48 protein-coding genes and 1 pseudogene (1 of these 49 running past the window's edge) are annotated in these 52203 nt (G+C 65.8%); 39 read left to right on the forward strand and 10 right to left on the reverse strand.

All coding sequences use genetic code 11. The features are described 5' to 3' along the window. The 5 genes from odhB to NX782_RS19095 form a co-directional block, all read left to right on the forward strand. On the forward strand, positions 1 to 805 hold the 3' portion of the coding sequence (gene odhB / locus NX782_RS19075) for a 2-oxoglutarate dehydrogenase complex dihydrolipoyllysine-residue succinyltransferase (RefSeq protein WP_258847063.1). Its footprint begins 464 nt before the window's first position; only the last 805 of its 1269 coding nucleotides appear in the window; the start codon falls outside the window, past its left edge; the stop codon is at positions 803 to 805. A gap of 66 nt (positions 806 to 871) precedes the next feature. Next, entirely contained in the window at positions 872 to 1210 is a 339-nt protein-coding gene (locus NX782_RS19080; protein ID WP_258847064.1) for a PspC domain-containing protein, read from the forward strand. Between the two features lie 138 nt (positions 1211 to 1348). After that, positions 1349 to 2779 carry a dihydrolipoyl dehydrogenase gene (gene lpdA, locus NX782_RS19085; RefSeq protein WP_258847065.1) on the forward strand — a complete coding sequence of 477 codons (1431 nt, stop codon included), beginning with the start codon at positions 1349 to 1351 and terminating at the stop codon, positions 2777 to 2779. 127 nt (positions 2780 to 2906) lie between these two features. Next, the gene (gene zapE, locus NX782_RS19090; RefSeq protein ID WP_258847066.1) at positions 2907 to 4004 is read left to right on the forward strand and encodes a cell division protein ZapE; all 1098 of its coding nucleotides are present in this window, start codon (positions 2907 to 2909) and stop codon (positions 4002 to 4004) included. Positions 4005 to 4032: 28 nt separating this feature from the next. Beyond that, positions 4033 to 4728 (forward strand): hypothetical protein, encoded by a 696-nt coding sequence (locus tag NX782_RS19095; RefSeq protein WP_258847067.1) that lies wholly within the window; start codon positions 4033 to 4035, stop codon positions 4726 to 4728. Positions 4729 to 4773: 45 nt separating this feature from the next. On the opposite strand, the gene NX782_RS19100 is transcribed toward NX782_RS19095, so the two are convergent. Next, positions 4774 to 5736, reverse strand: coding sequence for a gliding motility protein GldB-related protein (locus NX782_RS19100; RefSeq protein ID WP_258847068.1), 963 nt, complete (start codon positions 5734 to 5736; stop codon positions 4774 to 4776). 83 nt (positions 5737 to 5819) lie between these two features. Further along, complete coding sequence (locus NX782_RS19105) at positions 5820 to 6623, reverse strand: PP2C family protein-serine/threonine phosphatase (protein ID WP_258847069.1); 804 nt, start codon at positions 6621 to 6623, stop codon at positions 5820 to 5822. A 157-nt stretch (positions 6624 to 6780) separates the two neighbouring features. On the opposite strand from NX782_RS19105, the gene NX782_RS19110 reads away from it, so the two are divergent. Further along, positions 6781 to 6981, forward strand: a complete 201-nt coding sequence (locus NX782_RS19110) for a YdcH family protein (RefSeq protein WP_258847070.1) — start codon at positions 6781 to 6783, stop codon at positions 6979 to 6981. 34 nt (positions 6982 to 7015) lie between these two features. Next, positions 7016 to 9112 carry a DNA repair helicase YoaA gene (gene yoaA / locus NX782_RS19115; RefSeq protein WP_308633031.1) on the forward strand — a complete coding sequence of 699 codons (2097 nt, stop codon included), beginning with the start codon at positions 7016 to 7018 and terminating at the stop codon, positions 9110 to 9112. A gap of 77 nt (positions 9113 to 9189) precedes the next feature. Here the strand turns inward: yoaA and NX782_RS19120 are convergent, their stop codons facing one another. Continuing rightward, on the reverse strand, positions 9190 to 9879 hold the full coding sequence (locus NX782_RS19120; RefSeq protein WP_258847071.1) for an SOS response-associated peptidase: 690 nt from the start codon (positions 9877 to 9879) through the stop codon (positions 9190 to 9192). Between the two features lie 104 nt (positions 9880 to 9983). Between NX782_RS19120 and NX782_RS19125 the strand changes: the two genes are divergently transcribed. After that, the gene (locus tag NX782_RS19125; protein ID WP_258847072.1) at positions 9984 to 11468 is read left to right on the forward strand and encodes an alanine/glycine:cation symporter family protein; all 1485 of its coding nucleotides are present in this window, start codon (positions 9984 to 9986) and stop codon (positions 11466 to 11468) included. A 15-nt stretch (positions 11469 to 11483) separates the two neighbouring features. Here NX782_RS19125 and NX782_RS19130 read toward each other — a convergent pair whose 3' ends face one another. Together NX782_RS19130 and NX782_RS19135 are read right to left on the reverse strand one after the other, a co-directional pair. After that, the gene (locus tag NX782_RS19130) at positions 11484 to 11732 is read right to left on the reverse strand and encodes an MbcA/ParS/Xre antitoxin family protein (RefSeq protein ID WP_258847073.1); all 249 of its coding nucleotides are present in this window, start codon (positions 11730 to 11732) and stop codon (positions 11484 to 11486) included. After that, complete coding sequence (locus NX782_RS19135) at positions 11729 to 12715, reverse strand: NADPH:quinone oxidoreductase family protein (protein WP_258847074.1); 987 nt, start codon at positions 12713 to 12715, stop codon at positions 11729 to 11731. The genes NX782_RS19130 and NX782_RS19135 overlap by 4 nt, the downstream gene beginning before the upstream one ends. Positions 12716 to 12897: 182 nt before the next feature. Between NX782_RS19135 and NX782_RS19140 the strand changes: the two genes are divergently transcribed. The 7 genes from NX782_RS19140 (at position 12898) to rlmD (ending at position 20014) form a co-directional block, all read left to right on the forward strand. Then, the gene (locus NX782_RS19140) at positions 12898 to 13506 is read left to right on the forward strand and encodes a toll/interleukin-1 receptor domain-containing protein (protein ID WP_258847075.1); all 609 of its coding nucleotides are present in this window, start codon (positions 12898 to 12900) and stop codon (positions 13504 to 13506) included. A gap of 8 nt (positions 13507 to 13514) precedes the next feature. After that, positions 13515 to 14729 (forward strand): hypothetical protein, encoded by a 1215-nt coding sequence (locus tag NX782_RS19145; RefSeq protein ID WP_258847076.1) that lies wholly within the window; start codon positions 13515 to 13517, stop codon positions 14727 to 14729. Between the two features lie 143 nt (positions 14730 to 14872). After that, complete coding sequence (gene surE, locus NX782_RS19150; RefSeq protein ID WP_258847077.1) at positions 14873 to 15610, forward strand: 5'/3'-nucleotidase SurE; 738 nt, start codon at positions 14873 to 14875, stop codon at positions 15608 to 15610. After that, positions 15607 to 16470, forward strand: a complete 864-nt coding sequence (locus tag NX782_RS19155; RefSeq protein WP_258847078.1) for a protein-L-isoaspartate(D-aspartate) O-methyltransferase — start codon at positions 15607 to 15609, stop codon at positions 16468 to 16470. The genes surE and NX782_RS19155 overlap by 4 nt, the downstream gene beginning before the upstream one ends. Before the next feature lie 35 nt (positions 16471 to 16505). Then, a complete protein-coding gene (locus NX782_RS19160; RefSeq protein WP_258847079.1) occupies positions 16506 to 17444 on the forward strand; it encodes a peptidoglycan DD-metalloendopeptidase family protein in 939 nt (312 codons plus the stop codon). 9 nt (positions 17445 to 17453) lie between these two features. After that, the gene (rpoS, locus tag NX782_RS19165) at positions 17454 to 18467 is read left to right on the forward strand and encodes an RNA polymerase sigma factor RpoS (RefSeq protein ID WP_258847080.1); all 1014 of its coding nucleotides are present in this window, start codon (positions 17454 to 17456) and stop codon (positions 18465 to 18467) included. 146 nt (positions 18468 to 18613) lie between these two features. Continuing rightward, complete coding sequence (gene rlmD / locus NX782_RS19170; protein WP_258847081.1) at positions 18614 to 20014, forward strand: 23S rRNA (uracil(1939)-C(5))-methyltransferase RlmD; 1401 nt, start codon at positions 18614 to 18616, stop codon at positions 20012 to 20014. A 129-nt stretch (positions 20015 to 20143) separates the two neighbouring features. Here the strand turns inward: rlmD and NX782_RS19175 are convergent, their stop codons facing one another. The 4 genes from NX782_RS19175 to NX782_RS19190 all read right to left on the reverse strand — a co-directional run bounded on the left by NX782_RS19175 (position 20144) and on the right by NX782_RS19190 (position 26135). After that, complete coding sequence (locus NX782_RS19175; RefSeq protein ID WP_258847082.1) at positions 20144 to 22804, reverse strand: hybrid sensor histidine kinase/response regulator; 2661 nt, start codon at positions 22802 to 22804, stop codon at positions 20144 to 20146. A gap of 137 nt (positions 22805 to 22941) precedes the next feature. After that, positions 22942 to 24963 carry a TonB-dependent receptor gene (locus NX782_RS19180; RefSeq protein WP_258847083.1) on the reverse strand — a complete coding sequence of 674 codons (2022 nt, stop codon included), beginning with the start codon at positions 24961 to 24963 and terminating at the stop codon, positions 22942 to 22944. 84 nt (positions 24964 to 25047) lie between these two features. Further along, the gene (locus NX782_RS19185; protein ID WP_258847084.1) at positions 25048 to 25380 is read right to left on the reverse strand and encodes a hypothetical protein; all 333 of its coding nucleotides are present in this window, start codon (positions 25378 to 25380) and stop codon (positions 25048 to 25050) included. Between the two features lie 71 nt (positions 25381 to 25451). Continuing rightward, positions 25452 to 26135 carry a Bax inhibitor-1/YccA family protein gene (locus NX782_RS19190; protein ID WP_258847085.1) on the reverse strand — a complete coding sequence of 228 codons (684 nt, stop codon included), beginning with the start codon at positions 26133 to 26135 and terminating at the stop codon, positions 25452 to 25454. 260 nt (positions 26136 to 26395) lie between these two features. On the opposite strand from NX782_RS19190, the gene ndk reads away from it, so the two are divergent. From ndk to NX782_RS19300, 22 genes and pseudogenes are all read left to right on the forward strand, one after another. After that, positions 26396 to 26821 carry a nucleoside-diphosphate kinase gene (gene ndk, locus NX782_RS19195; protein ID WP_258847086.1) on the forward strand — a complete coding sequence of 142 codons (426 nt, stop codon included), beginning with the start codon at positions 26396 to 26398 and terminating at the stop codon, positions 26819 to 26821. Between the two features lie 187 nt (positions 26822 to 27008). Further along, positions 27009 to 28178, forward strand: a complete 1170-nt coding sequence (gene rlmN, locus NX782_RS19200; RefSeq protein WP_258847087.1) for a dual-specificity RNA methyltransferase RlmN — start codon at positions 27009 to 27011, stop codon at positions 28176 to 28178. Continuing rightward, positions 28175 to 28975, forward strand: coding sequence for a type IV pilus biogenesis/stability protein PilW (pilW, locus tag NX782_RS19205; protein WP_308633032.1), 801 nt, complete (start codon positions 28175 to 28177; stop codon positions 28973 to 28975). The genes rlmN and pilW overlap by 4 nt, the downstream gene beginning before the upstream one ends. Before the next feature lie 10 nt (positions 28976 to 28985). Next, positions 28986 to 29996 (forward strand): helix-turn-helix domain-containing protein, encoded by a 1011-nt coding sequence (locus NX782_RS19210; protein ID WP_258847088.1) that lies wholly within the window; start codon positions 28986 to 28988, stop codon positions 29994 to 29996. 28 nt (positions 29997 to 30024) lie between these two features. Then, positions 30025 to 31329 carry a flavodoxin-dependent (E)-4-hydroxy-3-methylbut-2-enyl-diphosphate synthase gene (gene ispG / locus NX782_RS19215; RefSeq protein ID WP_370661812.1) on the forward strand — a complete coding sequence of 435 codons (1305 nt, stop codon included), beginning with the start codon at positions 30025 to 30027 and terminating at the stop codon, positions 31327 to 31329. An 81-nt stretch (positions 31330 to 31410) separates the two neighbouring features. Next, positions 31411 to 32757 carry a histidine--tRNA ligase gene (gene hisS, locus NX782_RS19220; protein ID WP_258847089.1) on the forward strand — a complete coding sequence of 449 codons (1347 nt, stop codon included), beginning with the start codon at positions 31411 to 31413 and terminating at the stop codon, positions 32755 to 32757. 30 nt (positions 32758 to 32787) lie between these two features. Next, on the forward strand, positions 32788 to 33444 hold the full coding sequence (locus NX782_RS19225) for a YfgM family protein (RefSeq protein WP_258847090.1): 657 nt from the start codon (positions 32788 to 32790) through the stop codon (positions 33442 to 33444). A 138-nt stretch (positions 33445 to 33582) separates the two neighbouring features. Continuing rightward, on the forward strand, positions 33583 to 34737 hold the full coding sequence (gene bamB, locus NX782_RS19230) for an outer membrane protein assembly factor BamB (RefSeq protein ID WP_258847091.1): 1155 nt from the start codon (positions 33583 to 33585) through the stop codon (positions 34735 to 34737). Positions 34738 to 34746: 9 nt separating this feature from the next. Then, positions 34747 to 36090, forward strand: a complete 1344-nt coding sequence (gene der / locus NX782_RS19235; RefSeq protein ID WP_258847092.1) for a ribosome biogenesis GTPase Der — start codon at positions 34747 to 34749, stop codon at positions 36088 to 36090. Between the two features lie 242 nt (positions 36091 to 36332). Beyond that, on the forward strand, positions 36333 to 36569 hold the full coding sequence (hfq, locus tag NX782_RS19240) for an RNA chaperone Hfq (protein ID WP_036168820.1): 237 nt from the start codon (positions 36333 to 36335) through the stop codon (positions 36567 to 36569). A gap of 29 nt (positions 36570 to 36598) precedes the next feature. Beyond that, positions 36599 to 37747 (forward strand): GTPase HflX, encoded by a 1149-nt coding sequence (gene hflX / locus NX782_RS19245; protein ID WP_258847112.1) that lies wholly within the window; start codon positions 36599 to 36601, stop codon positions 37745 to 37747. Between the two features lie 3 nt (positions 37748 to 37750). Further along, positions 37751 to 39127, forward strand: a complete 1377-nt coding sequence (hflK, locus tag NX782_RS19250; protein ID WP_258847093.1) for an FtsH protease activity modulator HflK — start codon at positions 37751 to 37753, stop codon at positions 39125 to 39127. Beyond that, on the forward strand, positions 39127 to 40017 hold the full coding sequence (gene hflC / locus NX782_RS19255; RefSeq protein ID WP_258847094.1) for a protease modulator HflC: 891 nt from the start codon (positions 39127 to 39129) through the stop codon (positions 40015 to 40017). Before hflK ends, hflC begins: the two co-directional genes overlap by 1 nt. Before the next feature lie 199 nt (positions 40018 to 40216). After that, positions 40217 to 41371 (forward strand): ATP phosphoribosyltransferase regulatory subunit, encoded by a 1155-nt coding sequence (locus NX782_RS19260; RefSeq protein ID WP_258847095.1) that lies wholly within the window; start codon positions 40217 to 40219, stop codon positions 41369 to 41371. Positions 41372 to 41374: 3 nt separating this feature from the next. After that, positions 41375 to 42685, forward strand: a complete 1311-nt coding sequence (locus NX782_RS19265; protein WP_258847096.1) for an adenylosuccinate synthase — start codon at positions 41375 to 41377, stop codon at positions 42683 to 42685. Positions 42686 to 42713: 28 nt separating this feature from the next. Further along, positions 42714 to 43256, forward strand: coding sequence for a phosphoribosyltransferase (locus NX782_RS19270; protein ID WP_258847097.1), 543 nt, complete (start codon positions 42714 to 42716; stop codon positions 43254 to 43256). A 295-nt stretch (positions 43257 to 43551) separates the two neighbouring features. After that, positions 43552 to 44637: pseudogene (locus tag NX782_RS26545) on the forward strand (PAS domain-containing protein); the annotation flags it as partial. A 223-nt stretch (positions 44638 to 44860) separates the two neighbouring features. Beyond that, a complete protein-coding gene (locus tag NX782_RS19280; protein ID WP_441295307.1) occupies positions 44861 to 45484 on the forward strand; it encodes a response regulator in 624 nt (207 codons plus the stop codon). A gap of 29 nt (positions 45485 to 45513) precedes the next feature. Then, positions 45514 to 46116 carry a MarC family protein gene (locus tag NX782_RS19285; protein WP_258847099.1) on the forward strand — a complete coding sequence of 201 codons (603 nt, stop codon included), beginning with the start codon at positions 45514 to 45516 and terminating at the stop codon, positions 46114 to 46116. Between the two features lie 27 nt (positions 46117 to 46143). Further along, the gene (locus NX782_RS19290) at positions 46144 to 46602 is read left to right on the forward strand and encodes an FKBP-type peptidyl-prolyl cis-trans isomerase (protein ID WP_258847100.1); all 459 of its coding nucleotides are present in this window, start codon (positions 46144 to 46146) and stop codon (positions 46600 to 46602) included. 100 nt (positions 46603 to 46702) lie between these two features. Further along, a complete protein-coding gene (locus NX782_RS19295; RefSeq protein WP_258847101.1) occupies positions 46703 to 48181 on the forward strand; it encodes a DUF7125 family protein in 1479 nt (492 codons plus the stop codon). After that, the gene (locus NX782_RS19300; protein ID WP_258847102.1) at positions 48171 to 49820 is read left to right on the forward strand and encodes a response regulator; all 1650 of its coding nucleotides are present in this window, start codon (positions 48171 to 48173) and stop codon (positions 49818 to 49820) included. Before NX782_RS19295 ends, NX782_RS19300 begins: the two co-directional genes overlap by 11 nt. Positions 49821 to 49823: 3 nt before the next feature. Here the strand turns inward: NX782_RS19300 and NX782_RS19305 are convergent, their stop codons facing one another. Then, entirely contained in the window at positions 49824 to 50321 is a 498-nt protein-coding gene (locus NX782_RS19305) for a ricin-type beta-trefoil lectin domain protein (protein WP_258847103.1), read from the reverse strand. A 117-nt stretch (positions 50322 to 50438) separates the two neighbouring features. On the opposite strand from NX782_RS19305, the gene NX782_RS19310 reads away from it, so the two are divergent. Together NX782_RS19310 and NX782_RS19315 are read left to right on the forward strand one after the other, a co-directional pair. Next, a complete protein-coding gene (locus NX782_RS19310; RefSeq protein ID WP_258847104.1) occupies positions 50439 to 50852 on the forward strand; it encodes an FKBP-type peptidyl-prolyl cis-trans isomerase in 414 nt (137 codons plus the stop codon). A 209-nt stretch (positions 50853 to 51061) separates the two neighbouring features. Further along, the gene (locus tag NX782_RS19315; protein ID WP_258847105.1) at positions 51062 to 52159 is read left to right on the forward strand and encodes a trypsin-like serine protease; all 1098 of its coding nucleotides are present in this window, start codon (positions 51062 to 51064) and stop codon (positions 52157 to 52159) included. Positions 52160 to 52203 lie beyond the last annotated feature (44 nt).

The raw sequence follows: 52203 nt of genomic DNA on the forward strand, positions 1-52203 counted from the left end.
CAACAAGGGCGCCGTCGCACCGGCCGCCCCGGCACCGCTGCAGCAGCAAGCCGCCAAGCCGGCCCTGCAGCAAGTCGCCGCACCGGCCCCGGCCAACCTGGGCGACCGTCCGGAAGAGCGCGTGCCGATGAGCCGCCTGCGCGCCCGTATCGCCGAGCGCCTGCTGCAGTCGCAGTCGACCAACGCCATCCTGACCACCTTCAACGAAGTCAACATGGCTCCGGTCATGGAACTGCGCGCCAAGTACAAGGACAAGTTCGAGAAGGAACACGGCGTCAAGCTGGGCTTCATGTCCTTCTTCGTCAAGGCCGCCGTGGCAGCCCTGAAGAAGTACCCGATCCTGAACGCTTCGGTCGACGGCAACGACATCATCTATCACGGCTACTTCGACATCGGTATCGCTGTCGGTTCGCCGCGTGGCCTGGTGGTGCCGATCCTGCGCAACGCCGACCAGATGACGATCGCCGAAATCGAGAAGAAGATCGGTGAATTCGGTGCCAAGGCCAAGGAAGGCAAGCTGACCCTGGAAGACCTGACCGGCGGTACCTTCTCGATCTCGAACGGCGGTACCTTCGGCTCGATGCTGTCGACCCCGATCATCAACCCGCCGCAGTCGGCCATCCTGGGCGTGCACGCGACCAAGGACCGCGCCGTCGTCGAAAACGGCCAGATCGTGATCCGTCCGATGAACTACCTGGCGATGTCCTACGACCACCGCATCATCGACGGCCGCGAAGCCGTGCTGGGCCTGGTCGCCATGAAGGACGCGCTGGAAGATCCGGCACGCCTGCTGCTGGACCTGTAATTCACGGCCACCGGGTTGCGGCCCGGTGCGTTCGCTGATTCGTTCGTTTGATGAAGGGGAGTCACCATGATTGCCGATGAACTCAAGCGTTTGCACGAACTGCACCAGGCCGGCGCCCTGACCGACGCCGAATTCGAACAGGCCAAGGCGAAGATCCTGTCCTCCTCGAACGTGAACCTGAACAAGGGCGCGTCGACGGCATCCGGCGGGAGCTTCGCGTCCGAACTCAACAGCCTGCGCCGCTCGCGCAGCGACCGCTGGATCAGCGGCGTCTGCGGCGGCCTGGCCAAGGTCTCGGACGTCGATGCGTGGGTGTGGCGGCTGGTATTTGCCGCCTTCACCCTCACCTTCGGATTCGGGGCGGTGATTTACCTGCTGCTGTGGATCTTCGTACCGGAAGAATAATTTAACAGTCGTACCCGCGAAATTTTTGCCGTCATTCCCGCGAAAGCGGGAATCCATACGCCGCGTGATCAGTGGCTCAGCATGGATCCCCGCTTTCGCGGGGATGACGGGCAGAGGGGTACGAATAAGGAATCAATAATGAGCGAAAAACAATTTGACGTCGTCGTGATCGGCGGCGGCCCCGGCGGCTATGTGGCTGCCATCCGCGCTGCCCAGCTGGGCTTCAAGGTTGCCTGCATCGACGAGGCAAAGAACGCCAAGGGCGGCCCGGCCCTGGGCGGCACCTGCACCAACGTCGGCTGCATCCCGTCGAAGGCGCTGCTGCAATCGTCGGAACACTTCGAGCACGCCGGCCACGCTTTCAAGGAGCACGGCATCAACGTGCAGGGCCTGGAGCTGGATCTGGCCCAGATGCTGAAGCGTAAGGATGGCGTGGTCAAGGCCAACAACGACGGCATCGTCTACCTGTTCAAGAAGAACAAGGTCACCTTCTTCCACGGCCGCGGCACCCTGGCCGGCAAGGCTGGCGAAGGCTTCACCGTCAACGTCACCGGCGCCGCCAACGAGACCATCACCGCCAAGAACGTGATCGTCGCCACCGGCTCGAACCCGCGCGAACTGCCGAACGCACCGTTCGACGAGAAGATCGTCCTGTCGAACACCGGCGCACTGGCCATCGATGCCGTCCCGGGCTCCCTGGGCGTGATCGGCGCCGGCGTCATCGGCCTGGAAATGGGTTCGGTGTGGCGTCGCCTGGGCGCCAAGGTCACCGTGCTGGAAGGCCTGCCGGCCTTCCTGGGCGCGGTCGACCAGCAGATCGCCAAGGAAGCGCAGAAGGCCTTCGTCAAGCAGGGTCTGGACATCCACCTGGGCGTTAAGATCGGTAACATCACCAAGGGCGACAACAACGTCACCGTGGAATACGCCGATGCCAGCGGCGCGGCGCAGACCGCGACCTTCGATCGCCTGATCGTCTCGATCGGCCGCGTGCCGAACACCATCGGCCTGGGCTTCGAGTCGGTCGGCCTGCAGCTCGACGAGCGCGGCTTCATCGCCGTCGACGACGAGTGCCGCACCGGCGTGCCGGGCATCTGGGCAGTCGGCGACGTCGTGCGCGGCCCGATGCTGGCGCACAAGGCGGAAGAAGAGGGCGTCGCAGTTGCCGAGCGCATCGCCGGCCAGCACGGCCACGTCAACTTCAACACGATTCCGTGGGTGATCTACACCTCGCCGGAAATCGCCTGGGTTGGCCGCACCGAAGAGCAGCTCAAGAAGGACGGCGTCGCCTACAAGGCCGGCACCTTCCCGTTCATGGCCAACGGCCGTGCGCGCGCGCTGGGCGACACCACCGGTATGGTGAAGGTGATCGCCGACGCCGCCACCGACGAGATCCTGGGCGTGCACATCGTGGGCCCGGTCGCTTCCGAGCTGATCTCGGAAGCCGTGGTGGCGATGGAGTTCAAGGCTTCGGCTGAAGACATCGCACGCATCTGCCACGCTCACCCGACCCTGTCGGAAGCCACCAAGGAAGCCGCGCTCGCCGTCGACAAGCGTTCGCTGAACTTCTAAATATGTATGGCCGGGCGATATGCCCGGCGCAGGGTGGGCACCCCGTGCTCACGTGTGACGTTCGCAAATCGCATGCGTCCGCGTGGGCACGGGGTGCCCACCCTGCATTTATCCGAGCAGTCCTCTCATGAACGTTCAAGAGTATTATCAGCACGCCCTCAACGAGCGCGGTTTCAAGTCCGACGCGGCCCAGCAGCGCGCGGTAGACCGCCTGCAGCAGGCGTACGACGACTGGGTCCATTACAAGGCCCAGCGGTCGTCCGCTTTCAAGCGCCTGATCAACCGTCCCGATGTCCCGCGCGGCGTCTACATGTGGGGCGGGGTGGGGCGCGGCAAGTCCTTCCTGATGGACAGCTTCTATTCGGTGGTGCCGGTGGTGCGCAAGACGCGCCTGCACTTTCACGAATTCATGCGCGCCGTGCACCGCCAGCTCGACGAGCTGAAGGGCATGGAAGACCCGCTGATCGAAGTCGCCAAGCGCATCGCCAAAAAGTACCGCCTGATCTGTTTCGACGAATTCCACGTCAACGACGTCGCCGACGCGATGATCATGTACAACCTGCTCACGGCCCTGTTCGACAACGGCGTCTCCTTCGTGATGACCTCGAACTACGATCCGGACAAGCTGTACCCGGACGGCCTGCACCGCGACCGCATGCTGCCGACCATCGCGCTGCTGAAGGACAGGCTGGACGTGATGAACGTCGACGCCGGCATCGACTACCGCCACCGCGCGCTGGAGCAGGTGCAGGCCTATTACACGCCGCTCAACGCCGCCAGCGACAAGATGCTGCGCGACACCTGGGCCAAGGTCGCCGATACCGCCGACGAGAATCCGGTGGTGCGCATCGAACAGCGCGAGATCCGCGCGCTGCGCCATGCCGGCGGCGCGATCTGGTTCGACTTCGCGACCCTGTGCGGCGGCCCACGCTCGCAGAACGACTACCTCGAACTGTCGAGCCGCTTCCACACCGTGATCCTGTCCGGCGTGCCGCGCATGTCGGCGGCGATGTCGTCCGAGGCGCGCCGCTTCACCTGGCTGATCGACGTGTTCTACGACCACAAGGTCAAGCTGATCATGTCGGCCGAGGTCGCGCCCGAGCAGCTGTACACGGAAGGCGCGATGTCGAACGAGTTCCACCGCACCGTGTCGCGTATCATTGAGATGCAATCGCGCGAGTACATGCTGGCCGAGCGCCGCGGCGCCGCCGACGCGCTTGCGTGAACCCATCGCAAAGGACAAGAACAAGACGATGAAGACCGATATGACGATCCACCGTGCGATCCCGGCCACGCTGCTGGGCACGCTTTTGAGCGCGCTGCTGGCCGCCTGCGGCAGCACCGGCCCGGCGCCGCGCGAAGTGCCGCCGCCGCCCGTGACTTCCGTGGCCCAGGCCGACCAGCAACTGGCCGCGGTGGCGCGCGAGCGTGCCGGCATCGAAGCCCGCTTCGCCGAGCGCGAGCGCGTGTGCTACACCAAGTTCTTCGTCACCAACTGCCTCGACGAAGCCAAGGAGCAGCGCCGCAGCGCCCTGTCGGCGCAGCGCGCGATCGAGATCCAGGCCGAGCGCTTCAAGCGCCAGGCCGTGGTCGACGAGCGCGACCGCAAGCTGGCCGAGGCGGATAAAAAATACCGTGAAGAAGAGGCGCGCCTGGCGGCCCAGCCTTCGGCGCCGCCGCGCACGGTCCAGGACCTGCCGCCGCCGCGGGCAGCCGTCGCGCCGCAACGCGTTGCCGAACGCGATGCGCGCCTGAAGGAAGCCCAGGCCAAGGAAGCCGCCGAAGCGCCGCAGCGCGCGAAGAACGTGCGCGACTACGAGCGCCGCAAGGCCGAATCGGAAGAGCGCCAGCGCGAGGTGGCACGCAAGAAGGCCGAGCGTGCCGCGAAGGCGGCCAAGAAAGCCGAAGAAGAAAAGGCGGCCAAGGCGGCGGCCAAGCCGGCCCAGTAACCCGGATCCGGCCGTCGTGCCGGCACCCGGCGGCGCCTGCCACGCTCACGAGCCGTAGCCGCTGGCCTCCAGGATCGCGTTCGGGTCCTTCAATTCGATCAGGTCGCGGATGGCGGCATGCTTGTCTCTGGCGCGCGCCACATACGCTTCGGCGATGCGCATGCCGATCCAGTAGCCGGCCTCGTACGGCCAGCCCTCGGGCGCCGAGCCGTAATTCGAGAGCCAGCGCTGGTAGTGCGGGCTGGCGCCCGGCTTATTGAGGCTCTTGCTGTCCGCCTTCAATGCCTGGCGGTCGCGCTGGAATTCCTGCCAAAGCCAGGCTTCGCGCTCCCTGGCCCAGGCATCGCGGCGCGCGTCGGGGGTCTGGCCGGTGACGAGGCTCGCAAGATAATCGGCAACGCCCTCGCGCAAGGATTGATCCAGCAAGGGATCCAGCCGCCCCTGCGGGCTCGACTCGCGCTGCCAGGTGTGGACGGTTTCATGCGCAAAGAAATCGCGCATGGTGGCGCGGAACTTGTCGGGCGTGGCGCCCATCTGGCAGACGACTTCCAGACCGATCACCTGCGCCTCGCTATTCGCGGTGCCGCCCGAATTGCTGGCGCCGAACACGACGTGGATGGCGGGCAGTGGGCGTTCCGGCACAAGGCCGGCAAAGGCCAGGTAGATCGCCCGCAGGTCGCTGCGCAGCGCGGGCAGTTGCGGCAGGCACTCGCGGATGGCTTGGCGGTAGTTGTCCTGCCTGGCGGCCACCACCCGCGCCAGGTTCGCGGCATCGACGATCCGGTTCGGGGTGAAGATCCTGACGCCCCGTCCGGCGCCGTCGAGGTAGCCGCGCTGCAGGACTTCGGCCGTGGGCAGGGCGCCATCCTTCATCAGGCCGGCGAAACGCTGCGCATCGACGATGTCGATGTCCGCGGTCAGCGGATCGACACCGGCGGCGGCCGTCGTGGCTGCGGTGAGTGGGGTCGCAATGGCGGCGAAGGCGAGGAGGGCGGCAAGCTTTTTCACTGGCGTTATCGTTGCGTTCAGAATCGTTCACGATAGCATGTTGATACTATCGGGAAATTCACGCATTTCCACGCCCGAAACCTTTACACCGCCCGGCGCAGCTTCTCGACCGTGTAGTTGCCGGCATCCTGGGGCGGGCGCACCAGCTTCAGGATTGCCATCGTGCAGTTGCCGCCCTTGCCCTGCGAGCGTTCGGCAGCCTTGTTGATGAGCATTTCGGAAGCCTGGCGCGGCGTGGCGCGCGCGGTCGCGGCGCCCAGTTCGGCGTCGGTAAAGAAGTGCCACAGGCCGTCCGAGGCCAGCAGGAACACGTCGCCGGCGGCCAGGCCGCCGTGGTGGCCGATGGCGACAAAGGGATCCTTGCGGCCATTGCCCAGCACGTTCACCAGCAGCTTCGACTTGCGGTGATTTTTGGCCGCGTCCGGCGGCAGGCGGTCGCTGGCCACCAAGTGCTCGACATAGCCGGCATCGCTGGTGCGCGCCAGGCAGGCACCGTCCTGGAAATGGTAGAGGCGGGAGTCGCCGACGTGCGCCCAGACCGCCTCGCCGTGCGGGCTCAGGATCAGCCCGACGAAGCTGGCATGCGCCTCGAGGCCGGTCGTCACGGCGTTCATCTTGATGACCAGGTGCGTCTCCTGCACGATGTCGCGCAGCAGCTGTTCGAGGCGCTCGATGCCGGGGCCGTCGGCCGGCTTGAACAGGTCGAACACCTGCTTGGCCGTGTGCAGTACCTGCTCGGAAGCCGCGGCGCCGGCGATGCCGTCGGACAGGATCGCCAGCACGTAGCCGGGCGCGCGGGCGCCCGTCATCAAGGCGACCCGGTCATTCTGTTGCGGGCGGTTGCCGATGTGCTGCGCGGTTCCCGCTTCTAACTTGTATGAACTCATAAACGTGGCTTTCCGATACCGGCTTGCCGATCTTTGTTGGCGGCAACGTCGGCGTAGATTAAACTATGCACTGGTTTGCATCACAGTTGCAAGCCGTAACGACGATTCACGTCCTCCCATCCTCAGCTTCAGCCTCTTAAGTTCGGAATTGCCTATCATGATCGACGTCCAGGAGATCCAGCGCCGTATTATTGAACTCGACGTGGAACATCGCGACCTCGACGCTGTCATCGACATGCTCACCCGTGACGGCCATTCCGACCAATTACAGTTGCGACGTCTGAAGAAGCGCAAGCTGCAGCTGAAGGACCACATCACTTTGCTGAAAATGCAGTTGGTGCCGGACGTGCCGGCGTAAGCTGTCAGTCTTTCACCGACAAGAATTCCCGATTTTGACCGACCACCTGCCCCTGACCGGCCTTGCCGGCGAGCCGCTTCCTGCTGACACCACCGACGTAGCCGCATCCGTCCCCCAAGAGGGCGGCGAATCCGCTGCGCCCGGTAAATACGACGCCGAGATCGACCGCATCTTCGGTGCCGGTGGCCCGCTCGCGCCCGCCGTCGGCAGCTTCAAGCCGCGCCAATCCCAGACCGAGATGGCCAAGGCCATCGCCGACGCCATCGGCAACCAGGCCACGCTCATCGCCGAGGCCGGCACGGGCACGGGTAAAACCTTCGCCTACCTGGTGCCGGCGCTGCTGTGGGGCGGCAAGACCATCATCTCGACCGGTACCAAGAACCTGCAGGACCAGCTGTTCTCGCGCGACATCCCGAACGTGCGCCAGGCCCTGCGCGCGCCGGTCTCGGTGGCGCTGCTGAAGGGCCGCGCCAACTACGTCTGCCATTACAACCTGGAGCGCACGCTGCAGAACGGGCGCCTGACCTCGCGCGACGATGTCGGCCACCTGCGCGAGATCTCGCGCTTCATCAAGATGAGCAACTCGGGCGACAAGGCCGAGCTGGCCAAGGTGCCGGAGACGGCATCGGTGTGGAACCTGGTGACCTCGACGCGCGAAAACTGCGTCGGCCAGGAATGCCAGTACTACCAGGACTGCTTCGTGATGAAGGCGCGCCGCGAAGCCCAGCAGGCCGACGTGGTCGTGGTCAACCACCACCTGTTCTTCGCCGATGTGGCGCTGAAGGAGGGCGGCATGGCCGAACTGCTGCCGGCCGCCAACACTATCGTCTTCGACGAGGCGCACCAGCTGCCGGAAGTGGCGACCCTGTTCTTCGGCACCACGGTCTCGACCTCGCAGGTGCTGGAACTGTGCCGCGACGTGCTGGCCGAAGGCCTGGCGCATGCGCGCGGCGGTCCGGACTGGGCCAAGGTCGTGATGGTGGTCGAAAAGGCCGCGCGCGACCTGCGCCTGACCTTCCCCGAAGGCGGCACCCGTTTGTCGCTGCCGCAGATCCCGCCGAGCTCGGACTTTTTCCCGGCGCTGGAAAAGCTGAAGGAAGAGCTGGAAGGTATGGTCGACGTGCTCGAAGAGAACGCCGAACGCGCCGAGACCCTGGAGCAGTGCCGCGTGCGCGCGGTGGAACTGCTGGAGAGCTTCAAGGACTGGAAGCAGGCCCCGGTCAAGAAAGACCCGAAGGAAAAGGATTACAGCCAGTTCGCCGGCGCCGATGCGGTGCTGTGGGTCGAGGCCTTCTCATCCTCGCTGCAGCTGCACAAGACGCCGCTGTCGATCGCGCCGATCTTCGCCGGCCAGCGCGCCGGCACGCCGCGCAGCTGGATCTTCACGTCGGCGACGCTGGCGGTGAAGAGCGACTTCAAGCACTTCACCTCGCAGATGGGCATGACCGGCGAGCCGGCCCGCACCTGGCCCAGCCCCTTCAACTACCAGGAGCAGGGCATCCTGTATGTGCCGACCGGCCTGCCGGAACCGAACACGATGGGCTACACCGACGCCGTGGTCGACATGGCGCTGCCCGTGATCGAAGCGGCGGGCGGGCGTACCTTCTTCCTGTGCACGACGATCCGCGCCGTAAACCGCGTGGCCGAACGCCTGCGCGAGGAATTCGCCGCGCGCGGGCTGGCGTTCCCGCTGTTCGTGCAGGGCGAGCGCGGCCGCACCGAACTGCTGGATTCCTTCCGCAATGCCGGCAACGCCGTGCTGGTGGGCAGCCAGAGTTTCTGGGAAGGCGTGGACGTGCGCGGCGAGGCGCTGTCGCTGGTCATCATCGACAAGCTGCCGTTCGCCCCGCCGGACGATCCGGTGCTGGCGGCGCGCATCGAAGTCATGGAAAAGAAGGGCATGAACGGCTTCGTGCACCATACGCTGCCGGAGGCCATCATCAACCTGAAGCAGGGCGCCGGCCGCCTGATCCGCGACGTCGACGACCGCGGCGTGCTGATGCTGTGCGACCCGCGCGTGATCAGCAAGCCCTACGGCCGCCGCATCTGGCAAAGCCTGCCGCCGTTCCGGCGTACGCGGGTGCAGGCGGATGTGATCGAGTTTTTCAATCAGCCGAAGCCGGACGCCTAGGTCCGCGTCGTCCCCGCGGAGGCGGGGACCCAAGTCACGCAAGCGGTAGGGTGGGCACCCCGTGCCCACGCGTGACCTCAGAATAACGATCCCGTCTCCGGCACCACCACCTTCTTCGCCCGCGGCGCCTGCGGTGCCGCCCAAGTCTTCATCCGCTCGGGCGGATAATGCCGCAAAAACGCCCGCGCCAGATCCGGATGCCGGCAGCCCAGCCAGGCATCCACGTCTTCCGGCGGCAGCACGACCAGCGCACGCTTCTCGTCGCCCGGCTTGTGGAAGCGCTTCATCAGCGGATGCTCGTCGGCGTTGATGGTGATCTGGGTGAACGAGGTCGCCAGGTTCCCGTCGGCTTCGCGCCACTCGCGCCACAAGCCGGCCACAAAAAAGGGCGAGTCGTCCGCCATGCCGATGCCGAAGCGCTCGGCTTTCCCGCTCTCGTAGTTCGGTTCATAGAAACAGCTCATCGGCACCGCGCACAGCTGGGTGCGCAGCCAGGCCGGCGCGAACGAGCGCTTGTCGGCGATCGACTCGGCGCGCGCATTCATCGTATCGAAGACCTTCACGCCAGCCGGGATGTGGCGGCGCGGCACCATGCCATAGCTGGCCAGGCTCAGCTTGCGCTGGTTGTTCGCATCGGTGCGGACAATCGGCGCGAGATAGTCCTTCCAGGTTTCAAGCGGCCAGTCCCAGTCCTTGTACAGGTCGACCAGGGTACCGAGGACCATGTCCAGTTGTTCGGGCAGCGGGGGGCGGTAGTTGACGCACATGTTCCCATGATAGCAGCAGCCTGCGGCCTTGAAAAAAAGTGATAGGCAGCTTCAAGTGCATCGGGTATCTTTCAGGAACTTGCCGTCCTTACAAGGAACTATCGATGAATGAGTTGGTCAACGCAATCAACGGCTACGTCTGGAGCCCGGCCCTGATCGCCCTCTGCCTGGGTGCAGGCTTGTATTTTTCACTGCGCTCACGTTTCCTGCAGGTGCGCCACATGCGGGAGATGACGCGCCTGATGATGGAAGGTAAAAGCTCGGACCAGGGCGTGTCTTCCTTCCAGGCCCTGGCGATGACGCTGGCGGGCCGGGTCGGCACCGGCAACATCGCCGGCGTCGCCACCGCGATCACCTTCGGCGGTCCCGGCGCCGTGTTCTGGATGTGGGCGGTCGCCTTCCTCGGCGCCAGCTCGGCCTTCGTCGAGTCGACGCTGGGCCAGGTGTACAAGGAACAGATCAACCGCGAATACCGCGGCGGTCCAGCCTTCTATATCGAGAAAGGCCTGGGCGTGAAATGGTATGCGGTGCTGTTCGCGGTCGTGACCGTGGTCGCCACCGGCGTGCTGCTGCCCGGCGTGCAGGCGAATTCGATCGCCGATGGCCTCAAGACCGCGATGGGCATCGACCCCAACGTCACCGCCGCCGCGCTGGCGATCGTGCTGGGCTTCATCATCTTCGGCGGCGTCAAGCGCATCGCGCAGTTCGCCGAGATCGTTGTGCCCTTCATGGCGCTGGCCTACATCATCGTGGCGGTGGTCATCATCTTCCTGAACATCGGCCAGCTGCCGCACGTGATGAAGCTGATCTTCAGCTCGGCCTTCGGCTTCGACGCGGCCTTCGGCGCCGTGCTCGGCATGGCGATCCAGTGGGGCGTCAAGCGCGGCGTGTACTCGAACGAAGCGGGGCAGGGCACCGGTCCGCACGCCTCGTCGGCGGCGGAAGTCAGCCACCCGGCCAAGCAGGGCCTGGTGCAGGGTTTCTCGGTCTACATCGACACCCTGTTCGTGTGCTCGGCCACCGCCTTCATGCTGCTGATTACCGGCCAGTACAACGTCGAGCGCGCCGACGGCAGCCACATCTACCAGGGCGTCCAGGGCGTGGCGGCCGGTCCGGGCTACGTGCAGACGGCGCTCGAGAACGTGCTGCCGGGCTTCGGTTCGATCTTCGTCGCGCTGGCCCTGCTGTTCTTCGCCTTCACGACCATCGTCGCCTACTACTACATCGCCGAAACGAATATCGCCTACCTCAACCGCAACACGCCGCGTCCGTGGATGAACTTCCTGCTGAAGGTGGTGATCATCGGCGCGACCGTGTACGGCACCGTGAAGACGGCCGACGTGGCCTGGGCGATGGGCGACCTGGGCGTGGGCCTGATGGCCTGGCTGAACATTGTCGCCATCTTCCTGATGCGCAATATCGCCTTCAAGTGCCTGCGCGACTACGAGGCGCAGAAGGCGCTCGGCAAGGATCCGGAATTCGATCCGGTGGCGCTGGGCATCGCCAACGCCCACTACTGGGAGAAGCGGGTGGCCGAACGGCGCGGCGCCGAAGCGCTGGCCGACCGCGAGACGACGCCCGCGGCCTGATCCCTCACGCGCGTTTCAAGCCTTGATCGTGCGGACGTGGTTCAATACCTCGTCCGCGCGGCCTTCACCCACCAGCGCTGCCGGCGCCTTGCCATCGAAGGCGGCCAGCGGCGCCTCCATCCAGGCACTGGCCGCATCGTCGCTGCCCAGCACCGCGCGCACCGCATGCATGACGGTGTAGTAGGCCTGGGCCTTGCGCGACTGCTGCTCGAAGCGGGCGCGCAGGGCGGCCAGGTTGTCCGGGTTCAGTTTTTCGTCGCTCATCCCGCGTCTCCCGGTACGATCACAATCTTGCCCGTCACCTTGCGTTCGGCCATGTCGTTCAGCGCCTGCGCCGTCTCGTGCAATGCATAGCGCCGCGACACCAGCGGCTTCAGTTTGCCTTCCGCCATCCAGCCCAGCATCTGGCGCATCGCCGCCATGTTCGCCTTCGGCTCGCGGCGCACGAAATCTCCCCAGAACACGCCGACCACCGAGGCGCCCTTGAGCAGCATGAGGTTCCACGGCAGCTTCGGGATCTCGCCGTTCGCAAACCCCACTACCAGGTGCCGTCCGCGCCAGGCGATCGAGCGCAGCGCCGGCTCGCTGTAGACACCGCCGACCGGGTCGTAGATCACGTCCGGGCCGCGGCCGTCGGTGGCGACCTTCAAAGCCTCGCGCAGGTCTTCCCTGGTGTAGTCGATCAGCACGTCGGCGCCGTGGGCCTTGCACACCGCCAGTTTTTCATCGCTGGAAGCGGCTGCGATCACGCGTGCCCCCAGCGCCTTGCCGATCTCGATCGCCGCCAGGCCGACGCCGCCGGCCGCGCCCAGCACCAGCATGGTCTCGCCGGGCTGCAGCGCGCCGCGGTCGACGATGGCGTGGTGCGAGGTGCCGTAGGTCAGGGTGATGGCGGCGGCGACGTCGAAGTCCATCCCGGGCGGCATCGGCATCAGCGCTTCCGCCGGCGCCACGGCCTGCTCGGCGAAGGCGCCGGTGCGGGTGAAGCCGATCACGCGCGCGCCCGGCTGGAAGGCCGTGACGCCGTCGCCGACCGCACGCACGATGCCGGCAAACTCGTTGCCCGGCGTGAAGGGCAGCTCGGGCTTGACCTGGTACTTGCCCTGCACGGTCAGCACGTCCGGGAAGTTGACGCCGGCAGCCTTCACATCGACCACCACCTGGCCTGCCGCCGGGACCAGATCGGCGAGGTCTTCCACCACCAGGCTGTCCGGTGGACCCCATGCCTTGCATAACACGGCTTTCATATTTTTCTCCTCTTCGATGCCGGATTCCAAAGTCAGGATTATGCCCGATGGCAGTTCCGACGAGTCCGGCAGACCGCTTGTGCTTCCACAACATGCACGGTGCATGGGTTGATAGAGTCTGGTGGTCCGCTGCCGGTGGCGGCGATTGACGCTGCCTCGGGGCAGCGGATGAGAGGAAAGCGATGGCGATCCGTTACGGCTGTTTCTTCAGCTATGCCCATGGGCGGCATGAGCTCATGCAGCGCTTCAAGACCACCCTGGCCGATGCGCTGCGCTGCTACCTGGAGCCCTATTTCGACAATGAAGACGAACTGTTCGTCGATGCCGAGCAGCTCGGCGGCGGCGACGACCTCGACCGCAAGATCGCGCGCGCGATGTGCGAGAGCGTCTGCATGATCATGATCTACACCCCGAAGTACGAAGCGCACGCCTACACGCGCCGCGAGTACGCAGCCATGCGCCAGCTGGAAATCGAGCGCAGAAAATGGTATGCGCTGCCCAGCCATCTGATCATCCCGGTCATCATGACCCAGCATCCGGACCAGTTGCCGCGGCAGATCACCGAGTCCAGCTTCTACGTCGATTTTTCGCGCTTCACGATGGCGACCGCGGACCTGAAATCGAATCCCGACTTCCTGCCCGACATCGACAAGATGGTCAGGCGCATCGTCACGCATTACCAATGCTTGAAAAAATACATGCCGCCGGGGCACGACTGCAACCAATTCGAGCTCCCCGATGTCCCACCCCCATGGCGCGAAATTACGGATACCACCTTCCCGAAAAAATGAGGAGCAATATGGATACCAACCGCATCACCGCTGCGCCGGGGTTTGCCGGCGAGGTGACGACGTTCTACGCGTACGATGGCGCGGGTGCGCGCAGTCGCGCGCTTGTTCATGCCGCATGGCTATTGTCCGGCCGCAATCACGCCAAAACGCCCGTGTTGATGATCGACTGGGACCTCGAAGGCCCCGGCCTGCACCATTATTTCCCCAGGCAGCCGTCGCAGCCCGAACGCCAGGGCGTACTCGAGCTGTTCGAGGCCTGCCGCGAGCGCCTGCAAGCACTCGGCCGCGCACCGGGCGACGAGGTACGCGAGCTGGCCGACCACATCCTCGACGGTATAGCCTGGGACGACTACATCGAGCGCGTCGACGACAGCCGCCCGCTGTACCTGATGCGCGCCGGCTGCTTCGACGACAGCTACGGCGAGCGGGTCGACCGGCTCGACTGGGATGCGCTGTTCTGCGCCTGTCCGGCCCTGTTCCGCAGCTTTGCCGCGCACCTGACGCGGCGCTTCGCCCATGTGCTGGTCGATTGCCGCAGCGGCCGCTCGGCCGCCACCAGCGTTTGCACGGCGCTGCTGCCGGACAAGATGGTCGGTTTGTTCACGCCGGAACCGCGCAGCCTCGACGGGCTCGGCGGGGTGGTGCGGCGCGCGCTCGACTACCGCTGCAGCCACGAGGACGAGCAGCGGCCGCTGCTGGTCTATCCGCTGCCCAGCCCGCCGGACGGCACGGTCGAAGGCCGGCTCAGCTGGCGCCACGGCGATGCCGGCCACGGCCGGCCCGGCTACCAGGCGCTGCTCGAAGGCCTGTTGGGAGAATGCTACGGCCTGGCCGGGGTCGGCCTCGACAGCTACCTCGACGAAGTGCAGCTGCTGCAGGCCGGCCTGGGCGAGGCAGCCGTGCCCGCGCCGCGCAGCGCCGAACGCGACCGGCTGGGTCCGGTGCGCAGCATCGAAACCCTGCTCGAATGGATGGAGCCTGGTCACTTCCCGTGGCGGCCGCTGGCCGAGGTGCGCCTGGTGCAGGCGGTCGAGGCACTGCGCGAACGCGCCGGCGATACCCAGGCGCCGCCGCTGGCCCGCGAGCTGGCGCGCCTGGGCCAGCTCTACCTGGGGCAGCAGGGTGACGAACTGGAAGCCGCGCGCCGGCTCGAGCAGCACGTGATCGCGCTGGAAGAGGGCTTGCACGCGATGGAGGAGGGCCGGCGGGCCGTTCGCGGCTGAGAACGGCCGGGTCCGAGTGTGGCGCAGGTGCGACGGCAGGCTGCGCCGGCGCCGGTCGCGGTGGGACGCATATCGTCCCGATGAGCAATAAATGTGCAGCCCTGAGCGTCGATACCGCCGTTGCTTCAGGTAAAATCGCACGCATGCGTATTCTTATCAGTAACGACGACGGTTATCTCGCACCTGGTATCCAGGCGCTGGCCGACGCGCTTGCCGCGGTCGCCGACATCGTGGTGGTCGCTCCCGACAGCAACCGTTCGGGCGCATCCAACTCGCTGTCGCTGGACCGGCCGCTGTCGGTGTCGAAAGCTGCGAACGGTTTCTATTTTGTCAACGGCACCCCGACCGACTGCGTGCACATCGCGCTGACCGGGATGCTCGACTATCGCCCGGACCTGGTCGTCTCCGGCGTCAACAACGGCCAGAACATGGGGGACGACACCCTGTATTCCGGTACCGTGGCGGCCGCGACCGAGGCTTACCTGTTCGGCATCCCGGCGATCGCCTTTTCCCAGGTGCACAGCGGCTGGTCCGAGGTCGACTCGGCCGCGCGCGTGGCGCGCGACATCGTGCTGCGCCACTTCGAGACCCTGGAATCGCCTTTCCTGCTCAACGTAAATATCCCGAACCTGCCCTATGAGCAGATGGGCCCGCTTACCGCCACCCGGCTCGGACGCCGTCACCAGGCCGAGCCCGTGATCCGCGGCCAGGATCCGCGCGGGCGCGAGATCTTCTGGATCGGCGCGCCGGGCGCCTGCCGCGACGCGGGGGAGGGGACCGACTTCTACGCCACCAGTCAGGGGCAGGTGTCGATCACACCACTGCAGGTGGACCTGACCCACCGCGAACAGCTGGATGCCTTGCGAGGGTGGCTGAAATGAGTGAAAAGCGCAGCAACTTCCCCCTGCCGCTGTCGTCCGTAACGGGCGCAGGGACACGAAAGCCTGCTGCGCCGGCGCCGGTGGCGACGCCGCAAACGGCAACCCAGAACGCCCGTACCAGCCAGGTCCAGACCCGGCAGGCGCCGCCGCCCGCGCCGCGCCCGGTCGCGCCCGGCACGCCCCAGCCTGTCCAGCCGCAGCAGACCATGCAGCGCTCCGAGCTCGCCGCCACCGAGGCGCCGCGCCGCGCGATGGCCGCCTACGTCGCGCGCCTGGGCGTCAAGGATGGGCAGGTGCTGGCCGCACTGGAAACCGTGCCGCGCCATATGTTCATCGAATCGGCCCTGTCGAGCCAGGCCTATGCCGACGTGTCCTTGCCGATCGGCCACAATCAGACGATTTCCCAGCCGTATATCGTGGCGCGGATGATCGAATTGCTCCGCGGAAGCGGCCAGCCGCTGCGCCGCGTACTCGAGATCGGCACCGGCTGCGGCTACCAGGCGGCAGTGCTGTCCTGTGTGGCGCAGGAGGTGTATTCGATCGAGCGCATCAAGCCATTGCACGAGCTCGCCAAGGCCAACCTGAGACCCTTGCGCATCGCTAACCTGCGCTTGCAATACGGAGATGGTATGCTTGGGCTGCCGCAAGTGGCGCCTTTCGACGGCATCATCCTTGCGGCGGCCGGCCTCGAGGTGCCGCGGGCACTGCTTGAGCAGCTCGCCATTGGCGCCCGGCTGGTCGCGCCCGTCGGCGCGCAGGTCCAGCACCTGCAGCGCATCACCCGCATCGGCAAATCGGAATGGACCAGCGAAACGCTGGAAGCCTGTCATTTTGTCCCGCTGCGGCCAGGCATCGTCTGAGAATGCCAGAAAGTCGTAACAAGAATTAGATGAGAATGAAACCAACACCCCGCCTTGCCCTTCTGACCGTCAGTATCGTGCTGAGCGCTTGCAGCACCGAAACCCGCCAGGCGCCCGTGATCGATCGTCCGGCGCCGACCGCCGCCAACAAGAGTCCGCGTCCGCATCCGCCCGTCGTGGCCCCGTCCAACGACGAACCGAAGGCCGACGCGCGCGGCAGCTATACCGTGCGCAGGGGCGACACGCTGCTGAAGATCGCCCTCGACTTCGGCCAGAATTACCGCGACATCGTCGCCTGGAACAATCTGGCCAACCCGGACGACATCAAGGTCGGCCAGGTGCTGCGCGTCCTGCCGCTGGAGCGTAACAACGGCAACGGCAACAATAACAACAACGGCCTGGCCGGCACCAACCCGATCACGATGCCGGGCGTCGACAAGCCAGCCGTGCCGCCGAAGAAGATCGCGCCGCGCGGCGACAAGAAGCCCTACACCGAAGGCGGCCTGGCCGATGCCAAGGACGACAACCCGGGCGTCAATCCGAAAGCCGCCGAGCGCCCGTCCGGCGGACTGGCCACCGGCAGCGTGGTCACCGCCAACGACGACGAGAAGCTGAGCTGGATGTGGCCGTCCAACGGCAGGATCATCGCCACTTTCGACGACGGCAAGAGCAAGGGCATCGACATTGCCGGCAGGCTCGGCCAGCAGGTGATGGCGGCCAGTCCCGGAAAGGTGATGTACGCAGGGAGCGGTATCCGCGGATATGGTAATCTCGTGATTGTTAAGCACAGCAACACCCTGCTGTCGGCGTACGCGCACAACCGCGCAATCCTCGTCAAGGAAGGCGAAAGCGTGGCCAAGGGCCAGGCGATCGCCGAGATGGGCGATTCCGACGCCGACACGGTCAAACTGCATTTCGAGATACGCCTGCTGGGCAAGCCGGTCGACCCGTCGAAATACCTGCCCAGCCGCTAGCGAGGACCAATGACGCTGCCGCCCGACCCGCTGGACCAGGACCCGCCGGACAACGCGGCGGACGATGTGCCGGAAGAGGCGCTGGGCGACGGCGACTTCGGCGCCGACGGCAGCGAGCGTCCCGAGCTCCTGCCCGAAGGGCCGGCGGAAGGCGTCGACGAGCTCAAGAGCGTGCTGCAGGCCGAGCTCTCCACCGATACCACCCAGCATTACCTGAACCGGATCGGCGCCAAGCCCCTGCTCACGGCCGAGCAGGAAGTCCATTACGCGACCCTGGCCAAGGCTGGAGATTTTGCCGCCCGGCAAAAAATGATCGAGCACAATCTGCGCCTGGTCGTCTCGATCGCCAAGCACTACATCAACCGCGGCGTGGTGCTGCTCGACCTGATCGAGGAAGGCAACATCGGCCTGATGCGGGCGATCGACAAATTCGAGCCCGAGCGCGGTTTCCGTTTCTCGACCTATGCGACCTGGTGGATCCGCCAGAGCATCGAGCGCGCCATCATGAACCAGGCCCGCACCGTGCGCCTGCCGGTGCACATGGTGCGCGAGCTGAACCAGGTGCTGCGCGCCAAGTACCACCTCGAAGCCCAGCACCACGACGGCAAGGAAGCCAGCGCCGAGGACATCGCCAGCCTGGTCGGGCGCCCGGTGGAGGAGGTGCAGGACATCCTGGCGCTGTCCGAGCACGCCGCCTCGCTCGACGCCCCGCTCGACAACGACCCGCAGACCAGCCTGATGGACATGCTGCCCGACGACGGCGACGTCAGCCCCGACGCCCACGCCGAGCACCACGAGATGACGGTGCTGGTGCGCGACTGGCTGCAGAAGCTGCCGGACAAGCAGCGCGTGGTGGTGATGCGCCGTTTCGGCCTCGACAACGACGATCCGGCCACCCTCGAAACCCTGGCCGAGGAGATGGGCGTGACGCGCGAGCGGGTGCGCCAGATCCAGCAGGAAGCCCTGGTCAAGCTGAAGCGGGCCATGGCCGCCCGTGGCGTCGTGCGCGATTCGCTGCTATGATGTTCGGCTTTCCCCGTCGTTCCCGCGAAAGCGGGAACCCATACCGAGCAAGCGTAGTCGTCATGCCGGCGTACCGGCTTCGCTAGCTTCAGCATGGGGCCCCGTTTCCACGGGGACGACGTTGTTCCCCGTTTTCTTCTATCCCCATGCAAGAAACCTTCATCAAGATCAAATCCCTCGACATGGACGCGCGCGGCGTCGGCCACCTGGAAAACGAAGACGGTTCGCCGGGCAAGGTGATCTTCGTCGAAGGCGCGCTGCCGGGCGAGACGGTCAGCTTCGAGACCCTGCGCAAGAAGAAGAACTGGGAATCGGGCCGCATGGTCACGCTGAAGCAGGCTTCGTCGATGCGGGTCGAGCCCAAGTGCGAGCACTTCTGGCATTGCGGCGGCTGCTCGATGCAGCACCTGGAACCTTCGGCCCAGGTGGCGATGAAGCAGCGTGTGCTCGAAGACAACCTCTGGCACATCGGCAAGACCAAGGCCGAGAACATCATGCGTCCGATGTACGGCCCGACCTGGGGCTACCGCTACCGCGCGCGCCTGTCGGTGCGCCACGTGGCCAAGAAGGGCGGCATGCTGGTCGGCTTCCACGAGCGCCATTCGAGCTACGTGGCCGACATGACCAACTGCTACATCGTGCCGCCGCACGTCGCGAAAATGCTGGTGCCGCTGCGCGAACTGATCGGTTCGCTCTCGATCTTCAATCAGATGCCGCAGATCGAGCTGGCGGTCGGCGAAGAATCGACCGTGCTGGTGCTGCGCATCATGGCGCCGCTCACCCCCGCCGACGAAACCCTGGTCAAGGCTTTCGCCGATCAGTGGAACATCGAATGGTGGCTGCAGCCGAAGGGTCCGGACACGGCTTACCCCTACTACCCGAAGAAAACCGAGCTGTACTACACCCTGCCGGAATTCGGCATCCGCATGCCGTTCAAGCCGACCGATTTCACCCAGGTCAACCACCAGATCAACCGTCTGCTGGTACACAAGGCGCTGGGCCTGCTGCAGGTCGAGAAGGAGGACCGCGTGGCCGACCTGTTCTGCGGCCTCGGCAACTTTACGCTGCCGCTGGCGACCCAGGCGCGTGAAGTGGTGGGCATCGAGGGCAGCACCGCGCTGACCACGCGCGCTCTGGAAAATGCGCGCGCCAACGGCCTGTCCGATAAAACCAGCTTCTCGACGCGCAACCTGTTCGAGATCACCAAGGACGACCTGATCGCCCTGGGCAAGTTCGACCGCATGCTGGTCGATCCGCCGCGCGACGGCGCGGTGGCGCTGGCCGTGGCCCTGGCCGAGCTGCGCCTGACGCATCCGGAGCTGCTGCCCAAGCGCATTGTTTATGTCTCCTGCAGCCCGTCGACGCTGGCGCGCGACACCGGCATCCTGACCCACCGCGCCGGCTACAAGATGAGCAAGGCGGGCGTGGCCAACATGTTCCCGCATACCTCGCACGTGGAATCGATCGGCGTGTTCGACCTGCTGGAAGATTTCGTGCCTCGGCAGTTCGAGGTGAAGGACGTGGCGCAGCAGCCGGAAGCGCAATAAGCAGACCTGCAGTATGTGCTCGTCATCCCCGTGAAAACGGGGATCCATGCTGAGGTGCCGCAGTCGTAATGCAGGTGTTGCGGCTTCGCTCAGTTCCGTATGGATTCCCGCCTGCGCGGGAATGACGGATCAAACTTTCGGGATCACCGCCGCCAGCGCCTGCGTCAAGGCCTCCGCATCCACCGGCTTCACGAAATACCGGTCGAAGCCCGCCTCCTCGGCATCGACCCGGTCGGCATTCTGGCCGTAGCCGGAAATCGCCATCAGCACCGCCCCATCCTGACCCGGCAGCCGGCGCAGGCGCCGCGCCAGTTCCACGCCGCTCATGCCCGGCAAGCCGATATCCAGCAGGAACACGTCGAAACGCTCGGCCGCGGCGCGTGCCAGCGCCTTGAACGGGTCGTGCACTACCGTCACCGCGTGGCCGCCCGCTTCCAGCAGCAGGCCCAGGGTCATGGCCGCATCCTCGTTGTCGTCCACCAGCATCAGCCGCAAACGCTGCGCGGCGTTCACGCCTGAAGCAGCGGGGGCGGGCAGGGCATCCACCGCGGGAGCCGAAGCGCGCAGGCGCGGCAGGCGCACCGTGAATTCGGTGCCCATGTTGCGCCCTTCGCTGCTGGCGGTGACCATCCCGCCGTGCAGTTCGACCAGGCTCTTGACCAGCGCCAGGCCCAGGCCCAGGCCGCCCTGCGAGCGGTCGGGCGTGCGCTCGGCCTGCGAGAACAGGTCGAACACGGTCGGCAGCAGGTCGGCCGCGATGCCGATGCCATTGTCCTTCACGCTCACCAGCAGGTGGTCGGCGGTGGCGCCCATCCACACCGTCAGCTTGCCGTGTTCCGGCGTGTACTTGGCGGCGTTGTTGAGCAGGTTGGCCAGCACCTGCACCAGGCGCTTGTAGTCGCCATGGACGATGGCCGGGCCGGTTTCAGGCGCCAGCTCCAGCGCAAACTCGTGGCGGCGCGCCTCGATCAGCGGGCGCACCTGCTCGACCGCGTCGTCGACCACGCGCCGCAGGTCGACTTCGTCGCGGCCCAGCACCACCAGGCCGCGGGTCACGCGCGAGACGTCCAGCAGGTCGTCGATCAGGCCGGTCATGTGCGCCACCTGGCGCGCGATGATGGCGCTGGTGCGCTCGACGCGCGCGCTGTCCGGCGGCCCCATGTTGAGCAGCTGGGCGGCGGCCGAGATCGGCGCCAGCGGGTTCCTCAGCTCGTGCGCCAGCATCGCCAGGAACTCGTCCTTGCGGCGGTCGGCCAGGCGCAGCGCTTCCTCGGCGCGCACGCGCTCCAGCGCGCTCCAGGAACGCTCGGCCACGTCTTCCATCAGGCGCACGATGTCGGCGCTCCACACGCGCGGCAGGTTGTCGTGGATGAACATGCAGGTCGTCAGCGCGCCGTTGCGGTGCACCGGCACCACCACCGCCGAGCGGATCTGCAGCGACGCATAGGTCGGCCAGGTGTCCGGTCCGCCGGTGCGCGGATCGCGCTGCACGTCGCTCGCGACCCAGGTCGTGCCCTGGGTCAGCGCGCCGAAATTGGCGATGCCGAACAGGGACGCCGGGAAGGTCCCGACCAGGTCGGCGACGATGCCGTCGGTGTAGTTCGAATGGAAGGTGAGCAGCTGGCGGTCGGCGTCGTAGTCGCCGTACAGCACGCGGCTGGCCTGCAGGAAGCGGCCCAGCATCGCGCTCGTCTGGACGAAGATGTCGGCCGGGTCGTCCAGACGGCGCAGCATGTCGGCCAGTTCGAGCCGGAATTCGTTCATGTCCAGCAGCGTGGTCTGGCGCGCCACCGCGTTGCGCAGGGCCTGCTCGGCCGACATGCGGTCCAGCGCTTCCCAGCTGCGCTCGGCGATGTCGGCGGCCAGCTTGCATTCTTCCTCGTCCCAGCCGCGCACGTCGCTGGCATAGCCGACCAGGGCCGCCTGCAGCTGGCCGCGGCGCAGGCGCGGCAGCGCCAGGATCGCGCGCGCGCCGGCGGCGGCGTAGCGTTCGCCGTTCTGGGGCAGGCGCGCGTCCTGGGTGGCATCGCGGATCGCCAGCGGCGCCCCGGTGCGCAGCAGGGCCAGCGCGGCCGGGCCGAAATCCTTGATGCGGGCGCGCCGTCCGGCCAGCGCCGGCGCGCTTTCGCGCGCCCAATCGTGCACGACCTCGAAGCCGGCGCCGGTGCCGTCGCCCTCGACGTAGCAGGCGTGATCGAGATCCAGGTGCTTGCCGAGCATCGCGCACGCCGCCTCGACGATGTCGGACGGGTGGTGCAGGCGGCGCAGGCTGTCCACCACCTGCAGCTGCACCGCGTGGCGGCGCTCGAGCTGCACGCGCGGGGTGGTTTCGCTGATCACGCACAGCACGCCACGCACCGCGCCGCCTTCGTCGCGCACCGGCGAGTAGGCCAGCGTGAACCAGCCGTGATAGGGCTTGCCGGCGCGGCGGATCGTGCGCGGCACGTCTTCGCCATAGGTCGAGTGGCCGCCGAGCGCGCGGTCGACCAGCGGCTTCATGCTCGGCCATTGGTCGCCCCAGACTTCGGTGATCGGGGCGCCGAGCGTGGCAGGGTGGCGGCCGTCGAGCAGGGAGATGTAGGCCGCGTTGTACAGCATGATCAGCCTGGGGCCCCAGGCGATATACATCGGAAATTCCGATTCGAGGATGACGCTGACTGCGCTGCGCAGTGCGGGGTCCCATAGTTCGGGCGAACCGAGGGGCGAACCCGACCAGTCATGGAGGTGGTAACCGGCGCGCACGGCGCCGGAGGTGTCGAGGAGATGAAAGTCGCGCGTGGCCGCTTCCATGCTGATCGCCTTCGAGTTCGAAAGTGGTCATTCTATGCGCAAATGCATAAGCTGGATCGCGGTCGAGAAAAAATAGATTTTCCGGAAGAAAAGGCGTCTTTCTCCCGGAAGCAAGGCTATTTCCTCGCAGAATTCAATCAAAAGTGCGCGCGCACGCCGAACACCAGGTTGCGTCCCGGCAGCGGCGAAATGTCCTTCAGCAGCGAGGTCGACAGGCGGATATCCCGGTTCAGCAGGTTCTTCGCCAGCAGGAACCAGGTCAGGTCGGTCGTCGCCAGTTTCTGGGTGTACGAGAAGTTGGCGTCGACCAGGTTGTAGCCCGGCGTCGGTGTGCTCTCGAAGGCGGCGAGGCGATCCTGGCCGCGCGCGTGGGTCCAGGACAGGCCGGCGCGGTAGTCCGCCTGGCGGTAGCCGATGCTGGCGCCGATGCGGTCGGCCGGCTGCAGCGGCAGGTTCTCGCCGAGGTCGAGCTTGCCGCGCGAACCGTCGGCGAACAGGCGGCCGTTCCAGCCCATGCCCGTCTGGTTCCAGGTCAGCTCCGCTTCGACGCCCTGGATGTGGGCCGGGGCCTGCTGGAACAGGCGCTGGCGGAACTCGCCGCCAGGGTTGCCGTCCTCGTCCAGGGTCAGGCCGCCGATGTGACCGTAGATGAAGTCGGCCACGTTGTTGCGGAACAGGTTGGCCTTCCAGCGCAGCAGGCCGCTGGTCTTTTGCAGCGACAGTTCGATGTTGCGCGAGATTTCCTTTTTCAGGTTCGGATCGCCGATATCGAAAGTCAGGGTCGCATCGTGCGGGCCGCCCGAGTACAGCTCGTCGGTGGAGGGCGCGCGCTGGGCATAGGACAGCGTGGCGCCGGCGCTGTAGCCCGGCATGAAGGCCCACAGGGCGCCAACCGAGCCGGAACCCAGGTTGAAGCTGCGCTCGACATTGCCGACCGGCTCGCGGCGCACGTTCTCGTAGCGCAGGCCGGCGTTCAGGGCCACCGGCCCGATTCTGGTTTCTTCCACCAGGAAGGCAGCCTGCGAAGTCGAGTGGGTGACCGGCACGGTGTCCGGGCCGCCGGCCGCCGACAGCGCCGAGAAGTGCGTGTTCTCGGTCTGCACGCCGAAGGTGCCGCGGAAACCGAGGCTGCCGACGCTGAGCGGCTTGTGCGTCAGCTCCAGGCGCGACTCGAAGGAGCGGTTGCTGAACACGACTTCCGGCGCCAGATCCTCGCCGAGTTCCGCGTGGCGGTAGTCGGTGAAGCCGGCCTTGAAGCGCGCGCTCTCGAAACCGGCGAAGGGGTCGTGCACCAGGCTGTCGAGGTCGTAGCGGTTCTGGCGCTGATCGATGCGCGAGCCTTCGTCGCTGGGGATGCCGTAATTGTTCGACAGGTGGTTGGCGGACACGCCCACATAGCCCCAGTCGCGAATGTAGGACGCGCCGGCACCGATGCTGCGCTCGCTGGTATCGCTGTCGGGCAGGCGGCCGCTGCCCGATGCGGGCTCGTTCAGCACGCGGCTGCCGGGAATCTTGTAGTCGCCCGTGTCGCGCCAGTTGCCGTCGATGTGCATGCCGACGTGGCCGGCCGCGCCGTCCAGCGAGCCCGACACGTTGCGGCCGTTGTCGACCGTGCTGTAGCGGGTTTCGACCTGGCCGGTCGGCTTGTCTTCGAGCGCGGTCGGGATGCGTTCGTTGACCACGTTGACCAGGCCGCCGATCGCGCCCGAGCCGTAGAGCAGGGCGGCCGGGCCGCGCAGGATCTCGATCTGGCGCGCCACCGCGCCTTCGGAGGCGACCGCGTGGTCGTTCGACAGGCCGGACACGTCGGAGGTCGCCATGCCGTTTTCCAGCATCTTGACGCGCGAGCCTTCCATGCCGCGGATGATGGGGCGCGAGGCGCCGGCGCCGAAGGCCGAGGCGGACACGCCCAGTTCGTTCTGCAGGGTCTCGCCGAGCGAGCTGCCGACCTTGTCGCGCAGTTCGTCGCCGGCCAGCACCTTGGCCGGGGTCAGGATCTGGTCGCCCTCGCCATTACGCAAGGGGTTGGCGGTGACGACCACCTGCTGCACCTTGCCGTTGTTGACGGTTTGGTCGTCGGCGGCGATGGGATCGGCGAAAGCAGGAGCGTAGGCGAGCAGGATCGCGCTGGCGAGCAGCGTCGGTTGAATCTTTTTCATTGTGGTAAACCTCGGGCAAATAGATAACGGTCCACGCTGCCGGACCTCGGTACGGCAGCACGGAAAAACAAAAGGGGGGCGTTATCAGGCCAGAGGCGGGCCGCGCTGCTGGAAGGGGCAGACCGCCAGCAGGCAGATGCCGGGCGTGGCCGCGAGACTGGGGACGGCGTACGCGAGCTCGGCGGGGATGAATTGCCGGACCGTGGCCGGCAGGGCGAACGCGACCTGGGCGCTGGCGGCGCACTGGCCGCACAGTTCGTGCAGGCCCGGCTTGGATGGCTTGCCGCCATTTTCGCCGGCTTGCTGGGTCAGCGATTCCTGGACGTCGGGCCAGTGCGAGTAGGCGTGGCCCAACGACAGCTGCTGCGAAACGAGCAGCAACAGCGACAGGAGTACATGGACCAGACTACGTGACATTCAGCTATTGTACATAAAAAAAGCCGGCTCACGGCCGGCTTTTGGATGCTGCGGAAGGCGCGATCGAATGCTTAGTCGCGCGAACCGAAGCCGATGCCCAGCAGACGCAGCAGGGCGGTAAACACGTTGTACAGGTCCAGGTAGATCGACAGGGTGGCGCTGATGTAGTTGGTTTCGCCGCCGTTGACCACGCGCTGCACGTCATAGATCATCCAGGCCGAGAAGATACCCATGGCCATCACCAGGGTCACCAGCTGCAGCGCGCTCAGCTGCAGGAAGATGTTGGCGATCGAGGCCAGGATCAGCACGATGGTGCCGGCGAACAGCCAGCTGCCCATGCCGGAGAAATCGCGCTTGGACACGGTGGCGATGGTCGCCATGGCCGCGAAGATCACGGCAGTGCCGCCGACCGCGCCCATGATCAGCGCGCCGCCATTGGCGAAGCCCAGGGTGTAGCGCAGCAGCGGGGTCAGCATCAGGCCCATGAAGAAGGTGAAGCCGAGCAGCACCGGCACGCCGGCCGCCGAGTTCTTGGTCTTCTCGATCGCGAAGATGAAGCCGAAGGCGACTGCCAGGAACAGCAGGGCGCCGAGGCCGCCGCCCATGATGGGCATGTGGGTGGTCAGGCCGACGTAGGCGCCGAACACGGTCGGGATCATCGACAGCGCGAGCAGCCAGTAGGTATTGCGCAGCACGCGATGGCGGACGGCGCGGCCGGCCGAGACGTCATAGGTTTTCTGCAGATTGGGGATCATGTTTCCTCCGGTTGGTGAGCTTCTATCGTTGTCCAATATGGGGACGGCTCCCGCCCATCAAAACCCCATCCCGGCTTGGTTAAGGCACTGTTAAGCCGGCGGGAATGGACGAGTATTTATTATCGCCACTGTATCACTTGCGGCATCGGCCTCGCAATATGGGATGGCGTCCGGATGTATGGTAAAATCGAAGGTTGATTGAGTTCCGAAGTTCTCGCGAAGTTCTCGATTTAAACCTTTCTTTTTATTGGAGTTTTTACATGGCAATCGAACGCACCCTGTCGATCATCAAGCCCGACGCAGTTGCAAAAAACGTCATCGGCCAAATCTATAGCCGTTTCGAAGGCGCTGGCCTGAAGATCGTCGCTGCCCGCATGGCCCAGCTGTCGCGCGCTGAAGCCGAAGGCTTCTACGCTGTGCACAAAGAGCGTCCGTTCTTCAAGGATCTGGTCGACTTCATGGTTTCCGGCCCGGTCATGATCCAGGTGCTGGAAGGCGAAGGCGCGATTGCCAAGAACCGCGAACTGATGGGCGCCACCGACCCGAAGAAGGCCGACAAGGGCACCATCCGCGCCGACTTCGCCGACTCGATCGACGCCAACGCCGTGCACGGTTCGGACGCTGCCGAAACCGCAGCCGTCGAAATCGCCTACTACTTCCCGGCGCTGAACGTCTACTCGCGTTAATCAAGGCCGCAAACTGCGGCCGCAGCCCCCGCGCAGGCGGGGGTCCAAGTTGTTTGTAAGCTGATGAAAGTTTTTCACGCTTAGCCGGTCTGCTGCGTTAAGCTGCAAACCTGCCGCAATATCCCGCTCGCCCATGCTCCCGGAGCTTGGCGGGCGGAACTTATTTTAAAGATACAGGATTCAAAACATGGCAACTCTCACCAACCTGCTGGACTTCGATCCCGCGCAGCTCGTCGCTTACTGCGCCGAGTTGGGGGAGAAGCCGTTCCGCGCCAAGCAGCTGCAGCGCTGGATCCACCAGTTCGGCGTCGCCAATTTCGACGACATGACCGACCTCGCCAAGTCGCTGCGCGAAAAGCTGAAGACCCGCGCCGAAGTCCGCGCGCCGGCCATCATCAGCGACCACACGTCCAGCGACGGCACCCGCAAGTGGCTGGTCGACGTCGGCAACGGCAATGCGGTCGAAACCGTGTTCATTCCGGAAGAGACGCGCGGCACGCTGTGCATCAGCACCCAGGCCGGCTGCGCCGTCAACTGCCGCTTCTGCTCGACCGGCAAGCAGGGCTTCAACCGCAACCTCAGCGTGGCCGAGATCATCGGCCAGCTGTGGATGGCCGAGTTCGAGCTGCGCAAGACCAAGGGCATCGAAGGCGGTCCGAAAGGCGAACGCCAGATCACCAACGTGGTCATGATGGGCATGGGCGAGCCGCTGCTGAACTTCGAACCGACCGTCACCGCGCTCAAGCTGATGCTGGACGATAACGCCTACGGCCTGTCGCGCCGCCGCGTGACCGTCTCGACCTCGGGCGTGGTGCCGAACATGGACAAGCTGAGCCAGGAATGCCCGGTGGCGCTGGCCGTCTCGCTGCACGGCTCGAACGACCCGCTGCGCGACATGCTGGTCCCGCTGAACAAGAAATACCCGCTGCGCGAGCTGATGGCCGCCTGCAAGCGTTACCTGGAATTCGCGCCGCGCGACTTCATCACTTTCGAATACTGCATGCTCGACGGCGTCAACGACACCGACGAGCACGCGCGCCAGCTGATCGCCCTGGTCAACGACCCGGTGGTCGGCGTGTCGTGCAAGTTCAACCTGATTCCGTTCAATCCCTTCCCGGAATCGGGTCTGGTGCGCTCGAAGAACCCGCGCATCAAGGCCTTCGCCCAGATCCTGATGGATGCCGGCATCGTCACCACCGTCCGCAAGACCCGCGGCGACGACATCGACGCCGCCTGCGGCCAGCTGGCCGGCGAGGTCAAGGACCGTACCCGCGTCAACGAGCGCATGAGCAAGATGGCCGAATACCAGCAGAAGTTCGGTCCGAACTTCGGCAAGATCGTGGAGATCCCTTCTTGAAGCCGGTCCTGGCCGCAAGCGCCGCCTTGCTGTTCGCGATGTCGCTGCTGTCCGGCTGTGCCGGTACGGGCGCTTCGCCGCGCGAACTGAAGACCGCTTCCGACCAGACCGCTTCCGAGAAGCGTGCCCAGATCCGCCTGCAGCTGGCGGTTGGCTACTACCAGGACCGCAAGTACGAGATCGCTCTCGACGAAGTCAAGAAGGCGATCGCCGCCGCGCCGGATTACGCCGATGCCTACGGCTTCCGCGCCTTGATCTACACGGCGATGGGCGAGAACGCGCTGGCCGACGAGAACTACCGCCACGCGCTGCGCCTGGCGCCGCGCAATCCGGACATCGCCAACAACTACGGCCTGTTCCTGTGCGAAGCCGGCGGCAAGCCGGCCGAGGCCATGAAGTATTTCGAGACGGCGCTGGGCAGCCGCGCCTACGCCTCGCCGGCCAAGGCCCTGACCAATGCCGGCAACTGCAGCCTGAAGCAAAAGAATACCGACGCGGCCGAGCGCTATCTGCTCGAGGCCTTGCGTTACGAGCCTGAGCTGCCGGCCATCCAGGCCGGTCTGGCGCGGGTCTATTTCGAGCGGCGCGATTACACCCGCGCCGGGTTTTTCATCAACCGCCTGACGGAGGCAGCGAAACTCGAGTCGCTGTCGGCCGACGTGTTGTGGCTGGCCCTGCGGGTCCAGCACATGCTGGGCGACCGGGCCATGGAAGCCACCCTCGCGGCCCAGCTGCGCAAGCGCTTCCCCGGTTCGCCCGAATACGCGGCGTTCGAGCGCGGTGCATTTAACGAGTGAGACGACGACGATGAGTTCCGAGCGTGCAGAAGAGCCGACGACGCCCGACAACCGGGGTGGACATCCAGGCAAGGTGCTGGCCGCCCAACGCGAAGCGATGGGCTGGACGGTGGAGCAGGTGGCCGATCAGCTGAAACTGGCCGTGCGCCAGGTGGTGGCACTGGAAGCGGGCGATTATGCCTCCTTGCCGAGCCCCGCCGTGACGCGCGGTTTCGTGCGTGCCTACGCCAAGCTGGTCAGGATCGATCCGGCCCCGCTGGTGGCGCAGATCGCCATCGACACCCCGGGCCAGGCCGAAGTCAACAACGCGGCTGTGCGCCGCCCGACCCCGGCCTCGTTCTCGCAGGCGAAATTCCCCTCGCACGGCAAGCGTTCTTCGCTGCCGCTGGGCTGGATCGCCGCCGCCGTCGCGGTGGTGGCGGTCGCCGCCGGTGCCTGGCATTTCGGTCTGCTTCCGGGCAGCCAGCATGCCGACACCACGGCCGCCGCCCCGGCAGCTTCGGCGCCGGCCGCGGCCGAGATGCATGGCAGTGCCACCGAAACCCTGCAGAATCCCTCGGTGCCCTTGATTTCGGTGCCGGGTCAGTCCAGTGCCCCGGCCGATGCCGCCACCGGCGCGAGCGCCCCGGCTGCGGCCCAGGGTGCAGTCGTCAACACCCCGGCAACCACCGCCACCGGCGCACCGCCGGTCGCCGGCTCGACGGCGCAGCTGAGCACGCCGCCGGCGAATCCGGTGCAGACCCAGTCGCCGGCGCAAGCCGCCGCCGCCGCGCCTGCCGCGGCCAGCACGCTGGTCTTCAACGTGCGCGAGGATGCCTGGATCGAAGTCCGGCCGGCCAAGGGCGGCACGCCGATGATCAAGCGCCTGGTCAAGGCCGGCAGCACCGAGACCCTGAACGTCGACCAGCCGGTGCGCGTCATCGTCGGCAACCCGGGCGCCGTCTCGGCCAGCCTGCGCGGTGCTCCGGTGGCGCTGCCGCTGGCGCCGGGCAAGACTTACTCGTTGGTTAATTTGCAATAACACCGAACCAAAGCGCAACATGACAGACATGAATACGATGAACTCGCCGATCCCGTCCGGCCCGCTGGCGCGCCGTGCCAGCCGCCGCGTGCTGATCCAGAACGGCGAGCGCAAGGTCTGGGTGGGCGGCGATGCCCCGGTCGTCGTGCAGTCGATGACCAACACCGATACCGCCGACGTGATCGGCACCGCGATCCAGGTCAAGGAGCTGGCGCGCGCCGGTTCCGAGGTCGTGCGCATCACGGTCAATACGCCGGAAGCGGCGGCCGCCGTGCCGGCCATCCGCGAGCAGCTGGATAAAATGGAAGTGGACGTGCCGCTGGTTGGCGACTTCCATTACAACGGCCACCTGCTGCTGCGCGACTACCCGGAATGCGCGCAGGCGCTGTCGAAGTACCGCATCAATCCGGGCAACGTGGGGCAGGGCGCCAAGCGCGACAGCCAGTTCGCCCAGATGATCGAAACCGCGATCCGCTACGACAAGCCGGTGCGCATCGGCGTCAACTGGGGCAGCCTGGACCAGTCGCTGCTGGCCCGCATCATGGATGAGAACGCCGCGCGCGCCCAGCCGTGGACGGCCCAGGCCGTGATGTACGAAGCCCTGATCACCTCGGCGATCGAGAATGCCGTGCGCGCCGAGGAAATCGGCCTGGCGCGCGACAAGATCATCCTGTCGTGCAAGGTGTCGGGCGTGCAGGACCTGATCGCCGTCTACCGCGAACTCGGCAAGCGCTGCGACTACCCGCTGCACCTGGGCCTGACCGAGGCCGGCATGGGCAGCAAGGGCATCGTCGCCTCGACCGCGGCCCTGTCCGTGCTGCTGCAGGAAGGCATCGGCGACACCATCCGCATCTCGCTGACGCCGGAACCGGGCGGCGATCGCACCAGGGAAGTCGTGGTCGGCCAGGAGATCCTGCAGACCATGGGCCTGCGCAAGTTCACGCCGATGGTGATCGCCTGCCCGGGCTGCGGCCGTACCACCTCGACCGTGTTCCAGGAACTGGCCGACAACATCCAGACCTTCCTGCGCGAGCAGATGCCGGAATGGAAGAAGACCTACCCGGGCGTGGAAGCGATGAACGTGGCCGTGATGGGCTGCATCGTCAACGGTCCGGGCGAGTCGAAGCACGCCAACATCGGCATCTCGCTGCCGGGCACCGGCGAATCGCCGGCGGCGCCGGTCTTTGTGGATGGCCAAAAGGTCGCTACACTGCGGGGCGAGCGGATCGTGGATGAGTTCAAGACGATCGTGCTGAATTACGTGCAGAAGAATTATGGGCGAGCCGGGGTTTCGAGCGACACGTCGCTCGCCGGCGCAGCGACCCAGGCGTGAGCCTGGGGCTGGAAGCCGCCGTAAGTTAACGTTGTAGGGTGGGCACCCCGTGCCCACGTTGCGCAGCAAGAGCAAATAGAAATGTCCGACAAAAAAGAGAAATTCACCGCCATCAAAGGCATGAACGACATCCTCCCGGCCGACGCGCCGCTGTGGGAACTGTTCGAAAACACCGTGGAATCCGTGCTGAAGAGCTACGGCTACCAGAAGATCGTCACCCCGATCGTCGAGGAAACCGGCCTGTTCGCGCGCGCCATCGGCGCCGTCACCGACATCGTCGAGAAGGAAATGTATTCCTTCGAAGACTCGATGAACGGCGACCAGCTGACCCTGCGCCCGGAAGGCACGGCCGGCGCGGTGCGCGCCGTGGTCGAGCACAACCTGGCCTACGACGGTCCGAAGCGCCTGTGGTACAAGGGCCCGATGTTCCGCCACGAGCGTCCGCAGCGCGGCCGCTATCGCCAGTTCTTCCAGTTCGGCGCCGAAGCGATCGGCTTTGCCGGCCCGGACATCGACGCCGAGCTGATCATGCTGTGCCGCCGCGTGTGGGACGACCTGGGCCTGGACAACATCCGCCTGGAACTGAATTCGATCGGTAACGCCGAGGAGCGCCAGCGCCACCGCGCCGACCTGATCGCCTATTTCGAAGCCAACGCCAGCGTGCTCGACGCCGAAGCCCAGCGCCGCCTGCACGCCAACCCGCTGCGCATCCTCGACACCAAGAACCCGGCGATGCAGGACATGGTGAACAAGGCGCCCAAGCTGCTGGACTACCTGGGCGGCGAATCGCTGGCCCACTTCGAGGGTCTGAAGAAGATCCTCGACGCCAACAACGTCCAGTACACGGTCAACCCGCGCCTGGTGCGCGGCCTGGATTACTACAACCGCACCGTGTTCGAATGGGTCACCGACGAACTGGGCGCCCAGGGCACGGTTTGCGCCGGCGGCCGCTACGACCCGCTGATCGAGACCTTCGGCGGCAAGCCGACCCCGGGCATCGGTTTCGCGATGGGCATGGAGCGCCTGATCGAGCTGATGAAGAGCCAGGGCGAGCCGGCCGCGCCGAGCCAGTGCGACGTCTACATGGTGCACCAGGGCGAAGAAGCGCAGATGAAAGCCTTCATCCTGGCCGAGCGCATCCGCGATGCCGGCCTGGACGTGGTGCTGCACTGCGCGACCCCGCAGGGCGCCGGCAGCTTCAAGAGCCAGATGAAGAAAGCCGACGGTTCCGGCGCCGCGTTCGCCGTGATCATCGGCGAGGACGAGGTCAAGAACGAAGTCGTCGCCGTGAAATCGCTGCGCGGCGCGGAGGGTAGCGCCCAGCAGACCAGCGTTGCCTTCGACGAGGCGGTCGACCACATCGTCGACCAGGTCATCGGCGGCGGCGAGTGCGGCCCCGACTGCGACGAGCACCACCATCACCACTAATCATTCCCAACTAGAATAGAAAAGACGTCCATGGCATACGATCTCGAAGAACAGGAACAGATAGCCAATTTCAAAGCTTTCTGGGCACGCTTTGGCAACCTGATCAGCTGGGTGCTGATCATCGCGCTGGGCAGCTACGCCGGCTACAACTTCTGGAACTCGCACAAGCGTACCCAGTCGGCCGAAGCGGCGGCGCTGTACGACCAGTTGGCCGAAGCCGCGCAAGCCAACGACAATGCCAAGGTGCAGCGCATGGCCGGCGACGTCGAAAGCAAGTTCGACGGCACCGCCTATGCCCCGATGGCCGCGCTGGTGGCCGCCAAGACCGCCTTCGACGCCAACGACCTGAAGACCGCCAAGGCCCAGCTGCAATGGGCGGTCGACCATGGCAACGACGAGATCAAGTCGATCGCGCGCCTGCGCCTGTCCGGCGTGCTGCTCGACGAAAAAGCCTACGACCAGGCGATGGCGCTGCTGAACGCCGACATCCTGCCGCAGTTCGCCGCCGAAGTGCAGGACCGCAAGGGCGATGTGCTGGTCGCGCAGAACAAGCTGGCCGAAGCCCGCACCGCCTACCAGGCCGCGCTGACCAAGATGGACAAGCGCAACCCGGGCCGCCAGATCGTGCAGATCAAGCTGGAAGCGATTGGCGGGTCGGTGCCGGCGGAAGCGAAGGCTGCAGCCTAACCGTCGTTCCCGCGCAGGCGGGAACCCAAGTTTGCATGCGTTACGGCAGCTCACGCTGAACTTGGGTTCCCGCCTTCGCGGGAACGACGTTTATATAGACGACGTTTGTAGACATTCGAAGAATAAGGCAAGAAGAACATGCGTATTACCCGGAAGCTCGTTGGTGTCGGTGTCCTCGCCCTGATGACGGGCTGCTCGACGATTAGTTCGCTGAACCCGTTCGCATCCAAGCCGAAAGGCAACCTGCCGGCGCCGCTGGTCGACCTGAAAGGGTCGATGGCCGTCCGCACCGCCTGGAAGCTGGAAGTCGGCAAGTCCCGCAACTACCAGTTCACCCCCGCGCTGGCCGGCAATACCGTGATCGCGGCCGGCGGCGACGGCACCCTGGTGCGCGCCGAAGCGGCCAGCGGCCGCCAGCTGTGGCGCGTCAAGGCCGGCATGGACCTGACCGCCGGCGTCGGCACCGACGGCAGCCTGATCGTGGTCGGCGGCGAGAAGGGCACGCTGCTGGCCTTCGACATGGACGGCAAGCAGCTGTGGAAGACCCAGCTGTCGAGCGAGATCCTGTCCTCGCCGGTGGTGGCGCAGGGCGTGGTGGTGGCGCGCAGCGTCGACAACCGCATCGTCGGTGTCGATGCCGCGACCGGCCAGAAGAAATGGACCGTGCAGCGCGCCGCGCCGCCGCTGACCCTGCGCCTGGCGCCGGGCATGGTGGTGCACGACAAGGACGTCATCATCGCCCAGCCGGGCGGCAAGCTGCTGTCGCTGCTGGTGGCGACCGGCGCGCCGCGCTGGGAAATCGAAGTCGGCGTTGCCCGCGGCGCCACCGAACTGGAACGCATGACCGACATCGGCGGCTACCCGGTGGTCTTCGAAAATGACGTCTGCGCGGTGTCCTACCAGGGCCGCGCCGGCTGCTGGGACCTGCTGACCGGCAGCCCGCGCTGGACCCGCGACCTCTCGTCGCAGGTTGGCGTGGCGGTCGACCAGCGCTTCGTCTTCGCGACCGACGACAAGGGCGCCGTCTACGCCTTCAACCGCGATGGCGGCACCAGCGCCTGGAAGAACGACAAGCTGGCCTTCCGCGGCGTCTCGACCCCGGTCTCCTATGGCCGCACGGTCGCGGTCGGCGACTATCAAGGCTACGTGCACTTCCTGTCGCGTGAGGACGGCGCCTTCCTGGCCCGCGCCGCCACCGACGGCAGTGCGATCAGCTCGACGCCGCTGGTCGCGGATTCGAACCTGATTTTTCAAACACAAAACGGAACCGTGACAGCGATCGCGGTGGAATAAGATACTTACATGAAGCCGGTAATTGCACTCGTAGGACGCCCGAACGTCGGGAAGTCCACACTCTTCAACCGCATGACCCGCTCGCGCGACGCGCTGGTGGCGGACCTGCCTGGCCTGACGCGCGACCGTCACTACGGCGAGGGCCGCATGGGCGAGCGGCCTTTCCTGGTGATCGACACCGGCGGTTTCGAACCGGTCGCCAAGGAAGGCATCATGCACGAGATGGCGCTGCAGACGAAGCAGGCCGTGGCCGAAGCGGACATCGTGATGTTCATCGTCGACGGCCGCCAGGGCCTGACGCCGCACGACAAGACCATCACCGACTTCCTGCGCAAGTCCGGCCGCAAGGTCATGCTGGTCGTGAACAAGAGCGAGGGCATGAAGTACACCAGCGTCACCGCCGAGTTCTATGAGCTGGGCATGGGCGACCCCTATGTGATCTCGGCCGCCCACGGCGACGGCGTGCTCGACCTCGTCAACGAAGCGATCGACGAAGCCGCGACCCTGCGTCCGGCCGAGGAAGCGGAATTCGATCCGGCCGACCACGGCGTCAAGATCGCGCTGGTGGGCCGCCCGAACGTCGGCAAGTCCACGCTGATCAATACCCTGGTCGGCGAGCAGCGCGTGATCGCCTTCGACATGCCGGGTACCACCCGCGACTCGATCGAGGTGCCGTTCGAGAAGGGCGGCAAGCACTACACCCTGATCGACACCGCCGGTATTCGCCGCCGTGGCAAGGTGTTCGAAGCGGTCGAGAAGTTCTCGGTCGTCAAGACCCTGCAGTCGATCTCGGAAGCCAACGTGGTCGTGCTGATGCTCGACGCCCAGGCCGACATCGCCGAGTCGGATGCCCACATCGCCGGCTTCATCCTGGAGTCCGGACGCGCACTGGTGGTCGCCGTCAACAAGTGGGACGGCCTGACCTCCGACCAGCGCGACCAGGTCAAGAACGACATCGACCGCAAGCTCGACTTCCTGGGCTTTGCCGAGACCAAGTTCATCTCGGCGCTGAAGGGCACCGGCATCAATCACCTGATGAAGGCGATCGACACGGCGTACGCCGCGGCCACCGCCAAGCTGTCGACCCCGCGCCTGACCCGCGCGCTGCAGGAGGCGATCGAGAAGCAGGAGCCGAAGCGCAAGGGCAGCACCCGCCCGAAGATGCGCTATGCCCACCAGGGCGGCCAGAACCCGCCGATCATCGTCATCCACGGCAATGCGCTGGATGGCATCACCGAGCCGTACAAGCGTTACCTGGAAAAGCATTTCCGCGACACCTTCGACCTGATCGGCACGCCGCTGCGCATCGAACTTCGCAGCGGTAAGAACCCGTTCGCAAAAGGCCAGGAATAAGATCTTTCCGTCGTTCCCGCGGAGGCGGGAACCCAAGTTCTGCCCGTATCGACGAACCCGGCTGCCCGCCTTCGCGGGGATGACGTATTAAGCCAGATCTAACCGTACGAGTACGACAGAAAACGCCAAAACAGGTTACAGTAGCCGCGGGACATCATTCACAAAATGAGAATGTTGACCCAGGCACTTGAAAACTGGCGTAGCGCCACAATTTTTATACGACAACAACATACGGAGCTGTTATGAGCAATAAAGGGCAACTGTTACAAGACCCATTCCTGAACGCATTGCGTAAGGAGCACGTCCCCGTCTCGATCTACCTGGTCAACGGGATCAAGCTCCAGGGACACATCGAGTCCTTCGACCAGTACGTGGTTCTGCTCCGTAATACCGTCACCCAGATGGTCTACAAGCACGCCATTTCCACCGTCGTTCCCGCTCGCGCCGTCAACCTCAACCTCGAACAGGACGCCGAGTAAGGCCGATGGCAGACGTCTCCGGTAACACCATGCGCGCCGCATTGGTCGGCATCGACTTCGGGACTGGCGATTTCAAGGCCAGTCTCGAAGAACTGGCACTGCTGGCGCGCTCCGCCGGAGCGGAGCCGATCACCACGATCACCGCAAAACGCAATAGTCCCGATCCCGCGCATTTCGTCGGCAGCGGCAAGGCGGACGAGATCGGCCAGGCTTGCCTGGCCGAGCGGATCGAAATCGTCATCTTCAACCATGCGCTCTCGCCGGCCCAGCAGCGTAACCTGGAAAAGCGCCTGAACGTCCGGGTGCTGGACCGCACCAGCCTGATCCTCGACATCTTCGCCCAGCGCGCCCAGAGCCACGAGGGTAAGCTGCAGGTTGAGCTGGCCCAGCTGCAACACCTGGCCACGCGCCTGATCCGCGGCTGGACTCACCTGGAGCGCCAGAAGGGCGGTATCGGCCTGCGCGGCCCCGGTGAAACCCAGCTCGAGACCGACCGCCGCCTGATCGGCGAGCGCGTCAAGATGCTGCGCACCCGCCTGGCCAAGCTGCGCAAGCAGCACGAGACCCAGCGCCGTTCGCGCGGCCGCAACCAGACTTTCTCGGTGTCGCTGGTCGGCTATACCAACGCCGGCAAGTCGACCCTGTTCAACACCCTGACCAAGGCCGGGGTGTACGTCGCGAACCAGCTGTTCGCGACCCTCGATACCACCAGCCGCCGCCTCTACCTGGGCGAGGAAACCGGCAACGTGGTGATCTCCGATACCGTCGGTTTCGTGCGCGAACTGCCGCACCAGCTGGTGGCCGCTTTCCGCGCCACGCTGGAAGAAACCATCCATGCCGACCTGCTGCTGCACGTGGTCGACGGCTCCTCTCCGGTGCGGATGGAGCAGATCGAGCAGGTCAATGAGGTGCTGCGCGAGATCGGCGCAGACCACATTCCGCAAATCCTTGTCTGGAACAAGATCGATGCGGCCGGGCTGGAGCCCGGGGTGGAACGTGATGAATATGATAAAATCAGCCGCGTTTTTATCAGCGCCCACAGTGGGGCAGGCCTGGATCTGCTGCGCGACGCCATCGTCGAAGCAGCCCGCGCCGAGCCCGGCGAAGCCGCTGATCCCGCGATTGCGCTGGCTGACGCCGAGCATATTCCGAACTCCACCCATGTGGGTCCACACTAGCCTATGTCACTGCACGACCCCCGTTGGGGCCACAATCCGAAATCCGGCGACAAGCCGAAAGCCCAGCAGGGCAAGGGCCCCGGCAACGACGGCCCACCCGACCTCGACCAACTCTGGCGCGACTTCAACCAGCGTTTGAACCGCCTGTTCGGCAAGCGCGGCGGCAGCGACGGCGGCGGCTACCGCCCCGATGCGCGCGGCGTCGGCGTCACCGCTTCGGTGGTCGGCGCCATCCTGCTCCTGATCTGGCTCGCCAGCGGCGCCTTCATCGTGCCGGAAGGCCAGGTCGGCCTGGTCAGCACCTTCGGCGAACTCTCGCACAAGACCGGCGCCGGTTTCAACTGGCGCTGGCCGGCCCCGATCCAGTCGCACAAGATGGTCAACGTGGCCCAGATCCAGACCGTGGAACTCGGCTATCGCGCCAACGTGCGCAACAAGCAGGCCAACGAAGCGCTGATGCTGACCGCGGACGAGAACATCGTCGACGTCCAGCTCTCGGTGCAGTACAAGGTGGTCGATCCGGTGGCATGGGCATTCAACAACAGCGATACGGTCGAGACCGTGCGCGACGCCGCCGAGACCGCCACGCGCGAACTGGTCGGCCGCAGCAAGATGGATGCGCTGCTGTTCGAAGGCCGCGACAAGCTGGCCGGCGAGGCCCAGCGCATGATCCAGCAGATGCTTGCGCGCTACAAGATGGGCGCCGAGATCACCGGCGTGACCGTGCAATCCCTGAGCGCGCCGGAGCAGGTCGCCGCCGCCTTCGAGGAAACCGTCAAGGCCCAGGAAGACCGCAACCGCGCCCGCGCCGAGGCGCAAGCCTATGCCGACGACGTGATCCCCGAAGCCAAGGGCCGTGCCGCGCGCATGAAGCAGGATGCCGAAGCCTACCGCGCCACCACCGTCAACACGGCCGAAGGCAATGCCGCCCGTTTCAACCAGGTCGTGGCCGAGTACGCGAAAGCGCCCGCCGTCACCCGCGACCGCATGTACATCGACACCATGCAGCAGATCTTCTCCAGCACCAGCAAGGTCATGATCGACGCCAAGGCGGCTGCGACCATCAACCTGCCGCTCGACCAGATGCTGACCCGTTCGGTCGCCAACGAAGCGGCGATGGGCAGCCGGTCCGGCCCGGTGATCCCACCGGCGCAGGCGGTGCCAGGCCAGCAGCCGGTCCCGAACGTCGGCACCGTCACCGTGAACGGCAACGCGGCCCAGGCGCAAGCCCAGCCGCAAACGCAAGCCCAGCCGCAAGCCCAGGCCCAGGCGCAGCCGCAAAATCAGCCGGCACCGGCACAGGAAGCGCATCCGTCCGAATCGGTGCGCAAGACCGATCCGCGCAGCCGCGAATCTTCGCGTGAAAGGGAGACCCGCTGATGAACCGCCTGATATCGATCGCCATCGGGGCGGCCATCGTCCTGACCCTGTTGAGCTCGAGCGTATTCGTGGTCGACCAGCACCGCTTTGCCGTGGTGTATGCCCTCGGCGAGCTGCGTGAAGTGATCCAGCAGCCCGGCCTGCACGTCAAGCTGCCGGCGCCGCTGCAGAACGTGGTCTACCTCGACAAGCGCCTGCAGACCCTCGACACCGCCGACGGCGAACGCTTCCTGACGGCAGAGAAGAAGGATCTGCTGGCCGACGCCTTCGTCAAATGGCGCATCAGCGATCCGCGGCAGTACCTAACCGCGACCGGCGCCGGCAGCAGCCAGAACAGCGCCGAACGCGGCGCCGAGCGCGTGGCCCAGGCCGTGCAAGTGGCCATGAATGCCGAGATCGGCACGCGCAAAGTCGGCGATGTCCTGTCCGGCCAGCGCGCCCAGATCGACGCCGCGCTGCGCGAACGCATCGCCGCGGCCGGCCGCCAGATGGGTGTCGAGATCGTCGACGTGCGCCTCAAGCGCGTCGACTTCACGGCCCAGGTGAGCGGCGCCGTGATCGAACGCATGAAGGCCGACCGCATCCGCGCCGCCAACGAAACCCGCTCGACGGGCCAGGCCGAAGCCGAGGAAATCCGCGCCGACGCCGAGCGCCAGCGCGCCGTGATCCTGGCCGAAGCGGTGCGCGACGCCGAGACCATCAAGGGCGAGGGCGATGCGAAAGCCACCCAGATCTACACCCAGTCCTTCGGCAAGAACCCGGAGTTCTACCGTTTCTACCGCTCGCTCGAAGCCTACCGCGCGACCTTCAAGAGCCGCAGCGATGTGCTGGTGCTGGACTCGAACTCGGAGTTCTTCAAGTATTTCAAAGGCCCGGGCGCGGGCAAGTAATCCGTAGGGTGGGCACCCCGTGCCCACGCATGCCGCCCGCATTTCGCATGCGTTCGCGTGGGCACGGTGTGCCCACCCTACAACTTTCTGCGCCATTCCAGCTTGGTTTTCGGTTAAAATCGTCGATTCGGCGCAGAATACGCGTGCAAAGCCGCGCATTCTGTTGACCAATCTTTAACAACTCCCATTCGCTTTGCCCATGCCTACCTGGCTACTGCCCGAGAATATCGCCGACGTCTTGCCGTCCGAAGCGCGCAAGATCGAGGAACTGCGCCGCCTGATGCTCGACACCTTCCGCACCTACGGATATGAGCTGGTGATGCCACCGATGCTCGAGTACGTCGAGTCGCTGCTTGCCGGCGCGGGGCAGGACACCGATTCCAAGACCTTCAAGCTGGTCGACACGATGAGCGGCCGCCTGCTCGGCCTGCGCGCCGACATGACCACCCAGGTCGCCCGCATCGACGCCCACCTGCTGAACCGCGACAGCGTGACCCGCCTGTGCTACGCCGGCACCGTGCTGCACACCCGCCCGTCCGGCCTGCACGCCACCCGCGAGCAGCTGCAGATCGGCGCCGAGATCTACGGCCATGCCGGCCTCGAAGCGGATGCCGAGATCCAGGAACTGGCGCTGGCCTCGCTGGCGCTGGCCGGCTTCGAGTCGCCGCGCCTGGACCTGTCGCACGCCGGCGTGCTGCGGGCGATCCTGGCCGAAGACGCCATGGCCAGGCGCGACGAGCAGCTGCTGCACGGCCTGCTGAAGGCCAAGGACATGCCGGGCCTGGCCGAGGCCACCGAACACTACGCGAGCGCGACCCGCGCCGCCCTGATGGCGCTGCCGAACCTGTATGGCGACGTCGAGGTGCTGGCGCGTGCCAGGGAACTGCTGCCGGCGCTGCCGGGCATCACCCGCGCGCTGGCCGAACTGGCGGCGCTGGCCGCTGCCATCGGCGGCCGCGCCCAGATCGCGATCGACCTGGCCGACCTGCGCGGCTACCAGTACGAGAGCGGCGCCATGTTCGCGCTCTACGTGCCGGGCCTGCCGAACGCCGTCGCCCGCGGCGGCCGTTACGACCACGTCGGCGAAGCCTTCGGACGCGCGCGTCCGGCCACCGGCTTCTCGCTCGACCTGCGCGAGCTGGCGCGGCTGCTGCCGACCGCCGACCGCAAACACGCCATCCGTGCGCCGTGGGGCAATGCGCCCGAGCTGCGCGAAAAAATCGCCGAACTGCGCAATAGCGGTGAAGTCGTGATCCAGTCCATGCCGGGTCACGAGAACGTACAGGACGAGTTCGAGTGCGACCGTGTGCTCGTCCTCGAACAAGGAAATTGGATTCTCAAAAACTTAGGTTAAGTGATGTCAAATACTGCTAAGAACGTCGTTGTCATCGGCACCCAATGGGGCGATGAGGGCAAGGGTAAGATCGTCGACTGGCTCACCGACCACGCCGCCGGCGTGGTGCGTTTCCAGGGCGGCCACAACGCCGGCCACACGCTGGTGATCAATGGCCAGAAGACGGCACTCCAACTGATCCCGTCGGGCATCATGCGCGAAGGCGTGGCCTGCTACATCGGCAACGGCGTGGTGGTGTCGGTGCCGGACGTGATGCGCGAAATCGACAAGCTGGAAGCTGCCGGCCTCGAAGTCGCCTCGCGCCTGAAGATCTCGGAAGCCTGCCCGGTCATCCTGCCGTACCACGTCGCCATCGACGTCGCCCGCGAAGCCAAGCGCGGCGTGAACAAGATCGGCACCACCGGCAAGGGCATCGGCCCGGCCTACGAAGACAAAGTGGCGCGCCGCGCGATCCGTATCGCCGACATGCTGAACGAGACCCGCTTCGCCGAGAAGCTGCGCGAGAACCTGGACTACCACAACTTCGTGCTGACCGGCTATCTGGGCGGCCAGGCAGTGGACTTCCAGAAGACCTTCGACGATGCGATGGCCCTGGTGCCGCGCCTGCGTCCGATGGTCGGCGACGTCTCCTCGGCCCTGTACGCCGCGCACAAAGCCGGCGGCAGCCTGCTGTTCGAAGGCGCGCAAGGCTCGCTGCTGGACGTCGACCACGGCACCTATCCGTTCGTGACCTCGTCGAACTGCGTGGCCGGCAACGCCGCCGCCGGTTCGGGCGTGGGCCCGGGCATGCTGCACTACATCATGGGCATCACCAAGGCCTACACGACCCGCGTGGGTTCGGGCCCGTTCCCGTCCGAGCTGCCGACCGACGCCGGCGTCGGCGAGCACCTGTCGCGCGTGGGCCACGAGTTCGGCACCGTGACCGGCCGTGCGCGCCGCTGCGGCTGGTTCGACGCCGCGCTGCTGCGCCGCTCGGTCCAGATCAACGGCGTGACGGGCATGTGCCTGACCAAGCTGGACGTGCTGGACGGCATCGAGTCGCTGAAGCTGTGCACCGGCTACAAGATCGACGGCCGTGACGTCGACATCTTCCCGGTCGGCGCCGAAGAAGCCGCTGCCTGCGTGCCGGTCTACGAAGAGATGCCGGGCTGGACCGAGTCCACCGTGGGCGCCAAGACCATGGAAGAGCTGCCGGCGAACGCCCGCGCTTACATCAAGCGCATCGAAGAACTGGTCGGTGTCCCGGTCGACATGGTGTCGACCGGCCCGGACCGCGTGGAAACCATCGTGCTGCGTCACCCGTTCGCCGCCTGATTCGAATAAAAACAAGGAATATAGATAGATGAATACTCCTGCATCGACCGACAAGGACCTGTGGGTCTCCTGGGACGAGTACAACCGCCTGGTCGAGCGCCTGGCGCTGCAAGTCTACGAATCGAACTGGAAGTTCGACATGGTGCTGTGCCTGGCGCGCGGCGGCGTGCGTCCGGGAGACGTGATCTCGCGCATCTTCGACGTGCCGCTGGCGATCCTGTCGACCAGCTCCTACCGCGAAGAAGCCGGCACCAAGCAGGGCAACCTCGACATCGCCAAGTACATGACGATGACCAAGGGCCCGCTGGCAGGCCGCATCCTGCTGGTCGACGACCTGGCCGACTCCGGCGTGACCCTGCAGAAAGTGCGCGAGCACCTGCAGACCAACTACCCGGACGTCAGCGAAGTGCGCTCGGCCGTCATCTGGGTCAAGGGCACCTCGACCTTCAAGCCGGACTACCACCTGGAAGACCTGCCGCACAACCCGTGGATCCACCAGCCGTTCGAAGACTACGACGGCCTGCGTCCGCACCAGCTGGCGGCATGGATGAAGAAGTTCGAGAAGAACTGATCGAGTTGCCGTTCCCGACACTGTCGGAAACGGCCCCCCGCGCAGGCGGGGGAGCAAGCTGAATCGGGGCCCGCGCCCCGATTTTTTTTGGCCCAGCTTGAGTATTTGTTATCATTGCCGGCTGCAACACTCACGCCCCGGAGCCCCCGTGCAAGATCCCCTGTTGAATGCGAGCGGCGACCTGCATACGCTCCTGTCCGAAGTCGACTGGACCCAATCGCCGCTCGGCGAACCCGGCACCTGGCCCGGCCCGCTGCGCACCGTGCTGGAGCTGATGCTCAATTCGAACGCCGCCATGTTCCTGGTGTGGGGGCCGCAACGTACCTTCCTGTACAACGGCGCCTACCTGCCGGTGCTGGGCGCCAAGCATCCGCAGGCGCTGGCGCGGCCGATGCAGGAGAGCTGGGCCGAAGTATGGGACGAGGTTGGCGCCTTGCTGGACCGGACTTTCGGCGGCGAATCGCTGCACTTCACGCGCCATCCTTTCACGATCCTGCGCAACGGCGCCCTGGAGCAGGCCTGGTTCGATTTCTCCTACACCCCGGTCTACGTCGACAAGGGCAAGGTTGGCGGTGCCCTGTGCGTGCTGACCGAGGTGACCCAGCAGGTGCGCGCCGAGGGCGCCCTGCAGCAGCAGGTGGAGCAACTACGCCAGCTGTTCCAGAACGCGCCCGGCTTCATGGCCCTGCTGCGCGGCCCGCAGCACCGCTTCGAACTCGCCAACACGACCTATCGCCACCTGATCGGCGGCCGCGATCCGATCGGCAAGCCCTTGCGTGAGGTGCTGCCCGAACTCGAGAGCCAGGGCTTCTACGAGTTGCTCAACCAGGTGTACACGAGCGCCGAGCCCTATGTCGGGCGGCGCGTGCCGGTGCGGCTGCAGCGCGCGAGCGGCGGCGGCATGGAAGTGCGCTGGGTCGACTTTGTCTACCAGCCGGGGTTCGACCAGGCGGGCGCGGTGTGCGGCATCTTCGTGCAGGGCGGCGACGTGACCGACCACGTCGAATCCGAGTTGCGCTGCCAGCAGGCGGCGGAGATGGCGGCGCGCCAGCGCGACCGCCTGGACACGCTGCTGGACACGGTCCCGACCGGCATCATGATCGCCGACGCCAGCGGCAAGCTGGTCAGCGGTAACCGGATGATGGAGCGCATCTGGGGCGCCGGCTATCCGATGTCCGAGAGCTGGCAAGAGTATGCCGCCTACAAGGGCTGGTGGGCCGACAATTCGGCACGCCACGGCCAGCCGGTGATGCCCGCCGAGTGGCCGATGACGCGCGCCCTGCGCGGCGAGGAAGACGTCAAGGGCATCATTGACATCGAACCCTTCGACCAGCCCGGCACGCGCCGTACCGTCATGATCTCGGCCGCGCCGCTGCGCGATGCGCTCGGCAATGTGGACGGTGCGCTGGTGACCCATTTCGACATCACCGAGCAGGTGCGGGCCGATGCCGCGCTGCGCGAAAGCGAAAGCCGTTTCCGCGCCATCGCCAACGCGATTCCGCACATGGTGTGGTCGAACCTGCCGGACGGCACCCACGATTTCTATAACGAGCGCTGGTTCGAGTACACGGGTTTCACGGCCGGCTTCGAGAACAGGGAGCAGCGTGGGCTCGATGCCGCTGCCCTATGTGTTCGACATCTTCACCCAGGGCGTGCGCACGCCCGACCGTTCCCAGGGCGGCCTCGGCATCGGCCTGGCGCTGGTGAAGAGCCTGGTGGCCCTGCACGAGGGCCAGGTGCGGGCGCAGAGCGCGGGCCCGGGCAAGGGCAGCGTGTTCGAAGTCGAACTGCCGCTGCTGGTGCAAAGCAAAGCCGCCGAGCCCGATGCGGGCAGCCAGCCGGCGTCCGGCGCCGGCAAGGCCGCGCGCACCAAGCGCATCCTGGTGGTGGACGACAACGTCGACGCTGCGAACAGCCTGGGCGAACTGCTGGCGCTGCTCGGCCACGAGGTCGTGGTCCGCTTCGACGGCAAATCGGCGCTGCGCGACGCCGCCGCCTTTGCGCCCGACGTGCTGGTGCTGGACATCGGCCTGCCCGACATGGACGGCTACGAACTGGCGCGCCGCCTGCGCAGCGTAGCGGCCACCGCGCAAGCCCGCTACCTGGCCCTGACCGGCTACGGCCAGGCCCACGACCGCACGCTGGCCCACGCCGCCGGCTTCGACCACCACTTCGTCAAGCCGGTCGACATCGTGACGCTGCAGGCCGTGCTGGATGCGGACGGCTGACCAACACATCCTTCATATAAAATCGCTTCATGACTCAAAGCTTTTTCCAGACATTCATCCTGCTGCTGCTCGTCACTGACCCCTTCGGCAACGTGCCCCTGTTCGTGACCGCGCTGAAGGACGTGCCGCCGGTACGCCGGCCGCGCATCGTGCTGCGCGAGTGCGCCATCGCGTTCCTGCTGCTGCTGATCTTCATGTTCTTCGGCCGCCACTTCCTGGCGGCGCTGCAGCTCACCGACATCTCGCTGCGCATCGGCGGCAGCGTGATCCTCCTGATCATCGCGATCCGCATGATCTTCCCGCATCCGGACGGCGTGCTGGGCCGCAGCAATGGCGGCGAGCCCTTCATCGTGCCGCTGGCGATCCCGGCGCTGGCCGGGCCCTCGGCGCTGGCCACCGTGCTGCTGTTCACCTCGAACAATGTGGAAGAGGTGATGGTCCACGTGGCCGCGCTGGCTGCCGTCGGCGTGGTCTGGCTGGCGGTGTTCCTGGCCGCCGAGCGGCTGCAGAAGGCGCTCGGCGAACAGGTCATGACCGCCTTCGAGCGCCTGATGGGCCTGATCCTGACGGCGATGTCGATCGAGATGCTGCTGGGCGGTATCCGCTCCTTTGTCAAGACCCTGCACCAATAAGCTTCAACACCACCACGAAAGAAACCCATGAAAAAGCTGCTCTCCATTTGCGCGCTCGGCGTCGCCATGTCCCTGACCCTGACCGGCTGCAAGCGCGGCGAAGGACAGGCCTCGGCTCCGGCCGCCGCGCCGGCCGACGCCACCCCGATCTCCCTGCAGAAGATCGATACCGTGCAAGGCACCGGCAAGGAAGCGACGGCCGGCACCACCGTCGTCGTGCACTACACCGGCTGGCTGTACTCGCCGAACGCGCAGCAACAGCATGGCGCCCAGTTCGACTCCTCGGTCGGCAGGGAGCCCTTCAGCTTCCAGCTCGGCTCGGGCATGGTGATCCCGGGCTGGGACCAGGGCGTGCAGGGCATGAAGGTGGGCGGCAAGCGCACGCTGATCGTGCCGGCCGCACTGGGCTACGGCGAGCGCGGCGCAGGTCCGATCCCGCCGAATGCGAACCTGATCTTCGACGTCGAACTGCTGGACGTGAAGTAAGCGTGCGCTGATTCCGCTTCGCTCTGTTGGCGAGCGTACCAAGCGCCGCCAACCCCCGTGATAAATTGGTAAATACTCAATATCCCGGGAGCGCGAAGTCATGAAGCATGCAAAGGCCGTCAAGGTACCGACCGGCATCCCCGAACTCGATGCGGTCCTGCATGGTGGACTGCTGCAGGGCCGCATTCACCTGATCGAAGGGCGGCCCGGAACCGGGAAGACCACCTTGGGGCTGCGCTTTCTGATCGAAGCCCTGAAAATGGGCGAGTCCTGTCTGTACCTGAGTCTGTCGGAATCGCTGGACGAATTGCAGGAAGCCGCCGATAACCACGGCTGGTCGCTGGATGGCATCGACATCGTCGAAATGATCCCGGTGCCCGGCGATGCCGGCGACGAACAGACCATCCTGCTGCCGACCGAAAAGGAACTGTCGAGCCTGATCGAGCAGATCGCCGACCAGGTCGAACGCAGCGCGGCCACGCGTATCGTGATCGATTCGATGGTCGAAATCCGGCTGCTGGCCTACGACAGCAGCCACTACCGGCGCCAGATCATCGCCTTGCGCCAGCGCCTGAGCAGGAAAGGCGTGTCCGTCCTGCTGCTGGACGACCTGACCTCCGATGGCCGCGAGTTCGAACTGCAAAGCGCCGTGCACGGCGTGATCACGCTGGAACAGATCGAACACGCGTTCGGCGCGGCGCGCAGGCGGCTGCGCGTGGTCAAGCTGCGCGGCGGAAATTTCCAGAGCGGCTGGCACGACTACAGCATCCGTACCGGCGAAATCCTGGTCTTCCCCAGCCTGATCGCGCAGGAGCACCATCGCCCGCGCACCGGGTTCGAGCTGTTCAGCGGCATTGAAAGCTTCGATGCGCTGTTCTGCGGCCCCCTGACCGAGGGAAGTTCGACCATGGTGCTCGGGCCCTCTGGGGTGGGCAAGACCACGGTGGCGCTGCAATACGCTTTGTCGGCGGTAAAATCTGGCCACCATGTCGGCTATTTCAACTTCGACGAATCCGAAACCACGCTCAGGTCGCGCCTGGTGGCCAGCATGGGAGAAGACGGCGCGCAGGACGAGGCCGCGGCCAACCGCGAGGACGACGACGAGACGCGCCGTTTCCATCTGCGCCGCGTCAATCCGTCCCGTATCTCGCCGGGGGAGTTCATCTGGAACGTGCGGCGCCTGGTCGAGGATCTCGACGTCCGGCTGGTGATCATCGACAGCATCAATTCCTATCTCGACGTCATCCGCGAGGAAAGGTCGCTGCTGCGCCAGATGCACGAACTGTTTTCCTACCTCAGCAACATGAACGTGATGGCGATCATCGTCGGCGCCCATTCGGCCAGGCTCGACACCTCGAAAGAGCCGGACGCGCTGAGCCTGATTACCGATAACATTATTTCCTTGCGCTACTACGAACACAGGAACGTGGTGTGCAAGGCGGTCTGCGTGCTGAAGAAGCGCCAGGGCCGGCACGCACACGATATCCGGGTCCTCTGCCTCACCGATGACGGCATCCGCGTCGGCGGGCGGGTGAAGGCCCGCGATGAACAGCTGGGAGCGGCGTCACTTGAAACCTGAGCCCGACCCTGCCGTCGTCGTCTTCGCGCCGGTCCCGCGCGATGCCGTCACGCTGCGCGCGCTGCTCGAGGAAGAGGCGATGCGTGCGCATTGCTGCGCCGATGCCGGCGAGTTCTATGCCGCGCTCGGCAACACGCCTTTGTTCGCGGTGATGACGGAGGAGGGCATTGCGCGCTGCGCGCCGGACGAGTTGAGCAGGCTGTTGCGGACGCAGCCGCCATGGTCCAACCTGCCGCTGCTGGTGCTGGCCGACGCCGACCAGCGTCGGATCGACACCAACCGCTTCGTCCACCTGGCCGAGATCGGTAACGTCACTTTGCTGACGCGGCCTGCCGCCCGTCTGACCCTGGTCATGGCCATGCGTTCGGCGCGCCGCGCGCGTCTTCTGCAGTTCGCGGTTCGCGACCAGATGCAGGAGCTTGCCGAGCATGCGGAAAAGCTGGAATCGACGGTGGCCGAGCGCACCCGCGAATTGCAGGCCGAGATCGCCGAGCGGCGGCGCGTCGAGCAGACCCTGGCGGAGGCGAAGCGGCTGGAATCGCTGGGACAGCTGACCGGCGGCATCGCCCACGATTTCAACAATATCCTGCAGGTGGTGACCGGCAGCGAGACCCTGCTGCGCCTGCTGTTGGGTCCGGAGCCCGACGCGCGGGTGCTGCGCGCGCTGCAAAGCATACGCCGCGCCGCCGACCAGGGCGGATCGCTGACGCAGCAGTTGCTGGCTTACGCCCGTCGCCAGCCCCTCGCGAACATCGTGCTGGATCTGCGCAAGCACCTGCACACGGTATCCGAGATGATCCTGCACATGCTGGGCCCCGAGGTGCAGGTGCGGCTGCAGATCACGCCGGGCCTGTGGCGGGTGCTGGTCGACCCCTCGCAGCTCGACGCCGCCCTCCTGAATATCGCGGGCAATGCGCGCGATGCCATGCCGGACGCGGGCCGGCTGGTGCTGGCGGCACGCAACCGGACGCTGCCCGATGCGGCGCTGCCGGAAGGCGCGCATCTCGCCGGCGACTTCGTCGAGATCTGCGTGACCGATAACGGCCATGGCATGTCGGCGGAAACCGCGCAGAACGCCTTCGAACCGTTTTTCACCACCAAGTCCTTCGGCAAGGGAACAGGGCTCGGCCTGTCGCAGGTGTACGGCTTCGCCATCCAGAGCAAGGGCCTGGCCTTTATTCGGCGCGAGGAAACCGGTACCGCGGTCGGCATTCTGCTGCCGCGCTGCGCATCCGCTTCCGACACCGCAGCCGCCGAAAAAAAACAGGCGGGGCAGGAAATCAAGGGCCTGCGTGTCCTGTATGTCGAAGACGATCCGGACGTTGCCGAGGTGACCGCAGCGATGCTGCAATCGCTCGGCGCGACGGTGACGACCGCCGACAGCGCGGATGCCGCCGTGCGCCTGGACCTGTCGGCGATCGATGTCGTCCTGTCGGATGTCATGATGCCCGGCGAGCTGGACGGCATCGGCCTGGCGCGCTGGCTGGCAACGCAGCATCCGCATTTGCCGGTCGTGCTGACCAGCGGTTATGTGCTCGCACCCGAGCGCCTGCAGGGCTTGAAGATGGGCTTCGTGCGCAAGCCCAGCGCGATCGGGGCTCTGGCCGATGCCCTGGTCAAGGCCGCCGCCCGGCGCTAGGCGCTACATCGTCGGGATGTAATTGCTGTGCCAGCGGTGCCCGCCCTGGCGCCGCGAACAGGGCGTCATGCGCATCCCGGTCTGCACGGCTTCCAGGCAGCGCGTGGCGCCGGTTTCGCGGTTGGTCATGCGCATCAGCCGCGGCACGTCGCTCAGGCGTTCGATGTACCACTGCTGGTTCTCGGCCTGGCTGCAGGCTTCCATGGCCAGCAGTTGCTTCGGGTCGTCCGGATGCACGGCCAGGCAGGCAGCCGCGCCATTCGCCGCGGTGTGGAATTTGTCGTAGCCCGGCAGGTCGCCGCGGGTGACGAACCATTGCTGGTCAGGGCCCTGGTTGCAGGCTGCCATGGCGACCTTGCCGCCGGCGCTGCCGAGGCAGCGGCCACGTCCGTCGAGTTCGTTTTGCAGGTAAGTCGCATCCGGCGCGGCGAAGGCCGGGCTGGCCGCCAGGTGGAGGAGGGCAAGCACGGCAGAGGCGATGAAGCGGGCTGGTAATGCCATTTCTTTCCTTTGTGGTGAGCTTGCTACGACATTAACACGAAGGCGCCGCAGCTTGTGCAAATATTAAGCTTGGGCAATACTCATGCGCACTTCATCCCCAAAGCGGAGCCTATCCCGATGACTTTCCTTCGTACCACCGCCGTGCTCGCCCTCGGACTCGCCCTGGTTGTCAGCACGGCCGCCGCCGCGCCGCCGCCGCTGCAGAAAACCGATACCGTCGTCGGCCAGGGCAAGACCGCCACCGCCGGCGCCACCGTCACCGTGCATTACACCGGTTGGCTGTATTCGCCGAAGGCGCCGCAGCAGCATGGCGCCCAGGTCGATACCTCGACTGGCGGTGCGCCTTTCACCTTTGCCCTCGGTTCGGGCAAGGTCATGCCGGGCTGGGACCAGGGCCTGGTCGGCATGAAAGTGGGCGGCAAGCGCACCCTCGTGGTACCGGCCGCGCTCGCTTACGGGGAGCGCGGTGCCGGGCCGATTCCGCCGAACGCCAACCTGATCTTCGACATCAGCCTGCTCGACGTGAAATAAACGAAACCGGCCAATGCCCGGCATGGAAAAGCGGCTGAGAAGCCGCTTTTTTTCGTCGGGAAATTTTACATTTGATTCTTGGAATATATTTACGCCCGTAAATAAGGTGTTGATTCCTTTGGGAATTTTCCTGCTGGCACACTTCCTGCTCAGTAGTCCCGGGCGTACGTTAGCGCACACAACATAAGATTCTTTACCAAGGATAAGAAATGCTGACACCAAAATCGATGTACAAGAAGCTGTTCGGTACCGCTGCCATCCTCGTCACCGCGCTGGCCGGCGTCCAGGCTCAGGCCGCTATCGTTGGTACGAGCGGCTCGCTGAAGCCGACCATCGTCTCGGGCGCGCTGCCGGACACGCCTGACAACCGCATCGACCCGAACACCGCCTCGTCGCCGTTCTCGGGTGTCGTCAGCATCAATATCCGTTACAACAATGCCGCCGGCGAGCGTGAATCCTACATCTGCTCGGGCGCACTGGTCGGCAAGCGCCAGGTCGTGTCGGCCGGTCACTGCGTCGATACCAACGGCAACGGCGCCGTCATCGACATCAACAAGCCGGGCAACGACGTGCGCGTCATCTTCAACAACAACGGCAGCCAGTACGAGCTGATCACCGCCACCAAGGTGTCGATGAACCCGGATTACCAGGGCTTCGGCAATTGCCCGGCCGGCGTCAACTCGTTCTGCGTGAACGACGACATCTCGGTCATCACGCTGGGCCGCGACGCGCCGGCCAGCGCCAAGATCTACAAGATCTCAAACGCACCAATCGCCGAAGGCACCCACATCATCATGGCCGGCTACGGCACCTCGGGCGACGGCACCAACGGCTATTACATCGCTCCGGACTTCTTCGTGAAGCGCACCGGCGAAAACTACGTCGACCTGTTCGACCTGGACGACGAGCAGGGCTTCGTGGCCGGCAAGGAAGAGGTCTACTACGCCGACTTCGACGGCGCAGGCAAGGACCTGTTCTGCGAGCAGTTCGGCGTCTGCACCCCGCAACTGCCGAACGACAAGGAAGCCAGCATCGGCGGCGGCGATTCGGGCGGCCCGTCCTTCATCGTGCGTAACGGCGAACTGATGCTGGTGGCGAATAACACCTTCAGCGGCATCTGGAACGCCGATGACGTCGACGGCACCTTCGGCACCTACTTCGGCGGCATCGTGCTGGGCAGCTACACCGACTACCTGAACCAGGCCACCGGCGGCCAGGCCACCTTCGTCCCGGAACCGGGCAGCATGGCGCTGCTGGCGCTGGGCGGTGCGCTGCTGGGCGGGCTGCGCCGCCGTCGCAAGCAGTAAGCGGTTGCGGCTCTTCGGAGCGGCGTAAAAACCGGCCCGCGGGC

Origin of the sequence: Massilia norwichensis, from assembly GCF_024753245.1 — a bacterium.
Lineage (GTDB): Bacteria > Pseudomonadota > Gammaproteobacteria > Burkholderiales > Burkholderiaceae_D > Telluria > Telluria norwichensis.

Coding starts and splice junctions, on each gene's coding strand:
- lpdA (WP_258847065.1), top strand. CDS start 1,349: ATGAGCGAAAAACAATTTGACGTCGTCGTGATCGGCGGCGGCCCCGGC.
- NX782_RS19185 (WP_258847084.1), bottom strand. CDS start 25,380: ATGTCACGTAGTCTGGTCCATGTACTCCTGTCGCTGTTGCTGCTCGTT.
- NX782_RS19305 (WP_258847103.1), bottom strand. CDS start 50,321: ATGGCATTACCAGCCCGCTTCATCGCCTCTGCCGTGCTTGCCCTCCTC.
- NX782_RS19125 (WP_258847072.1), top strand. CDS start 9,984: ATGAATGAGTTGGTCAACGCAATCAACGGCTACGTCTGGAGCCCGGCC.
- NX782_RS19175 (WP_258847082.1), bottom strand. CDS start 22,804: ATGGAAGCGGCCACGCGCGACTTTCATCTCCTCGACACCTCCGGCGCC.
- NX782_RS19180 (WP_258847083.1), bottom strand. CDS start 24,963: ATGAAAAAGATTCAACCGACGCTGCTCGCCAGCGCGATCCTGCTCGCC.
- NX782_RS19095 (WP_258847067.1), top strand. CDS start 4,033: ATGAAGACCGATATGACGATCCACCGTGCGATCCCGGCCACGCTGCTG.
- NX782_RS19160 (WP_258847079.1), top strand. CDS start 16,506: ATGAAACCAACACCCCGCCTTGCCCTTCTGACCGTCAGTATCGTGCTG.
- NX782_RS19120 (WP_258847071.1), bottom strand. CDS start 9,879: ATGTGCGTCAACTACCGCCCCCCGCTGCCCGAACAACTGGACATGGTC.
- NX782_RS19270 (WP_258847097.1), top strand. CDS start 42,714: ATGAATACTCCTGCATCGACCGACAAGGACCTGTGGGTCTCCTGGGAC.
- rlmD (WP_258847081.1), top strand. CDS start 18,614: ATGCAAGAAACCTTCATCAAGATCAAATCCCTCGACATGGACGCGCGC.
- rlmN (WP_258847087.1), top strand. CDS start 27,009: ATGGCAACTCTCACCAACCTGCTGGACTTCGATCCCGCGCAGCTCGTC.
- NX782_RS19290 (WP_258847100.1), top strand. CDS start 46,144: ATGAAAAAGCTGCTCTCCATTTGCGCGCTCGGCGTCGCCATGTCCCTG.
- NX782_RS19080 (WP_258847064.1), top strand. CDS start 872: ATGATTGCCGATGAACTCAAGCGTTTGCACGAACTGCACCAGGCCGGC.
- der (WP_258847092.1), top strand. CDS start 34,747: ATGAAGCCGGTAATTGCACTCGTAGGACGCCCGAACGTCGGGAAGTCC.
- surE (WP_258847077.1), top strand. CDS start 14,873: ATGCGTATTCTTATCAGTAACGACGACGGTTATCTCGCACCTGGTATC.
- hflK (WP_258847093.1), top strand. CDS start 37,751: ATGTCACTGCACGACCCCCGTTGGGGCCACAATCCGAAATCCGGCGAC.
- NX782_RS19140 (WP_258847075.1), top strand. CDS start 12,898: ATGGCGATCCGTTACGGCTGTTTCTTCAGCTATGCCCATGGGCGGCAT.
- hflX (WP_258847112.1), top strand. CDS start 36,599: ATGCGCGCCGCATTGGTCGGCATCGACTTCGGGACTGGCGATTTCAAG.
- NX782_RS19110 (WP_258847070.1), top strand. CDS start 6,781: ATGATCGACGTCCAGGAGATCCAGCGCCGTATTATTGAACTCGACGTG.
- NX782_RS19105 (WP_258847069.1), bottom strand. CDS start 6,623: ATGAGTTCATACAAGTTAGAAGCGGGAACCGCGCAGCACATCGGCAAC.
- NX782_RS19295 (WP_258847101.1), top strand. CDS start 46,703: ATGAAGCATGCAAAGGCCGTCAAGGTACCGACCGGCATCCCCGAACTC.
- hfq (WP_036168820.1), top strand. CDS start 36,333: ATGAGCAATAAAGGGCAACTGTTACAAGACCCATTCCTGAACGCATTG.
- hflC (WP_258847094.1), top strand. CDS start 39,127: ATGAACCGCCTGATATCGATCGCCATCGGGGCGGCCATCGTCCTGACC.
- NX782_RS19315 (WP_258847105.1), top strand. CDS start 51,062: ATGCTGACACCAAAATCGATGTACAAGAAGCTGTTCGGTACCGCTGCC.
- NX782_RS19265 (WP_258847096.1), top strand. CDS start 41,375: ATGTCAAATACTGCTAAGAACGTCGTTGTCATCGGCACCCAATGGGGC.
- hisS (WP_258847089.1), top strand. CDS start 31,411: ATGTCCGACAAAAAAGAGAAATTCACCGCCATCAAAGGCATGAACGAC.
- NX782_RS19145 (WP_258847076.1), top strand. CDS start 13,515: ATGGATACCAACCGCATCACCGCTGCGCCGGGGTTTGCCGGCGAGGTG.
- NX782_RS19135 (WP_258847074.1), bottom strand. CDS start 12,715: ATGAAAGCCGTGTTATGCAAGGCATGGGGTCCACCGGACAGCCTGGTG.
- ndk (WP_258847086.1), top strand. CDS start 26,396: ATGGCAATCGAACGCACCCTGTCGATCATCAAGCCCGACGCAGTTGCA.
- NX782_RS19210 (WP_258847088.1), top strand. CDS start 28,986: ATGAGTTCCGAGCGTGCAGAAGAGCCGACGACGCCCGACAACCGGGGT.
- NX782_RS19130 (WP_258847073.1), bottom strand. CDS start 11,732: ATGAGCGACGAAAAACTGAACCCGGACAACCTGGCCGCCCTGCGCGCC.
- NX782_RS19225 (WP_258847090.1), top strand. CDS start 32,788: ATGGCATACGATCTCGAAGAACAGGAACAGATAGCCAATTTCAAAGCT.
- NX782_RS19190 (WP_258847085.1), bottom strand. CDS start 26,135: ATGATCCCCAATCTGCAGAAAACCTATGACGTCTCGGCCGGCCGCGCC.
- rpoS (WP_258847080.1), top strand. CDS start 17,454: ATGACGCTGCCGCCCGACCCGCTGGACCAGGACCCGCCGGACAACGCG.
- zapE (WP_258847066.1), top strand. CDS start 2,907: ATGAACGTTCAAGAGTATTATCAGCACGCCCTCAACGAGCGCGGTTTC.
- NX782_RS19260 (WP_258847095.1), top strand. CDS start 40,217: ATGCCTACCTGGCTACTGCCCGAGAATATCGCCGACGTCTTGCCGTCC.
- bamB (WP_258847091.1), top strand. CDS start 33,583: ATGCGTATTACCCGGAAGCTCGTTGGTGTCGGTGTCCTCGCCCTGATG.
- NX782_RS19310 (WP_258847104.1), top strand. CDS start 50,439: ATGACTTTCCTTCGTACCACCGCCGTGCTCGCCCTCGGACTCGCCCTG.
- NX782_RS19285 (WP_258847099.1), top strand. CDS start 45,514: ATGACTCAAAGCTTTTTCCAGACATTCATCCTGCTGCTGCTCGTCACT.
- NX782_RS19155 (WP_258847078.1), top strand. CDS start 15,607: ATGAGTGAAAAGCGCAGCAACTTCCCCCTGCCGCTGTCGTCCGTAACG.
- ispG (WP_370661812.1), top strand. CDS start 30,025: ATGAATACGATGAACTCGCCGATCCCGTCCGGCCCGCTGGCGCGCCGT.